Here is a 57,671-nt window from a genome sequence, read left to right on the forward strand (position 1 = left end):
TCAGTTCGCCGTCTCTATCCATCAGTTCTAAGGTAAAAGCATGATACTCAACCTCAGGCTGCTCGTCTGAGCCGATGTTAACTGAATACTCGCCTTCCCATTTGCCAGTTAGATTTGCCATTCCGTGAAATTACCGCCAACATCCGGCTACAGACCGGTCCATACTCCCATTATATATTCATTTCCCACTTTCCTTCCTCTTCATACCCCCTCCCACTCAAGAGCATCAACCAATCTACCAATAATCACCGATTTGGCGAAATCCTTCGTACTGCTCCTCTAACACTCACCTACATAATAGCACATACCATAGCTTTTTTCACATAACACAAAACTAGCCATAACTGACAAATTTCAGTTTTATACATATATATCATTATTCTGTCATACTATATGTTAGTACAAAAATTGAGTTAAAATATTTTGATTTACTGATAATATTCTTATTATTAAATCATATTTACCATCCATCCACTTAAAACATTCTTGATATGAGCATGGAAAATGTAGTGGCGGTGCAAATTCCGCCGGCCGAGCTAAAGAAGATGCAGGCCAAAGTAAAGGAGCTCAACGACCTGATTGGCCCCTACCTCATCAGCCTTACGGCCCAGCAGCGCAAAGAGGTGCTGGCCATGGGCGATTCGAGCGAGCCATTTGTGGCCAAATGCCTCGATTATGCAAAAAGTAACCCCGAGTTTTTGCCAGGATACAACAAGTTGGAAGATTTTGAGATCGACTACACGGCGGTAAAGGATTTAACCACACTGGTGAGGCCGCTGAATCAGCTCACTGCCAACCTGAACGACACCCACCTGATGAGTGGTGCGGAAGCTTACCGGGCTGCCCGCAACTACTATGAGTCGGTGAAGGTGGCCGCCAAAAACAATGCCCCGAGTGCCAAGGTGATTTCGGAAGACCTCGGCAAGCGCTTTGCCGGTCAGGGCAAAAAGGCCAAAGCGGCGTAAAAGGTCGCAACAACCCAGCATCCGGATAAAGGGCAGCTCATCAGCAGCCCTTTTCTTGTTTTTAGGGGTGGTGGGTGGTCGGTTCAGTGGTGGTAAAGGAATAGGTGAGCGCATACTCAGGAGGTTTATACTGCACGAAAATGCTGTGCAACACCGCAATTGTCGTCATTCCGGAAAAGAAGGCCCCAAATTCCAAAAGGGGCTTTCTTTATCCCAGGCGGGCAGCCCGGAATCTCAAATGTTTCTCAACGGAGATTCCGCCGACGTGGAACGGATAATTTTCTTCAGACAAGGGAAGAAGTCTGAAGAAAATTTCCGGAATGACGACGATCCGTGGCATGGATGCCGTTCTTTCTACGAAACTACCTTTTCTATCTAACTCCTTCCCCTATCTAGTTCACCGTCTGGTGTATCTAAGTCAAAATCTTTTGGAACTTGTTCACTTGCCGTGGTAGTTGGTTCAACATCATCCGGTAATGGTTACCCGGCAGGCCGTTCTGCTTCCCTTTATATCCTATCTCAGTACCCATATTGCCGAGGCAGTTCACTGGCATGAGTAACTAGTTCAGTGCTGTTGGTTTCTGATTCACTCTTTTTCCGTTCTGGTTCAGAAATTTTGTAACCGATATACGGAATTTTGGATGTTAGTTAGGGATTTTTGCATGTTACATACCGAATTCTGGATATCACATACGGAATTTTGCATATGACATAGGAAATTTTGGATGTTGGTTACAGATTTTTGGATGTTATATACCGAATTCTGGATATCACATACGGAATTTTGCATATAACATAGGGATTTTCGGGTATCACATACGGAATTTTGGATATCACATAGGAAATTTTGGATGTTACATACGAATTTTCGGGTTTGACATAGGAAAATTCGGATGTTAGAGAACATCTTTCAAGCATGTGAAGACACATGCCTTAACCGTTTGTGCTTGTATCTTCATACCCCATCCGAAGCTTCCTCCGAACTTTCTGGCCGTCATTGTTAGCCTTTACCGATTACACCACCAGGCACTAAGCATTCTGCATTGCTTCGGCCGATTCGTTGCTCTCTTTTCTTTCGCTTGGCTTAAAGATCATTCGGAAGATCTGGTCTTTGTAAATGTAGTAGCCCAGCCAGTTCAACAGCGTGGTCATCTTGTTCTTGAAGTTTACCAGCCCCATGATGTGCACAAAAATCCATATCAACCAGGCGGCAAACCCGCTGACGAAAACTTTCTGCCCCGGGAAGTCCAGCACTGCCTTGTTGCGCCCTATAATCGCCAGTGAGCCCTTGTCTACGTACCGGAAAGGGCGCCACGAAGCTTTTTCACGGTTCAGGTTATCGGCCAGGTTGCGGGCTTGCTGCATGGCGGGCTGCGCCAGCTGCGGGTGCCCCTGAGGATAGGCCTTGTCGGTCTGTATGATAGCACAGTCGCCCAGTGCATAAATGTTGCCGTAGCCCTGCACAAGGTTGTAGGCATTGGTTTTCAGCCTGCCACCACGACCTGTGCTTTCGGGGTAGAAACCATCAAACTGCCTCGCTTTCACCCCTGCAGCCCAAATCAGGTTTTTCGTTGCAATGGCTGAGCCATCGGACAGGTACACCGTGTCGGCCACAAAGTCGGCCACAAAGGTGTTGAGCAGCACTTCAACCCCCAGCTGACGCAGTTTTTTATGGGTATATTTCTGGGCATTGCCCGACATGGTCGCCAGCACTGCCTCGTTGCCGTCAATGAGAAAAATGTCTCCAAGGTCTTCCTCAGCCAGCTCAGGGTAGTCTTTCTTCAGAATGGTCGCCCGCATTTCAGCCAGTATGCCCGAAAGCTCCACGCCCGTGGGCCCGGCACCGGCAATCACAAAGCTCAGGAGCTTTTTGCGTTCCGCCCGGTCGTCGAGCCGGGTGGCCTTGTCCAGCCTCAGCAAAATGGTGTTGCGCAACGACAGCGCATCGCTGATGGTTTTCATGGGCAGGCTGTTTTGCTCGATATTTTTGTTGCCAAAAAAATTGGCTTCTGTGCCCGTGGCCATCACCAGTATATCGTAGTGCAGGGTGCCGTCCTTCAGCACAATCGTGTTGGTTTCCGGCACCACCCTTACCAACTCGCCCAGGCGAAACCTAACGTTCTTTTTGTTTTGCAGGATTTTCCGGAACGGGTAACTAATAGCCGACGGCTCCATAAACCCCGTGGACACCTGATAGATCAATGGCGGGAAAAAGTTGTAGTTGTTCGCATCCACCAGGGTGATCCGGTAGTGCTCATTGTTCCCCATTTTTTTAACAAACTCCAAACCAGCGAAGCCGCCACCTACCACGATAATTTCCTTTTTCATTTCTCCCTCCTTTTCAAATTGAATCACTCATTGCGCCATTTAATGGAGGCGCTGTGCCCCATGTTCAAAAGGGTTTGTTGGTACTCACCGCAATCCTGTTCCAGGCGTTGATCACTGTTACTGTCATGATAATTTGTGCCAAATAGCGGTCTCCAAACAGACCAATGGCCTTTGCGTAGGTTTCGGGGGTTAACCCTTGCCTGTGAACCAGCGTCACCTCCTCAGTCACCTGAAGAAGTACTCGTTCTTCTTCCGTAAAAAGGGTGGTTTCCCTCCATGCATTCAACAAAAAGAGCCGCTGTGGGGTTTCGCCCTGTTTGAGAGCTTCTTTGGTGTGCATGTCAATGCAAAAGGCGCACCCATTCACCTGCGAAGCCCTCACCTTGATCAGTGCCTGATGGGTGCTTGTGAGTCCGGCGTTGGCCACAAGCTGACTTAGATGATACAATGCCTTGTAAGCCTCCGGCTCAAGCGCATCTATTTGGATTCTTTGTTCCATAAATTGCCTCGTGTTTTAAACTTGAAACAAATTTATGGGACTGGGTAACCAAAAAAGTTAAACCAGTTTAAGAAGCGAGCCTGTTCCTGATTTCACTCAAATATTCCGGCGTAAAGCCCAGGTAGGAGGCTACCAGATATTGGGGCACCCTTTGGTTGAACTCGGGAAAAGCTTCGCTAAAATGGATATACAACTGCTCTCTGGTGTACTGCCTGAAAAACTTCACCCTTAGCTGAGCGGCAGCGGCGGCCGACTGGTAAACATGCCTGAAATACTTCTCCATTACAGGGTGGTTTTCCAGCAAGGTGTCTGCTTCGGGCTTGGAGATCGTCAGGACTTTCGATGGTTCCACTGCCTGAATGCAGAATTCGGAATTTGTTTGCCGCTGGAAGGAAAACAGATCGGTAAGCCACCAGTTTTCTATGGCAAATTGGGTGGTTTGCTCAGCACCATTCTCCGCTACAAAAAACATGCGCAGGCACCCTTTCACAACAAAGTAATTGTGCCGGCAAATGGTATTTACTTCGTGTAAAACCTGCTTCTTTTTAACGTCTATGAGCTCAAAGTATTGGCTTATTTCGTCATACTCATCGTCGGTAAGCTCAACGAACTTCGAAATGTGCTGCTTCATCATAGGTGCGTGATTTTGAAATAAAATATCGTGAGTTCGATATAAGAATATAGCAAAGCGTAAGGTTTAATTTCATTCGTGTGAATTTATACGCAGCTACCTGGCGGCAGGTGCTCTTTCACAGCTCTTTTGTTAAAACAATCATGTCTCTGCATTCAATGCCGTTCTCAATAATTGGTTCGTCATAGTTCTCTTTAAAAAAGTCCCGCTCTATGCCGGTTATTCTAAACCCTACTTTTTGATAGAGATACAGCTGCCCAACGCTTGAGTTGCCGGTTCCGATGATGATTTTCTTCAGTCCTTTCAGTTTTGCTTTCTCAACGGCGTCATTCAACAATATCGTCCCGATTCCTTTTCCCTGAAAGCTTTCGTCCACCGCAATATTCTTGATTTCAACAGTTTCGTGGTCAATGCCAAAGAGAGCGTAACACCCAATGGTTCGCCCCTTCAAATCAGCTTTGTACACAATGGAGTCAAAAATATATTTATCGATAGCGTGTTTTGAAGGATCGGCAATTAACAAAAGGTCGTAAGGGAGGGCATCTGTTTTCTCAAGTGCCGTGATGACAAGGTCATTTGCTGCAATTGGCTTCTCTTTCATATATGCCCGGTGTCAGTATATTTTTCAAGTTACCACCAGTTTACCTGCAAAAAAAGTGCAGCATCCGCCACCGTGGCTCGTATCTTAACCTTGAGTGTGTTTGCGGTTGTGTGTTTTGGGATGGGTCTTCGCACCCCGTCCAAAATCGTCTCCGGAATTCGGGTACTAACAAACAGACTCAAGGCATGTGAAGACACATGCCATAACGTGGCTGGTAAAATTGGCCGGTGCGTATTATGTGTCAGGGGTAGTGTCTTCACCGTTTGGGGGTTGTGTCTTCACAACCCGCCTCAAAACCCAGTGAACACAAGCGCCGCTAGATTCCCGCTTAGCCTTTTCGCTTGGCTTTCTCGCATAGCAAAAATGGCCAACCAAAACGAGCGGGTGCAGCACCCAGTTGACATCACTTGATCAGTAGCAAGCTGCTTTTATGCTTCGCATTTATCCAATGTTTGATTTGTGGTTCAATATTGACATAGTCACCAGCTGTCAACGGCACTTTAACCCCTTCCTCATTTTCAAAAACCACCTCGCCAGTCAGGCAAAGCAACAATGCCGGCACTTTTGAAACATGTTCCTTTAATTGCTCTCCTGCTAATATTTGCATGGAGACGGCACTACCTTCCGGCGATTTAAATAACGCAGCTGTGGAAACTGCTTTTGTGTCCTGATGCAGATCTTTAATGTTCATTTTCTTTTGTTAATGGTGAAATAAGCGAACAGCGCAAATGTTAATGTCAGGGCAATTCTGAATACCATTGCACCAACAGTTTTGGCCTCGTGAATACCGCCCGATTGGATATAAAACAGGAAGCCAATAAATGTGGCGGTCAATACGGCCGCCGAAAGCCCCAGGGTTTTATACGTCCAGTTTTTTGAGGCTAGCAGGCCATAAACAGCAATAAGATAAAGGAAGCTGCTGATGAAATTTGACCAGACAACGAACAACACATAGTTCCCTTCTTTTGCTCTGATGCCAAATAAATCGAAGATGACTGAGGTACTTAAAAAGAGTGTCAACAAACCAAAAGCTGCCAATACGGCACTTACCAGGTAATGGATGACCTTTTTCATGATGGCGCTAGCGATTTCATGTTGAGAAAAGCCAAACCAAGCCAAACTACCGACGCCGTCATGGCGATGGCCCCTACCAATACTAAAGCAGGTGGCAAGCCAAAATACACTTCGGACAGAATGCCAATAGGCATCAGCAAGCCTGTTAAAGCCAGCCAGGAAACGGCTTTCACATTTTTCAGGTTGTCGCCAAAGCGCAGCAGTAAGTAGCCAATAAGGATATTTAGAAATGCGAACAAGTTGCCATGCACGTGTGCCAGGCGGGTTTCAAAATGTTTGCCAATACTGTAAGAGTTGACCCACTCCTCTTTCCCCGGAGCAAAGTCCCGGAGATAAATCAACAGAAAACCATAGGCCATGAAGAAGCCCATTGTCAAAAAACCTATTGCGATGTTGTTTTTGCCGTTCATGATGCTCTTTTCTGAATTAATGTTTCAGAAAAGTACCTCTATCAGGCTTGATATAGAATGACAAACGTCATGCTTCCAATATGATAAACACTTCACCACTGAGTCGGCGCAACGAGCTGGCCTGAAGGCAATACCGAGCGAGGTGTTCACGCAGCAAGGCTTGGTGGAACATCTCCATCAAGGTCTTCGGGCAGGAAAACCCCTGCTTCGACAACAAAAACTGGGAAGGAAAACTGCTTAATCGAAGAGTAGGCATCATCTTCTGGCCGATTGTTTTTTGGGAGAATCCTTAAAGTACATGTGCCCTCTCGAGATCAGCGTCATACTTGCCTGCCGCAACGAAGTGTAGGCGTGGTCGATTGCGGTTCCTAAGGCAGCTATCGGGAGAGCGAGCCGACGTGGAAGTTGTGTCTTCAGTTTCGGGTTGTGTCTTAACAACCCGTCCGAAATTTTGGAGTTGCATCTCCACACCCCGCCCAAATCTCCTCCGGGTTTTCGGGGTGCTGGTGAGTAATGACAGCACCTTTTACAGCCTTTTCTGCTTAACCTCCCGTGTCGCCACCACAAACCACCACCGCCACGTTGCCCACCTTGCGCCCCGAGGCCACATAGGTATGCGCCTCAGCGATGTCAGCCAACGGAAAGCTCCTGTCGACCACCGGCCTGTAATGCCCTTGCTCAGCCAGCCCTTTCAGAAAGACCAGATCCTCCTTTTTCCAATAAAAGTTTGACGACGCTATCACTACCTTTTTTCGCTTGAAAACGGAGCTGTACATGGCCGCCAGCATGTGCCGCAGGCCAAACTCGGTCAGCAGGTACTTTCCGTTTGGGCTCAGCAGGCTCATGCACTCCTTCATGGCTGTTTTGCCTACGGTGTCAAACACTATATCATACCGCTTGTCGGTGTCAGTGAAATCTTCTTTGGTGTAGTCAATCACCTCATCAGCGCCAATCGACTTCACCAGCGCAAGGTTTTTGGTGCTGCACACCCCCGTTACATGGGCGCCGAAGTACTTCGCCAGCTGAACGGCGGCAGTGCCCACCGAGCCCGACGCACCGTAAATGAGCACCCGGTGGCCTTTTTCTATTTTGCCCTTTTTCTTCAAATACACCAGCGCCGACAGTGGGCCGTTCACCATGGTAGCCGCCTCAGCGAATGATAGGTTTTGAGGCTTCAAATGCATCAAAGCACTTTCAGGCAGGCATTTGTATTCGGCATAGGCACCAAAGCTGAGGCCTGTGTAGCCAAACACCTGGTCGTTTATCTGATAGTTTTTCACCTTGCTGCCGATGGACTCCACTACCCCCGAAAATTCGATACCCAGCACTGGTTGCTTTGGTTTTCTGAACCCAAACATCAGGCCCACCGGCAGCTTCAGCAGCGGCGGGTGATCGAAGGCTCTCATCTTAGGGTCTTCAGCTGTTACCGAGGTAGCAAATATTTTAACGAGTACTTCATCGCTTTTGGGCACGGGCTTGTCCACCTCAGCCATTTGCAACTCTTCAGGTTTCCCGTACTTTTTGAATACTACTGCTTTCATGCGAATGGTTATTTTATTTTGAAAGCCACCTGCTCCGGGGCCTTTTCAAAATAACGGGATCCGACAACGCAGGAATTTGACTTAAGTCAAATAATCACTCAAACGAAACCTTTGCCCTGATGCGGGACAATGTCTCGAGCGAAACGTTCAGATAAGAGGCGATAATGGTAACGGGAAGGAATTGCACGATCTGAGGCTCCTTTTCGAGTAGCTTCAGGTAGCGCTGGGAGGCGTCGAGGGTTTGAAACTCCCTGAGCCGTTGTTCAAACCAAACGGCGTAGTACTCGATAAACATTTTGTCGAGCATCATTACCTCGGGGTAGGTGTTTTTCACTTTGCCAAAGCGGCCGTAGTCAATAATAGTCACCTCCAGCGCTGTTAAGGCCTCCACATACACATCGCCTGGCTTTTGCATAATGTAGCTGTCGAGCGACACGGCCACGTCGTCGTGAAAGTAGATCTCGGTCGTGATCTCCTTATGGTTGTGGAGATAAAACTTCCTCGCTATACCCTCTTTGATCAGCAAGTGAGCAGTGCATACCTGTCCGGGACGTAGCAAGTGAGCCCCTTTTGAGAATTTCTTATCGACAAACACTTTCTCTAATTCGGCGTGGATCTCAAGATCGAGCTTATAGGATAAGTCTTTGATCCGTTTGATGTATGGGTTCATTTATCGCTCTCGGGTTTTATCAAAATGACATAGCAACCGAATATACGGAATCTCCTCTGGTTTGTGTTTTGTGTTTTTGAGGCTTTCGAAGTAGGAAAGAACCTTAAAAACGTAGCAACACTGTTGCCATGGCTCGTTTCTTCACGAGCGACTTCTTATGTTGGGCGTTACCTAGGAAAATGTAAGATGAGCGTGTTGTTGGTTCGTGGGACACGACCCAAGGCGGAGGATAAGTCTTTAATCCGTTTTATGTATGGGTTCATTTGTTGCTCTCCGGTTTGATCAAAATGGCGTGGCTAACGAATATACGGAATCTCCTCTGGTTTGTGTTTTGGCTTTTCGGGGTTTTCGGCGAAGAAAGGTATGTTCAAATTCCATCGCACTCGCACAATCTTATTTGAATTCTATAACTTTACATCATGGACAAACCGCTCACCCTCGAGGAACTCTACCGGAAGAAACTCCGCCGCCAACCTGAGAGCATTCAGGGCGGTGTCGGGCAGTTCAATGTGTTCAACTATCAGGACTTTATTGGCCCCGACCCCAAGCCGGTGCCCTATAGCAGGCGGGAGTACTATAAGATCAGCTTTCTGACAGGCAACACCAGGTACTTCTATGCCGACAAGACAGTAGAGGTGAAAAACGCAGCACTGGTTTTTGCCAACCCCATGATCCCCTACAACTGGGAGCGCCTGAGTGAAAACCAGTCGGGGCACTTTTGTGTATTTACCGAGGAGTTTTTCGCCAACTTCGGGGCCATCAGAGACTACCCTATCTTTCAGCCGGGCAGCACGCCCATTTACGAGGTGGATCCGGATGACATAGAAGAGATCAACAGGTTTTACATGCAAATGACGGAAGAAATCAACTCTGATTATGCGTATAAGTATGATCTCATCAAAACACTGGTGATCCAGCTGATACACAAAGCCATCAAACTCAAGCCGGCTGAGGCCTCTCTCTACTCACATTCTACTGCCAACGACAGGATCTCCTCCCTTTTCTCCGAATTGCTTGAACGCCAGTTTCCGATTGAGTCGCCTGTGCAGCGAATGAAGCTAAGAACCCCAAACGATTTTGCCAACAACCTCTCGGTGCACATCAATCACCTGAACCGGGCTTTGAAAACCACCATGGGGCAAACCACTTCGCAGCTGATCTCCAGCCGCATTATGCAGGAGGCCAGAATTTTGCTCAGGCATACCAACTGGCAAATTTCGGAGATTGGCTATTGCCTGGGGTTTGAGGAGCCGTCGCATTTTATCTCGTTCTTTAAGAAAGCAGAGAACGTTACTCCCCGACTCTACCGCACGCAATAGCAATTGTTTGATTTTTGATATTTTTTGATTGAAGCGGGCTATAGCCAACCGGCCTGCTCTGCCCACCTTTGCAACGCTGCTGAACACAACACAACACAACCACGGTGGTTGCCAACGCAGAGAAAACAAACAGTTTAAAACAAAAACATTATTATGAACTACAACTATATCGGCGATACCGGACTAAAGGTATCGGAGTTATGTTTTGGCACCATGACCTTTGGTGGCCAGGATGCGGGCATGTGGAGCAAGATAGGCCAGCTCCAGCAAAAAGAGGTGAACGACATGCTTGGTGCTGTCATTGAGTCGGGCATCAATTTTATCGACACGGCCAATGTGTATTCCTTTGGGCAGTCGGAGCAGTTGCTGGGTCAGGGGTTAAAGGATATTGTAGCAAAAAGAGATGAGGTAGTGATTGCCACCAAGGTGCTGGGGCCTATGGGCTCGCAGCCCAACAATGTGGGCCTTTCCCGCTACCATATATTCAATTCGGTAGAGGCCAGCCTGCAACGACTACAGGTAGACCACATCGACCTGCTGTATGTGCACGGCGTTGATCCAAGAACATCCATTGAAGAGATAGTAAGGTCACTGAACGACGTGGTAGACAGTGGGAAGGTGCGTTACATCGCCATTTGCAACTGGCCTGCGTGGATGGTGGCCAAAGCACAAGCGGTGGCTCACTACAATGGCTGGCACAAGTTCATCGGCCTCCAGTACCATTACTCAGCTACCACCAGGGACATTGAGCACGAGCTGGTGCCCATGGCAGCGGATCACAAGCTGGCGATCTTTCCATGGAGTCCGCTGGCAGGTGGCTTCCTCTCCGGCAAATACACCAGAGAAGGCAGCAGTGATACCAACGGAAGAAGGGCCAACTTTGACTTCCCTCCTATCGATAAAGAAAAGGCCTATGATTTGGTGGAGGTAATGGGCGGCATTGCGAAAGTACATGACGTGTCCACGGCACAAATAGCCCTGGCATGGGTGCGTCATCAGCCCGGCATCACCAGCACCATTATTGGCGCCAAAACACAGGAGCAGCTAAAAGCCAATATCGACTCCACCGAAATAGTGTTAACGGCCGATGACCTGGCTCAAATAGAGGCGGTCAGTCCGCTGGCATCGCAGTATCCGGGTTGGATGGTGGAGCGGCAAGGTGAGTACAGGAAGTAGAAGCAAGGAAAGACTTACCGGCGTTTCGCACAGAGAAGATAAGGGCCGCCAATGTTTGGCGGCCTTCTGTGTTTTTATTAAGCTAATCGTTCGAATTAGTGGTTTTGATTGTTTTGCTTTTTTACTCGTGTGAAAACAAACTACCGATGCTGCAAGTGAGCTACCGGCACCTTCTATTTGGGCTCAAGAGTCATGACGTAGTCATAGCTTTCGTTCAAATACTTTGCTAAATTGTCAAGATCACCCAGCATCACTTCGGGAATTAATACATAGCCATGCATGATCGAGTTATATGACTTGAAGACACTGGAATCGAATTCTTCCATGTACTTTTTCTGCACTTCTTTCGAAAAGCGGATGCCGATTTCACCAGCTTTGTTGAGTAACGAAAACATGTATCCATTAGCCGAGGTGTAAGGCATTGTTTTACCCTTTCTTTCAAATCTTGGGCATTTGGAGACTAGCTCCTCGTAGGTTTTTAATCGCTCCTCCCAAATGGTTTGGTTTTTCTGCTTATTCATCAGCTTGTGCCCTTTCTGTTTAACCCTAATTGACGACCGCCTTTTACCAATATACCAAAAGGTAGTAATGATTCCGATCATCCGACTGCATTGGCCCGCTTATCAGGCACTTCTTTTGCCTCTATTTGACACAAAAAAGCCCCCACCAAGCCTAAAAGGTCGGTATAGGGCAGTGTTTACAAACGAGCCAGGGCAATGGGCTACTCAAAATACAGCAAAGCCCGGCGGCAACTTTCAGCAAATATCTTACTCATGGTTCTCTACTGTCAGTTTCTTAATCAAAGAAATCTGCCCCAGGTGGTAGTAGCAGTGCTCGATTACCCCTTCCATATTGCGCCAGTAGGTGCCATACTTTTCGTCTACGAAAGCTTCGTCCAACTTCCCATCGGGCATTTTGCCCAAATGTTCCACAAATTTTTCAGCGTTCTCCAGGAAGTCCTCAACCAGGCGTTTCCAATCAGCTTCCGATGTTATAGGTGGCAGATCAAAGCTGTATTTGTCCCGAATTTCGAGGCCGCCACCTCCAAACACATTCAGTATCCCAGCTAAATAGTAGTTGACATGATAAGTGAGCTGGGCAATGGTGTTGAGGTCGCCCACTTTTTGTATGGCCTGCTGCCATGTCACGTTTTCTATTTGCTCCTTGTAGTTGGTGTTCGCCACCCAGCGTCCATCCAGCAATACTTCACGCAGTCTGTTTGCGGTAAATTCACTTCTTTTCATTGCATAAGCTTTTGTTCAACATCTCATAACGAAGCAGTGGCCAAATTTAAGTCGTATCCCCTATTTCGTCAATCAGGCTGGCAGAGCCTTATCAGTAATTCCACTTAAAATCTTACACCGACGCAACCATTTCTACAAAATCCGTTAAACGAGGCATATAACACATTATGCGTCGACTGGCACCCAATTTACTTGATGTTAACAACCGGATATATGCCCACCTGCTGTTTTGGGTGGCGTACTATTTCTACCGGGTGTACATGTATATCGAGTACTATGAGTACTCTCCCATTACCCAATTTGTAGAGCTCCCTGTAAAAGTAGCCGTTGTTTACGTGCATATGTACTTCCTTATGCCTAAGCTGCTAAGCCACCGAAAGTATTTTTACTATGGCATCAGCTTGATCTGCCTTGTTTTTGTGGCCACCGTGCTGCAATCGGAGGTGATCAGGGGAATGATAGCTTCGGGCATTTATCGTTTCAACCCCGACTTGCTCTACGCTCCCCGCAAGTTCAGCTCAACGGCCAGCCACATCACCATGATCCTTTTCGTGACCTCGGCCATCAAAATACTGAAAGACCAATACCTGCAGCAGCAAAAGCTCCAACAGGTAGAGCAGCAACGTCTTCGCAATGAGCTCACCTTCCTGAAGACGCAAATCAATCCGCACTTCTTTTTCAATACCCTCAACAACCTCTATTCGCTGGTATTGAACAAGTCGGACAAAGCAGCCGATGCCATTCTGAAGCTCTCCTCGCTGATGGAATATGTGATTTACGAGTCGGATAGAAAGAAGGTAAGCCTGCAATCGGAGGTGAAACACCTGCACGACTACGTGGAGCTGGAAAAGCTCAGGTTTGGTACCGAGCTAAAGCTGGAGATGGTGCTGCCGGAAGAGGTTGCTGGATATGATATTCCACCAATGTTGCTCATCCCGCTGGTAGAAAACTGTTTTAAACACGGAAAACCAGATGGAAACGGCCTCTTTACGATCAACATCGAAGCAACTATAAAAGGGAAGTACCTTTCCTTTAGCACTTACAACACCAAAGTATCCCACCCCATCGAAAGGGGAAAAGCCACCTCGCACTATGGGGTAGGCCTACAAAATGTGATGCGCCGAATCGAGCTGATATATGGAAAAAGAGCCAATTTTAAGCTCAAAGAGCTCCCCGAGAGCTTTTCACTAACGGTGCAGTTGCCATTGGAAGACCAAAGAAAGGAGGCTGCTCTTGAAGCTTAGCTGCCTGATAGTGGACGATGAGCCGTTGGCCATTGAGGTCATCCACAACTACGTGGAACGACTCGACAATCTTGAGCTTGTCGCCAAATGTCGCCACGTGGCCGAGGCCAATACCTGGCTGAAAAGTACGTCAGTCGATGTGGTGTTTCTCGACATCAAAATGCCGGAAGTTACCGGCCTTGAGTTTGCCAGAACGCTGGGGAAAACGCCAATGATTGTTTTCACCACTGCTTCCCGGGATCTGGCCGTGCAGAGTTATGACACCCATGCCATAGACTACCTGATCAAGCCGATTAGCTTCGAGAAGTTTCTCAAGGCAGTGAACAAGGCCTTCGACAGAAAAAGGGAGCTCGACCTGCTGGGCGGCTCAATGCAACACAAGACGCTGCTTGTCAAAGCCGAAAATAAGACCTTCAGGATTGACGCTGGTGACATTCATTTTGTGGAAAGCATCCGTGACCACGTAGTTTTCCATTTGGCAGATGGGGCCTCTGTTGTGTCTTACACCTCCGTAACTGCCATTGAAAAGGACTTACCGGAGTTGGACTTCATACGAATCCACCGTTCCTACCTTGTGGCCATCCGGCACACCAAAGCCTTTAGCAATTCCCACATCGAACTACCCAACACTACCCTGCCCATTGGCCGCACCTACAAAGAAGAGGTCCTGCGGCGGCTGACCCTGCACGACATCCGTTGGTAGGGTGAAACTTGTCGTTCTTCAGTGGAAACCCACTCTTCAAAGGTGCGCTGAAGCAAATACTCCCCTCCCACGTTCAATGAGTATGGTCAACTCAGAACAACATGAACTGGATTTTTTCATCTTTAGCCGCAGCACTCATATGTAGCAGCGCAGCAGGCCGCCAACTTAGTATTTACTCAACAGGCTTCGGTGATAGAGCAGAGCAAATCATCGAACAAGCCAGGCTTTATGCCGATGAGCTAAACATTGCATCCGGGCAACCGCTCATCGTTATGGTGATGCTTTCCGACAAGCTGCCGGACAATATCAGCGGCATGATGGTGCACGGCGAAAATGAGGTGCTGGAAATGCGAAACGTAATGATCAAGCTCAATGCAGCACTGCCTGCCGACGACCTGAGCCGGGCGCTGGCCCACGAAATGGTGCATGTGGCGCAATACGCACGTGGAGATTTGATGCGGATAAACAACACCATGTTTCGCTGGCAGGGGCAGCTGATATTTGATTCGGCAAACATCCCCTACCGGCAGCGGAAATGGGAAAAGGAGGCTTTTGCCAAAGAAGAAGAATTGAGAAAGGCTTACAAAAAACTAATCTCTCGCCAATAGAAGCCTATTAACCGGAAATGACATTTTTTTTGGTTGTTAGATGTGATGTGACATAGGTATATTCAGCGTTTAGTTGTTAATATACCATGTCACAATCACTGAAACCTATCCTGGCGCTATTGCTGCTCGCACTTCCTTACATGCTCACCGCTCAAAAGGAGGCTTACCTGAAAACAAAAGACATCCTCTATTACGGTGCCATTCACGGCCTCGAAAAGCCGGACCCCAACAAAGTGACCTTCGAGTTTAACAACGGCAATAAGAAAGATTTTACGCCGGAAGAAGCCCTCGAATTTGGCCTCGCCGATGGCAGGAAGTGGGTAGCCAGAGACCATAACAACAAAAGGCAATTTTTCGAAGAGCTGGAAGATGGAAAGGTATCGTTGCTTCTTCAGGAGCAGGGCAAAAGCAAATCCTACCTACTTGAAAAAGATGGGGAAATAATTGCCCTGGATGAAGAAAATGGCTCCGATAATTACTATAAAGACGTGCTTTCAACGCAATTGGAAGACTGCTACCTGACCGAGAAGACGATTCGGCTGGCCAAATACAAGTCGGCCAACCTTACATATTTCATTTCACAGTACAATGACTGTGTGCACAAGCCCTTCCCTAAGTTCAGGGTAGGCCCGGCCGTCGGCGTCCGAATGTACCAGAACGTGATTGAAAGCAAATTCTTTCCTAATGTTCCCGAAGAGCACATCGCTCCGTCAATTGGCGCTTATATTGAACTGCCGCTTTCCTATAGGCCTCAAATTTTCTTAGTCACCCAGCTAACTGTAGCCCATTATTCATTTAGTACCCAAAACCAGTTCAGCAATATTGAAACTGGTATCACCTCTCAAAACACTCACTACCTCAAACACACCGACCTCGACATCCCGCTGATGTTGAAGTACCGGTTTCCCTACTATAAAATCTCACCCTATATCCAGGCTGGTCCGGCCTTTCAAATGGGCCTTTCTACCAAAGCTTACTCTCTTACTGACCGTTACCAATTCCTCAATGGACAAAACACCCTTATTGAGGAAGATGGTTATGTCGCCTCCGGGGCGCTCAACAACAAATACTTCGGGGCTGTGGGTGGAGTAGGCGTTGAAATCCCCATCAATCCTTATATCACTTCTGTCGTAGGTGTCAACTACTCTGTCTACACGGCCGATGTAAACACGGGAAGCAACAAGAAAACCTACCCTGAGTTCTTTGTAGCCATTACTTTTTAGCCAATACCTAATTTTCTTAGGCATTCACTTGACAATACATAAGACTTCTACATATATTTGTCTTATGTATTCGAAAGAACTATTAAAAGGAACACTTCAAACCATCGTTTTGAAGCTGCTCGCTGAAAACGGCAGGATGTATGGTTACGAAATCACTCAAAAAGTGAAGGAGCAAACCGAAGGTAAAATACAACTTACCGAAGGTGCTTTATATCCTGCTTTGCACAAACTGGAAGCCGAGGGGCTGCTGGTTACCGAAACCGTCAATATTGGCAAACGTATCAGGAAGTATTACTCCCTGACACCGAAAGGCGACGTACAAACTGCCAGCAAGCTGGAGGAATTTTCCAGCTTTATCAGCACGATGCAATTTTTATTGAACCCTAAAACCTCTTAAGTCATGAGAGAACTCACAGAAACACAAATCAAAAATGTGGAGCAGGCAATTGCTGCTCAGTGTGGCAACACCATCCTTGGCAACGAGCTGCTTGATCATACTTGCTGCGCCATTGAAGCATACATGGAGGAGGGGCATTCATTTGACCTCGCTATGAGTATTGCCATCAGCACATTTGGCACCAACGAAATGAAAAAAGTAAGCAAGCAGGTGAAGAGAACTCGCCGGTATTATCAGTTGAAGAAACAGCCCCTGGGGTGGATCACGCCCATAATGGCCATAGGTCTGCTCTTCATTGTGGTGAATGTGGGTGCTAAAGACCGCCCAGATAGAAAGCCTACGATTGACGATTTTCGCATAAGTTCAGGTTTTGGAATGCGACGTGATCCTATTTTTGATGTTCAAAAAATGCACATAGGTATCGATATTGTAACACCCACAGGCACTGCCATCGTTGCTACAGCAAATGGAGTAGTTGAAGAAGTAATTTATGAGATGAATGGATACGGAAACATGGTCAAGCTGAAGCATGAAGAAGGCTATCAGACAGTATATGCCCAGCTTTCTGAAGCCAAAGTGAAAGTGGGCGATAAAGTAGAAAAAGGTCAAGTCATCGCATTGTCAGGAAACTCTGGAAGATCCACAGCCCCGCACCTCCATTACGAGGTGATACACAACGGAAAAAGAGTAGACCCGTCACGATACTTCGGAGAAGCAAAATAAGCCGCATATTCTTCACTGATTAATCAAGTTTCCGATGATTGATACCATGCCTGCCAAAGCGGGTAAACAGAAGAAGTCTGCCCTTAGAGATTGGGGAGAGTCTATCCTGTTTGCCGTCGTGGTGGCCACGCTTTTCCGCTGGCTACTGTTCGAGCAGTTCATTATTCCCACGCCCTCCATGGAAGGAACCATGCTGGTGGGGGACGTGATTGTAGTGAGCAAGCTGCATTACGGCACCCGCACCCTGGCCACTCCTATCCAGTTTCCGCTCACTCATCAAAAGTTCTGGGGCACCGAAGTCCCCTCCTACCTCAACTGGATACAACTGCCAATGTACCGGCTGCCCGGTTTGAGAGACGTGAAACGGATGGAGCCTGTGGTGTTCAACTATCCGTACGGAGACCAGCACCCCACCGACTTGAAGTCTCATTGGGTGAAGCGATGTGTGGGGCTGCCTGGCGACTCGCTGAAAGTAGTAGATGGCCTGCTGACAGTGAACGATAGTGTAATGCCACTGCCCACTCACCTCCAGTCAAGCTATTTTATTGCTGGCAAGCAGCCACTGAAAGACCGTTTCTTTGAGAGCAACAAAATAAGCGAGCATCAGGAAGTGAGAGGCGGGTACTATGTGCAAACTGAGCCCGCCAGCGCCGAAACCATCAAACAGCTCCCATTCATTTCCAAAGTGGAACATGTGGACATGAACTACAGCTTCAGCGATTCGGCGAGCTTTCCCAAGGCAGCGCCACACGGCTGGACAACGGATAATTTTGGCCCGGTGTGGGTACCCGCAAAAGGAGATACTATTGAAATCAATGACCAAAGCCTGCCAGTGTACGGCGGGGTGATAGTGCGCTTCGAAGGCTGGAAAAATGCAGAAATCACCGACGGAAAGCTATATATTAACGGCTACGAAACGAGTACTTACACTTTCCAACAAAATTACTACTTCATGATGGGCGACAACCGACACAACTCTGAGGACTCAAGAACCTGGGGCTTTGTTCCGGAAGACCACATTGTCGGCAAGCCCGTCATGGTATTATTTTCTTCAGAGGAAGGGCCCTGGTACACATTGCCTGCCAGAATTCGCTGGAGCAGACTATTTAACCTGATCAAAGAATGAAAAACAAACTGCTTGCCCTACTCCTGCTTGCCTCCCTTGGCGCAATAGCACAACCTAAAACAATGGCCGTCACCATCGACGACCTTCCTGCGCAAATGGGAGGCCATGATTCCGTTGCGTTAGTGGAATTGAACAAAAAACTCCTTGCTCACCTCACCGAAAGAAAGGTTCCTGCCATAGGGTTCGTTAACGAGCAGAAGCTATACCGTGGCGGCAACATCATTGACTATCGCTACGAAATGCTGGCCGCCTGGCTCAGCAGCGGGCTCGAGCTGGGCAACCACACCTACAGCCACAAGGACTACAATCAGCTGACACCAGAGCAATTCTTCGAGATCATTGAAAAAGGTGAGCCCGTTACCAAAAAGTTAATGGCTGAGGCTGGAAAAACCTACCAATACTTCAGGCATCCCTACTTGCATCGGGGAAACACCGAAGAAAAGGTAAAAGCTTTGGAGGAGTACCTGTCGGCACAAGGGTACATCGAAGCGCCCGTTACCATCGACAATTCAGAATGGATTTTCGCCAGCGCCTTCGACAAGGCTTTCAAAGCGTCGGACAAGGCCATGATGGACAAAGTAGGCACTGCCTACATCAGCTATATGGCAGAAAAAGTGAAATACTATGAGCAACAAAGCCTGAAGCTTTTCGGTAGGCCCATTGCCCACACCTTGCTCATTCACGAAAACATGCTGAACGCACATTACCTCGGGGAGTTGCTAGACGCCTATCAGGGCATTGGCTATACCTTTGTCAGTCTTGGGGAAGCCTTGAAAGACGACGCCTACACAACACCCGATCATTTTGTAGGAAACGCTGGCATCTCCTGGATGGACAGGTGGGCAGTTACACAAGGCAAAAAGGGCGATTTCTTTAAAGGTGAACCCCGCTGCCCCCAGTTTGTACTCGACTACTCCGGACTCTCAGAATAAGGAAAATGAAAACCATATTTCTTCTCTTTTTACTCTCTTACTCCCTAGCGGCCTACGCCCAAATCGATGACGAAACGATTATCAGGAGGAATATCGCCGCCTTTTCTGACGCCATAGTCCACAGGGACACGGAGGCCATTGCCAATGCCTACACTCCGGACGCATCGATCTTCCCAAACGGGTTTGACATCATCAAAGGAACGAAAGACATTAAGTCGTATTGGACACCACGGCCAGGCACTACTACAACCTTCCACAAAATATATCCGGTGGAAATTGTCGTCAATGGCAGCACTGCTTATGACCATGGCTATTACGAAGTAAGCGGCATCAATGACGGCAACCCGTTTCAGGGCGTGAGGGGAAAGTACGTGATTGTTTGGAAAAAGCTGGATGGACAATGGAAGATATATCTGGACATATGGAACCGGGCTGTTTCAAAATGATTTTTCCAGCGTCGCCTGCTGCCGCCTTCCTTCCTCCGCCCGGCTTATATATTTTCATCAGCCTCTCCAACTTTTTTGGACTATTGGTGAATTAGCCTACCTTTCGGCGACATTAACCACATTAGAAAAAAGTCTCTGTTTGATGAAAATTGCCATCCTGTCTCGCAATGCAAAACTCTATTCTACCCAACGACTGGTCGAAGCTGCCCTACAACATGGGCACGAGGTGGACGTGATCGACCATCTGAAATGCATCATCATCACCGAACAAAAGAAACCAGCGATTTACTACAATGGGAAGTACCTCGAAAACTATGATGCTGTCATCCCGAGGATAGGCGCATCGGTCACCTTCTATGGTTCGGCGGTTGTCAGGCAATTCGAAATGAAAAAAGTGTTTTCAACTGTCGAATCTCAGGCGCTTATCCGATCCAGAGATAAACTGCGCAGCCTGCAGATACTCTCCAGAGACGGACTTGGCCTGCCCAAAACGGTCTTCACCAACTACAGCATGGATGTGGATGAGATCATCTCGGAAGTAGGAGGTGCACCTGTCATTATTAAGCTTTTGGAAGGAACTCAGGGGCTTGGTGTGGTATTGGCAGAAACAAAGAAAGCAGCTGCTTCAGTTATCCAGGCCTTCCACAACCTGAAAGCCCGGATCATTGTGCAGGAGTTCATCAAGGAGTCAAAAGGGGCCGACATCAGGGCTTTTGTGGTAGATGGCAAGGTGGTGGGCGCCATGAAAAGGCAGGGCAAAGAAGGTGAGTTTCGTTCCAATTTACACAGGGGCGGCAGCTCCGACATCATCAAACTGAGCAAGGCAGAAACTGCAGCAGCCATCAAAGCAGCCAAAGCACTTGGGCTTCAGGTAGCTGGTGTCGACATGCTCCAGTCATCCAGAGGACCATTGATTATAGAAGTGAATTCGTCGCCCGGCCTCAAAGGTATTGAGTCTGCTACCGGGGTTGACGTCGCCGGCAAAATCATCCAGTACATCGAAAAGAATGCGCCTCTAAGCAAAATTCAGAAAGACAAAATCAACGCCTAACGACGACGGTCGGGGTTGTCTGATTTGGCGCTCAGCTCGTTCAGCATGGAATTGATGATAGAGAGAATGAGACTGAAGGCAAGTGCCCACCAGAAGTTGTCAATGTAGAAACCATCAATAAAGTAGTCGGCAATCATAATGATCAGTGCGTTGATCACCAAAAGAAACAGCCCCAGCGTCAAAAAAGTAATGGGGATGGTAAACAACACCAGAATTGGCTTCAATGTTACGTTGAGCAACGAAAGTAACACCGCCACCAAAAAGGCAACCCAAAATCCTTCGACAGTAACCCCGGGCAACAGGTAAGAAGTAAGGATCACCGAAATAGCTGAGAGTAGAAGCTTGATCAGGAAATTCATAGGCTTATAAGTCCGTCCTTTATTTGTTTAATTCTTTCGTTAAAAGTAATCAAAGTATGGTCAAATCCTTCGATGGAGGCCGCTTTCAGGTAATTTTCAATCACTGGCGGGTGATCCGCCGACCTGCCTTTCATTACATCGATATAGCGAAGATGCGTCCATAGCAGCGTTTTGAGTTGCGTTTTTTCCTTGTTCAGCATCACATATTCTACCAGCACATTCTGTTTGTCGTGCCATATAATCCTGGAGATCAGCGTTACCCACTCCCCCATCATCGCCGCCCTCACATAGGCGATCTGGTGATTGTACACCACCCACGATTGTTTGTATTTGATGAAGATTTCAGATGGTTCGATATCGTAAAGCTTCGGTACCTGGTCTTCCCTTGCATTGAAGAAATAGTCGAAGTATTTGGCATTATTCAAATGCTGCAGCGGGTCGCAGTCCTGAAAGCGAATCACCGCCTTCATTTCTGTCTCCTTTGGGTATTTCCTATCGGGGTCGTACTTAAACATAGGCTACAGGCCGTAACGCCCTTTCAATATGTTCATGTGGTGCTGCAAATGGCCCGCAGTAATGAATACAATCGCTGCCACACTAACCGACTTCCCGTTTGAAATTCCCGTCCTTGCAATGGCCTCTCTGGTGAAGGAAGAATAAAGCAGAATGTTAGCCTTCCTCAGGTAACTAAACTGCAACAGCAGGCTTTCTGGACTGACCTCGGCAAGGTCACTTTCTTCAACATAGGCGTTTTCATCAAACCCAGGAAGCTCATTTTTATCACCTCTGGCAAACGTGGCCGCTCTGAAGGCGAAGACTCTCTCGGCATCGATAATATGGCCAAGTACTTCCTTTACTGACCATTTACCTTCCGCATAACGGTAGTCCCATTGGCCCTTTTCAATTCTTTCCAGCATGAAAGTAAATGTGTGCAGCTGATCCTCAAGAATATGCAACAGGTTGCCTGAGGGGAGAGCATCCACATACTTGTGATAGAATGATGGATACTCCTCATAAGCTGGTCTTTGATCCAGCACCTGCGAAACTAAATATTGACTCATAGCAACTCTATTTAAACCATTCTGAATACTTGATATAATTACCAGCCGTGCGTGTGAATATCTGACGAAGTTCTTCGCTTACAGGTTTTACTTTCTTGGCGGGAACACCGGCGTAAATAAAGCCACTTTCCACTCTTGTTCCCTCAAGCACCACAGCCCCTGCGGCAATCAAAGCCTCCGACTCTACCACCACGCCATCCATCACTATCGCTCCCATGCCCACCAGTACATTGTCGTGTATTGTGCAACCGTGCACAATGGCATTGTGCCCAATCGATACATTGCTGCCAATGGTGGTTGCAAACTTCTCGTAGGTACAGTGAATCACCGCACCGTCCTGGATATTCGTATTGTCACCTATTTTAATGACATTCACATCACCCCTCACAACCGCATTGAACCAAACCGTGCAATTGTTGCCCATTTCTACTTCACCCACAATGGTTGCATTCTCTGCAAACCAGCAGTTAACTCCAAAACTGGGGTATTTGCCTTTTACGGCCTTGATTAATGCCATAGGAATGACTTAGCTGAACTTTTTCTTCTCAAGAAATAATATAATACCGCAAACATAATTGCGCCCGGGTAGTTTACCAACCAAGCGCCATTCTATTATAGGCGATAAGTAATAAGAAATTGCTCTGTGGGTGTCAGCAAAGCAAGCGCAACAGAGTTTTAGGTAGGTTTAACTTTTTGATGTATCAAAATAAGAAGGAGGCTTTTTGTCTCCTTTTTATTTTACTGCCATTCTGTCATTTTCATGCCCAATTGTTAACTTTGCACACTTATTGAATGAGGTGCTGCTTTTGCGCTCCCAGTTTGTGTTTAAAGCATATGGATCAAATAATTAACGACATAGATATCATCTCTCCGGAGGCAGCCGCCTGTGAGACTGTCAAAATATCAAAGGAGTCGAACAACCCCACTGCCAGGAAAATGTACATCGAGTCATATGGCTGTCAGATGAACTTCTCGGATAGTGAAATAGTGACTTCTATTCTAAAAAAGGACGGCTTTGACACCACTTCTTCTTATGAGGATGCTGACCTCATTTTGCTAAATACATGCTCTATCAGAGAAAAGGCGGAGCAAACTGTCAGACACCGCCTTGGTCAGTTTCAAACGGTAAAAAAACGCAAGCCGGAAGTGCTCATTGGGGTGTTGGGCTGTATGGCTGAGCGACTAAAGTCAAAGTTACTGGAGGAAGAAAAGATCGTGGATCTGGTAGTGGGCCCGGATGCCTACAGAGACCTTCCGCTGCTGGTGGGGCAGGCTGAAGAAGGCGAAAAAGGCGTTAACACATTTCTTTCGAGAGAAGAAACCTATGCTGACATCAGTCCGGTCAGGCTCAATTCCAACGGTGTAACGGCCTTCATCTCCATCATGAGGGGCTGCGACAACATGTGCTCATTCTGTGTGGTGCCGTTCACCCGTGGCAGAGAGCGCAGCCGTGATCCCTATTCCATAGTGGCCGAAGCGGCCCAACTGTTCAGCGATGGCTACAGGGAAGTGACGCTGCTGGGCCAAAATGTAGATTCCTACAAATGGTCGCACCTTGAAAACAACAAAGCGAGACTTGAGAAAGAGGGAATTGAAGACGTTGTCAACTTTGCTCACCTGCTCGAAATGGTAGCAGAGGTACATCCTGATTTGAGGATCAGGTTTTCTACCTCTCACCCAAAGGACATTACCGACGAGGTGTTGCACACAATGAAAAAGTATGACAACATCTGTAAATACATTCACCTACCAGTTCAAAGCGGAAATTCAGCTGTGCTCAACCGGATGAACCGTACCTACGACCGTGAGTGGTATATCAACCGGGTCGATGCCATTCGCCGGATACTTGGTGAAGACTGTGGCATTTCGTCTGACATGATTGCAGGCTTTTGCCACGAAACCGAGGAAGAACATCAGGATACACTGTCGTTGATGGACTACGTGACCTACGACTTTGCCTACATGTTTTACTATTCAGAGCGGCCTGGCACATTGGCAGCAAAAAAGTATGTAGACGACATACCTCTGGAAGCGAAGAAACGCAGACTACAGGAGATCATCGATAAACAAAGGCTCCATGCACTGGAAAGAAATCGGCGGGAGTTGAACAAAGTACACACTGTACTGATTGAAGGAGCTTCCAAAAAGTCTGATTTACACCTTCAGGGTCGCAATTCAGCCAACAAAGTGATCGTTTTTCCAAAGGAGCATTTCAAAAAAGGACAGTATGTAGATGTGCTCGTAAAAGAATGCACAGGCGGAACACTTCTTGGCGAGGCAATTAAGTAATCACACTTTTATTTTTGTTCACAGACGTTGATGGCAGTGAGAGACGAGGAAATTCAAAGTATAAAACAGAGGTTTGGTATCGTTGGCAGTAGCCCTTCGCTCAATCATGCCATTCAGGTAGCCTCGCAGGTGGCCCCCACCGACATGAGTGTGCTCATCACCGGCGAAAGCGGCAGCGGCAAGGAGTCGTTCTCGAAAATCATTCATTCGCTCAGCCACCGCAAGCACGGCCAGTTCATCGCCATTAACTGCGGCGCCATTCCGGAAGGCACCATCGACTCTGAGCTTTTTGGGCACGAAAAAGGCTCATTCACTGGTGCGCACGAAGCAAGAAAGGGGTATTTCGAAGTAACCAACGGCGGAACGATATTTCTTGATGAAATCGGTGAAATGCCCATGAGCACGCAAGCCCGACTCCTCCGGGTGCTGGAATACGGAGAATTCATTAAGGTAGGCTCGTCAAAAGTCCAAAAAGGCGATGTGCGGGTGATAGCGGCCACCAACGTTAACCTGCTTGAAGCCGTAGAAAACAAAAAATTCAGGGAAGACCTGTACTACAGACTAAACACCGTCCCGATTTACGTGCCAGCGCTTAGAGAGCGAGGCGAAGACGTCGACCTGCTTTTCAGAAAGTTTGCTGCTGATTTCTCCGAAAAGTACAGGGTCACCCCTATTAAGTTAACCCCAGAGGCTAAAATCGTTCTGCTCAAATTCAGGTTTCCCGGCAACATCAGGCAGCTCAAAAACCTGGTAGAGCAAATGTCGGTGCTGGAAATGGAGCGGGAAGTGACCGCAGAAAGGCTGGCCACTTATCTGCCGCAAAACGAGTCGAGGCTGCCAGCATTGTTGAGGTCGCAGGTGAATGGCGAAAGCTCATTTTCCGAAAGAGACATCCTCTACAAAGTGCTTTTCGACATGAAGAAAGACATGTCGGAGCTCAAAAAACTTGTTTTCAGGTTACTTGATGACAGCGAAGGCAGCAAGAATGACATCTTAAGAGATCATCAGAATCTATTCGAAGATATGGATCAGGAGGTTGAGGAAATAACCGACGAGCCCTCTACTCCCTATCTTATCCAACCATCTCAATCTTCTTCGGGCCATTCGGGCAAGTATGACCCCAACAGGATCGAAGACATTACCCACGAGGCAGAGGAGACAGAAAATGAGTCACTTTCTTTAGAGAAGAAAGAAAAGGAAATGATCATTCGGGCGTTGTTGAAAAACAACAATAAGAGAAAATATGCAGCACAGGACCTTGGCATTTCGGAAAGAACACTCTACCGCAAGATCAAACAGTATGAGATTGAAGAATAGCGCCGGGCTCTGTTTGCTGCTATTGCTTGGTGGTCTGTCAGGCTGTGGTGTCTATTCATTCACCGGTGCCAACATTTCACCTGACGTAAAAACGGCGTCCATCCAAACCTTCTACAACAACTCACCACTTGGGCCATCCAACATGAGCGTGTTGTTTACCGAAAAGCTGAAAGATTACTTCACCAAGAACACAAGCCTTACCCTCGTGCAGGACGAAGGAGATTTGCAGTTTGAAGGCACTATCGAAAATTACACATTAACGCCGGTTGCACCGCAAGCCAACAATACGTCCGGGCTGAGCTACTCTGCCTTGACCAGGATCACAATTTCAGTGAAAGTTTCCTACACGAACACCAAAGACGAAACCTTCAACTACCAAAGTAGAAACTTCTCTTTCTACAGGGATTTTGACCAGAATAGCACCAACCTCTCATCCGAAGAGCAGTCATTCGTTGAAGAGATATTTGACCAGATCGTTCTCGATATATTTAATAGTTCTGTGGCTAATTGGTAATTTTTCATAACTTTCAATTGCCATAAACCTATTTACTGTGAACAAAAAAGAGGTACTGCAAATCATTCGCAATCCTAAAGCCATCACGATCGGTCAATTGAAAGACATTGAGGAGATGGCTGCAGACTACCCCTATTTTCAGGGAGCCCACACCCTCGTTGCGATTGGTAACAAGAGCCAATCATCTCCCAACACTCAAAAAAGCGTTGTAAAAGCTGCGCTCTACGCAACCGACAGGATGTACCTGAAAGAGCTTCTTGCAGGCAACATCAGCCAACCGGAGACCGCCGTTGTAGAGTCTCCCCCGGTCGAGGCTTCGCAGGAGGAGGCACCTGCCGAAGTAGTTGAAGAGCCTGCCGCAGAAGCACAGCAGGCTCCTCCAGAGGCAGCGCCAACAGCAACACAAAAAGAGGAAGTTGAGGAACCGCCTTTCGAGCCAGACCCTGCACCATCCGACACCGACTACAGTTCACATGAGCACCTAAGCGACTCCGAACACGATGATCTTCTGAAGCAAGTGTTTGCCAACCTCGAAGCATTAAAAAAGACCAAGTCGCACTACCTTGAAGTGGAAAGAAAGCTTGAAGATGCAGAGTTTGAAGAGGCCCAGGCCAAAGCAGTAAAAAAAGCAACCAGCAATCAGGCGAAACCTAAACCCAATCAAAAAAAAACGGTTAAAACTTCCGCCAGGGACGCTTCGGCTGCCAAAAAAAAAATAGCTAAAACTGCCACATCAGGGCAGGCAAAGCAAAAACCAACGGGAGCTGCTAAGACTAAGGCAGCTGGCTCATCAAATTCAAAAACAGCAACGGCCGATGCGGTTGCTAATCCAATAAAAAAAAACGATCAGGCAAGCATCATTGACGCTTTCATAAAGACCAACCCATCGATCAAGCCACAAACACAGGAAAGCCAGAAGGTAGATGCGAAAGACCTCTCGGAGCCTTCACAGAAGCTGAAAGACGAGTTGGTAACGGAAAACCTGGCGCTCATTCTCATGAAGCAAGGGAAAAATGAAAGAGCCGTTGAGGTTTATGAGAAATTAATTTTGAAAATTCCTGAGAAAAAGGCGTACTTTGCGGCTCGTATTGCAGATTTACAAAAATAACCCTTCATGTTAGCAGTAATAATAGGTTTAACAATACTCGCAGCACTATTGCTTGTATTAGTAGTATTGGCACAAAATTCAAAAGGTGGTGGTCTTTCCAGTCAGTTTGGCGGAGCAGGCGCCAGCCAGGTAATGGGTGTGAAGAAGACTGGTGACATTCTTGAAAAAGCAACATGGGGACTGGCTATAGCTATTATGGTTTTGAGCCTATCTACCAACTTTTTCCTTGACACAACGGCCAGAGATTCTGGAGTAAATAGTCCAAACATTAACAGGGCACAGGAGAAAACGATCATACCTGGTATGCCAACGGATGGTGGCGCTGAGGAAGAGGCTCTTCCTTTGAACCTGGACACTGACACTACCCAGCAGTAAAAAAAACAAAAAAAAATAGAAGCCCAGTCGACTTGCGTTGGCTGGGCTTTCTTTTTTAAGAGATGCTGATATTTCGCACAAGTAGTCTTTTGGCTATCGGAAGTAGTGTTTCCGGCAGCGGGAAGAATTGTTTGCTGACGATGGCGTAAGTGGCCGGATTGGGCAAGTTGGCAAACTTCTTCACCAGCTTGAGCTTGATGTGTTCGAAGGTATTTGAAAGAGTTCTTTCTTCTCTCTTCAGGAAATGAGTATTGATTCCCCTAAACTTTTCATTCGACTGTTCAAAGAAAGTGAGCTGATACTGGTATATATTCACGTCGCTGCTCACATCCTGGCTTAAAAACAAATAGCCTTCGTTGGTGTAAATCGGCGTAACACCCACTGGCACAAACTCCAGGTTGTTCTCCACAAACTCATAAATTTCCTTCCCAACCTCCAGCGCATTTTGAAACTTTGGCATTGCAAACTCCACAATGCTCTCTATTTCAAGCATCAGATCGTCGTCCTCCACCAGCTTTTGATAGGTAAGCTTCAGCTTGCTAAAATCAGCTTTGGAGATGGATTTAGGGAAGTTCTCATACAGTAATGACTTGTTGCTCTTTATGGTCATTAGGTTTTGATAGTGAAAAACCATGTCTGACATAAATGGATAGAGCTTTTTGTCATCGAAATGTGCCTTTACGTTTTTGAGATACGCCAAAAGCACGTACTTCTTGTACTCAAAATCAATCAATCCATCGGTTAACCAATCCACTTTCAATTGTTCCATATTCGTTGATTTTTTTATCACACATCAAAATATAAAAAGCTTGAAGCAACGAGTCAAGTAGTTGCAGAAATGAAACCAACTTTTCCGCCTCGTGGCTGACATAGCCAACCGGGATTATGTCATGCAATGAAAATTTGTCAGGCATACTGTCATCTTTTCAAACCAACACTGACAGTTGACGGCCAAAATGGTGCAAATTGGCATGACTTGGCAGGCAAATCGTGAGTGGCACAAGATGTGCAAGCGGTGGTACATAGAATTTAAATAACCACTAAAATTCAAAACCAATATGTCAAAAGTAAATTTCAAACCATTAGCAGACAGAGTGCTGGTGGAGCCAGCACCTGCAGAAGAAAAAACAGCTTCTGGTATCATCATTCCCGACACTGCTAAAGAAAAGCCACAAAAAGGTCAGATCGTGGCTATTGGCACTGGCAAGAAAGATGAGCCTATCAACGTGAAAGTTGGTGATCAGGTACTATATGGCAAATACTCTGGCACTGAGATCGCCATCGATGGCAAAGACTACCTTATCATGAGAGAGTCTGACATTTTTGGCATTATCTAATTAGACAACAAAAAATTATCTGTAAAGAGTAAAAACACAGAAAACTATGGCAAAGGAAATTTTCTTTAATACCGACGCAAGAAACAAACTGAAGAAGGGCGTTGACACACTTGCAAATGCAGTGAAGGTAACGCTTGGACCTAAAGGTCGGAACGTCATTCTTGACAAGAAATTTGGTGCTCCTACTGTAACGAAAGACGGTGTGTCAGTAGCCAAAGAAATCGAATTGAAAGACCCTATCGAAAACATGGGTGCTCAGTTGGTGAAGGAAGTGGCTTCCAAAACTGCTGACGCTGCTGGTGACGGTACTACAACTGCGACTGTTCTTACACAGGCGATATTCACAGTAGGTATCAAAAACGTAGCAGCTGGTGCTAACCCAATGGATCTTAAGCGTGGCATCGACAAAGCAGTATCTGCGGTTGTTGCCCACCTTAGAGGCCAGTCAAAAACTATCAACAACTCTAGCGAAATCGCTCAGGTTGCCGGTATCTCTGCCAACGGAGATGCTGAGATCGGTAAAATGATTGCCGATGCAATGGACAAAGTAGGCAAAGACGGTGTGATCACTGTTGAAGAAGCAAAAGGAACGGAAACTGAAGTAAGAACTGTGGAAGGTATGCAGTTTGACCGTGGTTACCTTTCTCCATACTTCGTGACTAACACGGAGAAAATGGAAGCCGACCTTGAGAACCCTTACATCCTGATCTACGATAAGAAGATCAGCAGCATGAAGGAATTGCTTCCAGTACTTGAAGCAACTGCTCAAACAGGCAAGCCTCTTGTGATCATCTCTGAAGATGTAGACGGCGAAGCATTGGCTACGCTTGTAGTAAACAAAATCCGTGGTGCACTGAAAGTGGCTGCTGTAAAAGCTCCTGGCTTCGGTGACCGTAGAAAAGCTATGTTGGAAGACATCGCTATCCTGACTGGTGGCACCGTAATCTCTGAAGAAAGAGGCTACAAACTTGAAAACGCTACACTTGACTCACTTGGAAGAGCAGAAAAAATCAACATTGACAAAGACAATACTACTATTGTTAATGGTGCTGGTACTGCTGCCGACATCAAAGGTCGTGTGAACCAGATCAAGGCGCAGATTGAAGCTACTACTTCTGACTACGACAAAGAGAAACTTCAGGAAAGACTTGCTAAGCTTTCTGGTGGTGTAGCTATCCTTTACATTGGTGCTGCCACTGAAGTGGAAATGAAAGAGAAGAAAGACAGAGTAGATGACGCTCTTCACGCTACAAGAGCCGCCGTTCAGGAAGGTGTAGTAGCTGGTGGTGGTGTTGCGCTTATCCGTGCCATCGAATCTCTTGATAAACTAAAAACTGACAACGAAGACCAGGCGATTGGTGTGAACATCATTCGTGTAGCTTTGGAGTCTCCTTTGAGAACCATCGTTGAAAACGCTGGTGGCGAAGGTTCAGTGATCGTTCAGAAAATCAGAGAAGGCAAAAATGACTTCGGTTACAATGCTGCCACTGACACGTTCGAAAACATGTTCAAGGCTGGCGTAATTGACCCAACCAAGGTAACTCGCCTTGCCCTTGAAAATGCTGCTTCTATCGCTGCTCTTCTGCTTACTACCGAAGCTGTAGTAGCTGAAAACCCAGAAGATGAGAAGGGTATGCCTCCAATGCCAGGTGGCGGAGGAATGGGCGGAATGATGTAATCATTCATCAACCTTCATATATTTGCAAAGGCGCTGAATTTCAGCGCCTTTCTTTTTTTCCGCTGGTCAAAACGTCAACGGCATAGGTTTTCACAACTTATCTGGTATAATTTGTGTCATTTTTCAACGTTACCTAACGTCAACCTACTTTTTTACCATGAGATACCTGCTGCTTTTTAGCCTTTTTTGCGTTACAAGTATCGCCTTTGCTCAATCGAACACTATTTCAGGCTATGTAAGAGACCGTGAAACAGGCGAAAGCCTAATCGGTGCCAATGTGTTTGATAAAAGCACCTTGAAGGGCACCACTACCAATCATTTCGGCTATTACACATTACCCCTCTCCTACTCAGAAGTTCACCTGGTTTTTTCATACGTCGGCTATTTGCCCATCGACACACTCATCAATCTCAATGGCAATGTGGAGCTCTCCATCCGGCTGATCCCACAAAGCATGCTTGATGAGATAGTGGTGACTGCCGAAGAAGACCTCGTCGACATGCCGCAAATGAGTAGAATCGGCATACCCGTAGACCAGATCAAATCGCTTCCCGCCCTGGCTGGCGAGGTCGACATTTTTAAAGCATTGCAGCTCATGCCCGGCATTCAGTCCGGTTCCGAAGGCAGCAGTGGCCTGTATGTGCGGGGTGGCGGACCTGACCAAAACCTCATCCTCCTCGACGGAGTGCCGGTTTACAACGCCTCCCACCTCTTCGGTTTCTTCTCCGTTTTTAATGCGGATGCTATCAATAATGTAGAGGTGATAAAAGGTGGGTTTCCTGCCAGATATGGTGGCAGGCTTTCCTCGGTGATTGACATTTCAATGAAAGAGGGCAACAACAGGGAATTGAAAGGCACCGGGTCTATTGGTCTTATTTCGTCAAAGCTTACGCTGGAAGGCCCGCTGAAAAAAGAAAAGTCCTCGTTCATCATTTCGGCCCGAAGAACTTATATCGACATTCTGGCAAGGCCACTCATCAAAGCAACAACAGATGGAGGGGAAACTGCCGGCTACTTTTTTTACGACCTCAACGCCAAGGTCAATTACACCTTCTCTGACCGGGACAGGATTTACCTCAGTACCTACACGGGTGACGACAAAGCATATGCAAAGAGTAAGGACTTCTATGTGTCGGATAACACAAGGTATGACTACAAAGATGAGTTTGGTCTCAAGTGGGGCAATATCACTTCGGCCTTCAGATGGAACCATGTTTTCAGTCCCAAGATATTCAGTAATGTGACGGCCACCTACAGCAAGTACCAGTTCGACATCTTCCAGGAATACTATAACAAAACAACCACCCCCACCGAAACTACCGAAGACAGCGGTGCTACCCGGTATTTTTCGGGCATCCAAGACCTGGCCCTTAAAACAGACTTTGAGTTCACCCCTCATATCGACCATCAGTTGAGAGCAGGGGCCAGTGGCATCCATCACACCTTCAACCCAGGTATTCTGGCCTATACTGCTTCGAACGATGCAGACACCACACTGGGCTCCAGCAAAACCAGAGGGCTTGAGCTGGCCACCTATTTTGAAGATGACTGGACTATCTCCAAAGCGATCAGGGTCAATGCGGGAGTTCATTTTTCGGCCTTCAATGTCAATAATATTTGGTACCAAAAAGCGCAACCCCGGATCAACGCCCGTTATTTGTTCAACAACGGCCTGGCCATTAAAGCTTCTTATGCCACCATGGCGCAGTTCATTCACCTGCTCACCAACAGCAGCATAGGGCTGCCCACAGATCTGTGGGTGCCTGCCACCAAAAACATCAAGCCTCAATACTCCTCCCAGGTGGCTATAGGCGTTGCCAAAAACATCACCAAAACCTATGAGGTGAGCATTGAGGCATACTACAAGGACATGACCAACCTGATCGAGTACAGCGAAGGTGCCAGCTACCTGGACCCTCAGAAAGACTGGCAAGACAAAGTATCGACAGGCAATGGAGTGAGTTATGGTACAGAATTGCTTATCCAGAAAAAGACCGGAAGGTTTTCCGGGTGGATAGGTTATACGCTTTCAAGAACGGAAAGAACCTTCCCAGACTTGAATTTTGGAAAAACCTACCCCTACAAATACGACCGGCGCCACGACGTGAGCCTCGTTGGTATTTATAAACTTCGGGACGACTTTGAGTTCAGTGCTACCTGGGTGTATGGCACCGGCAATGCTGTGAGTTTACCTGAAGAAAGGTATGCAGGTCAGGGGCAATCGTATAACGCCGGGCCTGGTAGGCCAACCTATTATTTCTACGATGAGCTACTGTATTACCCATCACGGAATAACTATAGAATGAGGGCTTACCACCGCCTCGATGTGAGTGTAAGTAAGACAAAGAAAAAAAAGTGGGGGCAGCAAACCTGGTCTTTTGGTGCATACAATGCCTACAGCCGTGCCAACCCTTTCTTTATGGACATTGGCTACGATAGAAGTGGCAACAAAAAGTTTAAGCAATACAGTTTGTTCCCGATTATCCCATCTGTTCGTTACAACTTTGAATTCTAAACTATGAGATATTTATTCGTCCTACTCGCAGTTTGTGCAATATCGTGTGAAGTTGTGGTTGATGTGGATATTCCTATTAAACCCGCTTCCATCACAGTTCATAGCACTATCAACCCCGACAGCACTTTTCAGGTGCAACTTACTGCTAGCCAAAATATCCTGAGCAACAATCAGTTTTCGGCAATACCGGAAGCAACTGTCAATATCTATGAGGGTGAGATTCTTGTGGAAACCCTCGTGCAGAATAGCGAAGGTGGCTACAAGGGCACATTAAGACCTTTAAAGGGGCACACATATACCATTGAAGCATCGAAAACCAACTACAAAACTGTAACTGCCACTGACGTCGTTCCCAGCCAAAATGTGAATCTCAACAAAGTAACATTCGCCAAAAACGCTAATGACGAGTATAACCAGCAGCAATACAGCATGACGATTGAATTCGACGATCCAAAAGGCGAAAATTATTATGAAATCGGCTTGTACGGACCGGAGTTGCGTTATGAACGGGACGAAGATACCGGAGAGTATGTTGTTGTTGATACTGTGATGATTCAATACCCTATTGATAGCGAAGATGGAATCTTCACGGTTGAGCAATATTACTCGGATCGATTCTGGACTTTTTCCGATGATGTTGTAGACGGCAAAACAGTTAAAATCAATTTCAACACCTATATCTACCCGTTTTGGAATGAGACAGTTGATGAAGTGGAAGTTTTGGTTGCCGTGCGGGAGATATCCTATTCTATGTTCAAGTACAAGCAAACGGCCAATCTTCAACGATCATTGGACGGAGACCCCTTCGCCGAGCCAGTGCCTGTCTACAACAACGTTAAGAATGGCTACGGGGTGTTTGGCGCCTATCAACAGACAACAAGCACAGTTACAGTTCGCAAAGAAGAGTAGTCCGACCCGAAACGGCACTTATTCAGTATCCAGTCAGGGGGCAAACCTCCTGCTTGCTGCAATACCTGATTTAGAACTAGTCTTACTTGCTCACCTTCGCTATTCTGGCTACCTTTCTACCTGAATTCTTCTTATGAGAGCCAAGCTAATCACCCTCATTGCAATAGCATTTACCTGCTTTCAGGCAGAGGCTGCCAACGACCCAGAAAAGGACACCACCGAAATACTAACTGAAATAGAAATTCAGATGCTGAAAGCAGATTCGCTGAAGCAGATGAATCAGTTTGAGCTGGCGCTGGAGTATTGGGAATTTGTGTTGACCGACTTCACCAGCAGCCATATAAATCGGCTGAGAGCGCTTAACGAGAGTGCAGACTTGTATAGGGAACTTGACTTAAAAACTAAAAGCAAAGACCGGTTAACGGAGGCCAGGGCGCAACTTCCCTCCAACACAGAACATAAAAACCTCAGAAGTGAAAACTTGCTCTTTTGGGGAAGGTATTACAGTGACTCCAACCAAAAAGACTCTGCGCTGCAAAGCTTTAGGAATGCTGCATTTTTAGCAGAAGAGATAAATGACAACAAGCTCAAATTCCTCAGCTGGGTTGAGCTTGGCAATTTTTACAGAAACACCGTCAACAACGACTTAGCGGCTGTCTATTACTACAACAAAGCCGTCTCCCTATCGGAAGAAGGTAAAGTTAACATGCCAATCATTGAAGCTCGTACGAGCTTTGCAATGGCGGAGACTGCCAATGAATTGAATGAAAAAGAAAAGGCCATTGATTACAGTCAGGAAGCCCTTCATCTAATGGACTCGTTGGAAGCGTCTGTACATTATGATTTTATTGCCAATCTGAATTTCCTGATGGCGACCCTCTATATTGGGTTGAACGAACCTGAAGATGCCATCAAGCACCTAACCCGGGCTATTGATCTCCGTAAAACCTATAGCCCCGAAGATCAAACTTACAATAAGACCTACTACTACCCCACTCTGTCGATGGCCTATGAGGCTACACACTCGTTCGATTCGGCAATTTTGATAGAAGAACGCTTAAGCTCGCTAACGTCATCAGACGACATCAATACCAGACTGGAAACGCAATACAGGCTTGCCGCTCTTTACCTCAAGCAAGGAGACCTATTACAGGCTAACAAGCTTAGCTCTGCGTACCTCAAATATCATATAGCAAATTCTGCGCCTTCAAGTCCGGAAGTTTTCAAAGCACTTATAGCCAGGGCCGACTACTTTTTCGCCGCCAATTTGCCCGATTCGGCTTTCCACTTTTACACCCGAAGTTTGAAAACAATTGATGGAGGTCTTACCATTGACAATTTGGCTGAAAAAGTAAGCGAAGCACAAATACCAGCACATTTACTACCACGAATTATGGCTGCTATGGAAAAAATTGCCATTGCCATCGTGAGTGAGGAGTATGTTTCGACAGAAAGACTGACCAATGGCTTGAGCATGCTGGAAGCGACACTGGAATATACGAGATACAACTCACCCTACGGCCTCCCTGATGAGCAGGTAGTTCTGGACAGAATAGCTAGCTTTCATCTCTTGACTGAATATGCACTTGGTGCGTCGTATCAGCTCTACGAGCGAACCAGAGAGAAATTATACTGGACAAAAGCGTTGCAGCTCATAGAAAATGACAAGCTCATACGCATTCGAAAAGAAGCTGCGGAGGCTATGTTCCTCAACAAAGCAGGACTTCCCGATTCACTGGAGTCAACTTTCGCCGATCTCAACCAAGAAATATTGGATCGTATTGACGAACTGGAGCTCGCCATCAACGACGTTGAAAGAGTAACCAGAGAGGATTTATTGATTGAAAGCTTTGGCAAAATGGTGAGTTGGAGGGCAAAAGCGCAAAATTATATGAAGAACAGTAGCACAGAGTATTCACTGTTCGATGATGTTACCTTCATGGACTTCCACAACCATTCTAACATTCACCTAATCGAATATTTTTATGGAGTTCGTCACGTGTATGGACTCAGCGTAAGTGACTCATCCAGCATGTTCATTGAAAATGAAGTAAATCCTGAGTTTGAAGCCAAAATACAACGATTCCTGTCGCATTTTTGGATCACACCATCCGAATTTTCCCAGGATGAAATGGTTGACTTTATTGAAAGCTCGAACATTCTGTATAATGAGATCGTAGCACCATTGCTTCCAAACCTACCAAGCGAAAAAACGATTGTTTTGGCTCCTGACGGGCTCATTAAATTGATCCCCTTCGAGACGCTGCTAGTAGAAGTACCTTCCAATCCAACAGGCTATAACACTTTGCCCTATCTCGTCAAATATACCTCGATCTCGTATATTACTTCGGCTGAAATGCTTCTCGATCACCCTCCGGTATTGCCAAAACACAATTCCCAATTGACCTCATTTGCATTGAAAAGCAGGTACAACACCAGCGACACAACCTCCAGCTACATCATGCAGGAAATCAAAAACTCCAGGCTCTATTTTGAGGGCTTGACGTTTCGGGGTGAGCAGGCAACAAAAGATGCCTTCATCAGAATAGCTCCCCGATTTGAAATTCTCTATCTGTTGATTCACGGTGATGCGATTGACTATCCCAAGCTAATATTCAACCCGGGAAAAACCACTAATATCGAACGAAACCTTTATAGCCACGAGATTTATAATCTTGACCTATCAGGCAATGTCATTGTATTAACTTCGACAGAGACAGGCATGGGGCTGATACCGCACGGAGAGGCGGTTATTAGTATGGTGAGAGCTTTCCTGTCTGCCGGCAGTGGCACGGTGGTTTTAGGCCTCTGGGAAGCCCACGACGAGCACAGCAAAAATATTATAGGCAGCTTTTTCAAAAAGCTGTCTCTGGGAAACAACACACTTCAAGCGCTGAGGGATGCCAAACTTGAGTACTTGTCTACCGCTGACAAGCTGTCGGCCCACCCTCACAACTGGGCAGAACTTATTTCGTATGGAGAACCCGTGCAGGTAACCACAGAGAAGGACAACGCATACCTTATGTGGGTGCTTCTTTTTTTCTTTATCCTCCCAATTCTCGTCACTATCTCATCTGTAAGAGAGAAATACATCGACAAAATAGAAGCTGAAGACAATGCCCGGCAACAGGTTCACCACTAGTGAACTTCCTTCATCCATTTCTTCAGCCAGGGACTCAGCACCACCACCAGCAGCGCAAAGCCAAATGACACGTAGGCGATCTTTTCGAAGCCGTTGAGGTACACATCAAGCGTGTCCCAACCGCCTACCTGATCGGCCGACTGGCTCGATTCAATGGCAAGATACTCTCCAACAATCCCGCCGATCTGAAACGCAAAAGCGGATGACATGAACCAAACACCCATCATAAACGACTTGATTTTGAGAGGTGAAAGGCTGGTTATTTTTGAAAGACCAACAGGCGACATGAAGAGTTCTCCTGTAGAAATGAACAGGTACATGACTACAAGAAAAATAAAGGGAACGAACCCATTGTCATCCGCAAAACTCTTGCTCAAGCTGATAATGAAAAAACCGACGCCCAGCTGGGCAAGCCCCATAGCAAATTTATAGGGCGTTCTTGGGTTCTTTCCTTTTTTCGAAAGCCACATCCACACAACCGGCATCACCATTGAAAACACAACTATAAAGAATGGATTCAGTGAGTTGGTGCCGGCTGCATCCATCCACACCAGGTTCACATTTCTGGCGGCAAACAATGTAATAATGCTGCCCGATAATTCATGAAAACCCCAAAAGAAAGACATAAACATGGTGAGGAAAACAGCCACGACCAGCTTCTGCCATTCCTCCTTTGGAAGCTTAATACTTACCCAAACCAGGTACCCGATGATCACAATCAACAGAAGATAAAAGAAGAGTCTTACTATTGATCCTTCAAAAATGTTCCCAATGGTGTAAATAGTGTAGTCGGAGATCATTAGTGTGATCACAGGAACGGCAGCAAATGACAAAAGAGGCACCCAAACACCGACCTTCAACCCTGCCCACTTTTTTTCTAGTTTTTCTGGTAGCAAGGGATATCCCTTATCACCGAACACTCCGCTTCGGGAGCCATAGACAAATGTAACAAGCCCTAACACCATCCCCACGCCTGCCGCACCAAAACCGTAGTGCCAGCCATAGGCGCTTGCAAGCCACGCACACAGCAGCGGCGCTGTGAAGGCGCCGATATTGATCCCCATGTAGAAGATGGTAAAACCGCCGTCCTGTCTGGGATCATTTTTTTCATAAAGCGTGCCTACAAAAGTTGAGATGTTTGACTTGAAATATCCCGTGCCGATGATGATTAAAGCAAGGCCAGCAAAAAAAGTTACCTGATTGTCGATGGCCAAAACGAAATGGCCGATTGACATCATGATCCCGCCAAGAATAATCGACTTTCTGTTACCTAAAAGAGCATCTGACACCCTACCGCCAAGCACGGTACTTGCATAGACCAGACTTCCGTAGGAAGCATAAATAATAATCGAACGGGTATCTCTGTCTGCAAACGCTTCGAACAACTTATTGACCATGTAGAGCGTCAGCAACGCCCGCATGCCATAAAAGCTAAAACGCTCCCATAGCTCAGCAAAAAACAGATAAAATAACCCTTTAGGATGGCCAAACATTTGTGGCGTTGCGGTACTCGCAGAATCATTATTTGACATATGCTTCTTCTTTTTCTCGAGGTAAAAAACCTAAATTGCAATCGTTTTCGGTGGGTAAAATTAACGCAAGTAATGAAAATATTGCCTACATACAAAACCTGCAAATAATCTGTTGCCGAGCTGACAATCGTCAACATTTTTGACTGAAGAGATAGTTACATTGAATACAACATATAACCCAAAAATTCCTTATGCAAGATGTAATCTCAAAAGCCCCTGAAGTTTTTACATGGGAGCCACATTCCGGGTCGCCGATGGAAAAACTCCAACGCACGGCTAAAGAACTAAAATGGAACCTCAGCCCGGCCGAGTTGATTGAGGAAGCACTGTCGAATCAGGAAGGTCACCTCACCAGTACTGGAGCGTTTATGTGCGACACAGGCCAGTTTACAGGTAGGTCTCCGAAGGATAGGTTTATTGTGAAAGACGAAAAAACGGAGAAGACGGTCTGGTGGGGAGATATCAACATCCCTATCTCAGAAGCCCATTTCGAGAAGCTATATTATAAGATGGTCACCTTTCTGGAAGGAAAGAAGGTTTACATAAGGGACGCTTACGCAGGAGCCGACAAAGACTACCAACTAAATCTGCGAATCGTGAATACCCTTGCTTGGCAAAATCTATTCTGCCACAACATGTTCCTTCGCCCAACAAAGGATGAACTCAAAAACTTTGCTCCCAATTTCACCATCATTTGTATCCCGGAATTCAAAGCCGACCCCAAAACTGATGGTGTCAGGCAGGAAAACTTTGCCATCCTCAACATGAGCAAAAAAGTGATTCTGATAGGCGGCACAGCGTACGCCGGGGAAATGAAAAAAGGTGTTTTCTCAGTTTTGAATTACCTGCTGCCACACGACCACCACGTGCTGTCGATGCACTGTAGCGCCAATATTGGCAAAGAAGGAGACACAGCTATCTTTTTCGGCCTGTCCGGCACAGGCAAAACCACCCTCTCAGCTGATCCTGAAAGGATGTTGATTGGCGATGACGAGCATGGCTGGACAGACAAGACAGTTTTCAATTTTGAAGGCGGATGCTACGCTAAAGTCATTAATTTAACCCGGGACGAAGAGCCCGAGATATGGGATGCCATATCGTTTGGTGCCATTGTAGAGAACACCAGGTTCTTTCCCGGCACGCACGAAGTTGACTACATGGACAAAACGGTCACGCAGAACACCCGAACAGCCTATCCTATTAGTCACATAAAAAGTGCTGTTTCTCCTTCTATTGGAGGCATTCCGAAGAATATATTTTTCTTAACAGCTGATGCTTTTGGTGTGTTACCTCCTATTTCCAGGCTTACCAAAGGACAGGCTATGTATCATTTCATCTCAGGGTATACGGCAAAGGTTGCTGGTACTGAGACGGGCGTCACCGAACCACAAATGGTATTCTCGGCATGTTTTGGTGCTCCGTTCATGCCCTTGCACCCTACAGCCTATGCAGAAATGCTTGGAGAAAAAATGGATAAGCACCAGGTCAATATTTGGTTGATAAATACAGGTTGGACAGGCGGCCCCTTCGGCGTTGGCGAACGCATGAAGCTCAAATACACAAGAGCGATGATCTCGGCGGCACTTGAAGGCAACCTCGACCAAGTGGCTTACAAGCCCCATAGTATATTTGGCACCCTCATTCCTCTGGAATGCGCCGGAGTACCCTACCAGGTGCTTAGTCCAAGGCAGACATGGAATGATGATGAAAGGTATTATAAAAAGGCCAATGAGCTGGCAAGAGCCTTTGTCGATAATTTCAAAAAGTATGAGAGCTTTGCCAACAGGGAAATCCTCGAAGGGGCTCCTAAACCCAACGATAGTTAACACCAAAAAATGTAATTTGAAGCCCTTTTGAAATCAAAAGGGCTTTTTTTATGCAACTCAAAGAAATTCTTTCAAAACATCAATCCAGCTTTCATGAGGTAATGAAAGGCGTACACGACACCTCCAACCTGAAAAAGGTAGACATGTCCAGGTACAACAAGGAGTTGATGGCTGTCGATGTCAACAACACAGCGGTGTTCACCGAATGGATGGAAGAACAGCTCGATGGAAAAATCGGTTGGGGTGGATATATGGAGCACAGGGAAATATACCGGAGAAGTAAACACTTCGACGGGCAAGGTGAGCCAAGAAGCCTTCACCTGGGCATTGACCTTTGGGCACCTGCTGGCACCGCTCTTTATTGCCCGCTGGATGGCTTCGTTGAGAGCTTTGCTGACAATATCGGCTTCGCCAATTACGGACCCACGATCATTTTGAAACACCTGCTGGATGGCCAAGTCTTCTACACACTCTATGGCCATTTGAGCCGGTCGTCATTAATCAGCTTATCTATCGGTGAACAAATCCAGCGAGGATCAAAATTTGCTACACTGGGCGACAACGAAGAAAATGGCAACTGGCCGCCACACCTCCACTTTCAACTGATCACCGACCTGATGGGAAAGGTTGGAGACTACCCGGGGGTCGCCGCCTTGTCTGACAGAAGTCTCTTCGAAAAGGTTTGTCCTGACCCCAACCTTGTGCTAAACTGCCAATGAAAGCAGGGCTGGCTTATCATCCAACACTTCCCTTAGCAGAAGATAATTAATCTCATATTCTGGCATCAGATGGTACCCGTCTCCACAAACATACTCATCCAGACGACTCAACACCGCAGCCGGTATCTCAAGAAGAAAAGTTCTAAGTTCAACCAGGTTTTGGTAAGACAGCACATATTTACACACCCGGGCGTTGACGTGAAAAATGTCTTTCCCGATGATTGTAAGAATATCATTAACTGAAGCAATTGATGTGTTGTTGATATCAAACTCTACCGACGCCGGGAAGTCTCCTTGCAGGGAGCCCACGTAGGCAAAGACTACTTCGTCTACTACCCCCGCTATCGTGTCTGTCATCTTTCTTTCATGAGCCCCTGTTACCCGGAGGTCGTCTACCAAAATCAATTTCTTCTTTCTGAAAAGATGATCATCAATGGTAAGGACATTCCTGTCCATGAGTAAGAACCTGTCTGCCGCCGACATCGATCCGTAATCATTAGGGAATACGGTTTCTCTTCCGACCTTTACTTTTTGAAGGAAGGGAAAGTAGGCTTGAAGCGCTTCATACACCAATTGAGCAATGGCCTCTGCGGCGGTCGGTGCTACTTTGTAAGCCGAGGCACACACAATCACTTGTTCATTTTGCCAATGTCCGTAGTCTAGTAGAAGTTGCGCTGCGATTTGGCTTGCATAGGCCTGGGCACTCTCGTGGCAGCCGTATTTGAATAGGCTATATTGTCGGGTATCGAACAAAAATCCCTCCTGATCATAGAACGTATCAGATCTGTATGAAAGTTGATAGAGTGAAAAACTGTTCACGGTCATTTCAGCGAACGATGATTGTTAAATTTTCCGTGAAGTACCGGAAAATTTCGATCAGCCAACAGCCCTCAATATGAAATAAATTTTACGGATTAATAAACCACCAGGGCGCCTGCTATAGTACCTGTCATCATGCAAGCCAGCGTGGCCGCAAGAAGTGCTCTCATTCCTAGTTTGGACAAGTTACCCTGCTGGTTGGGAGCCATTCCACCTATGCCCCCCACCTGGATAGCAATACTTGAAAAGTTAGAAAAACCACAGAGTGCATACGTAGAAATGACAATTGCTTTTGGGGAGAGCAAACCAGCGGTTTTCATCTCCGACAAACCCAGGTAGGCAACGAATTCGTTGATGACTGTTTTTTGTCCAAGTAAGCTTCCCACTGCAAGCGTTTCGTTCCAGTCTACTCCCATTACAAAGGCAAAAATTCTAAAGACCTGCCCAAGTATATACTCCAGCGAAAATCCCGTGAAGCGACCGTCTGTGCTCGAAGAGATCATAGCATTCAGCCCGGTAATATCGCCCACAACGTTTGTTAAAAAATAATTGATGGCCGCAATCACAGCAATGAACGCAAGCAGCATCCCACCGACATTTAAAGCAAGCTTCAGTCCCTCAGAAGCTCCATTCGACAGTGCATCAATCAGGTTAACGCCCAGAGACTCCTGGTTGACCTTCAGCTTTCTGTCGATTTTCTCAGGCTCAACCTCGGGTATTATGATTTTGGAAATAACAATGGCAGCGGGGGCGTTCATAATAGAAGCACTAAGCAAATACGCTGCAAACTTGGTTTGCATCACCGGGTCATTCCCGCCAAGAAAGGCCACGTAGCCAGCCAACACCCCACCAGCTATCGTAGCCATGCCTCCAGTCATCAAGCACATTAGCTCCGACTTGGTCATTTTTGGTACAAATGGGCGCACAAGCAACGGAGCTTCGGTTTGGCCCAGGAAGATGTTTCCGGCAGCTGAAAGCGCCTCAGAGCCAGATAGTCTCATCGTTCTCGACATGACCCAGGCAATCCCAAATACAATCTTTTGCAAGATACCCAGGTAGTAAAGACCAGCAGAAACCGTGGAAAAGAAGATAATCGTGGGTAGTACTTTAAAGGCGAATATCACACCAAATGTGTCGCCGGCCAGGTCGCCAAACAGAAAGCGGGCACCATCGTCTGAGAAGCTTAAGAAGGTGACAAAGGCACTGCTGACACCGTTGAACAGGTGAGCTACCCAGGCCACTTTGGTGATTAACAGGCCAAACACTATCTGAAGGGAGATGCCAATCCCTACGAGCTTCCAGTCGATAGCTTTTCGATTGTTTGAAAAAAGGAAAGCAAATGCCGCAATAAGCAGAATTCCGATCAGGCCTCTCAGATAGTCCATTCAGTAGTTGTTATGGCAAACCTGCCAAAAATAAAAAAGTCACCCATTTATTGGGTGACCGCTATTCCAATATTTTGAGTAATAATCAATTTCTCTTATTCATCTCATCCCTGATCTTTGCAGCCTTTTCATAGTCCTCTTTGCCAAGCATTTCTGTCAGCAACTCCTGAAGTTTGTCCATAGAAAAGTCTTTCAGCTTGTCCATGAACCCTTTAGGGTTAGCCTTGGAAGCGGATGCCTTAGCCTTTGGTGCCTCATCAGTTTCCTCTTCATCTTCCTCACCCAGCACTATGCCAGCCTCAGCCAGTATCGCTTCATAGGTGAAAATCTCGACACCAAAACGTAGTCCGATAGCAATGGCATCCGACGGCCTGGCATCTATTTCCACTTCTCTGAAGCCATCTGAGCAAACTATTTTCCCAAAGAAAACGCCTTCCTTGAGGTCAGAAATGATTATTTCTTTGATGGTGAAATTGAAATTGTGCGCAAAAGACTTGAACAAGTCATGCGTCATTGGCCTATTGGGTACTATTTTCTCAATTTCTATGGCAATTGCCTGAGCCTCAAACATGCCAATGATAATGGGCAACCTTCTGTTTCCACCAACCTCACCTAAAACAAGCGCAAAAGAGCCAGATTGCGACTGGCTTGAAGAAAGACCTAAAATTTCCAGCTTTAATTTATCCACAAAAAATCAGTTGTTTAACGCTTTAATAGCTTCAGTTAGTTTTGGAACTACCTCAAATGCATCGGCAGCTATACCATAATCAGCCGCTTTGAAGAAGGGAGCCTCGGAATCTTTATTGATCACCACAATATACTTTGACGAATTAACTCCTGCAAGATGTTGAATAGCGCCTGAAATGCCTATAGCAATATACAAAGATGGACTTACTTTCACACCCGTTTGTCCAACGTGCTCATGGTGAGGTCTCCAGTCCATATCAGACACCGGTTTACTGCATCCCGTAGCTGCTCCAAGTGCATCAGCCAGCTCCTCTACCATACCCCAGTTTTCAGGCCCCTTTAAGCCTCTTCCGCCCGACACTACTATGTCGGCCTCCGGCAGAAGCACCTTGCCTTTGGCCTTTTCCTGCGAAGTAATCTTTGCCTTGAAGTCGGTATCACTAAGAGAAGGGGCGAATTTTTCTACTGCGGCTGCACTACCATCAGTTTTTAGCGGAACTGCATTCTTCTTTATGGCAATGATCTTTTTGCTGCCCTTTAGCTCAACATTAGCAAAGGCCTTGCCTGTATAGATGCTGCGTTTTACCTTATTGCCCTGAGGAAGTGTCACGACGTTGGAAACCAGGCCTGCCCCTATCTTTACCGATAATCTGGCGGCTACGGCATCACCAAGCGACGACTTAGCTAACACAACAGTATCGGCCCCAGCTTTGCCCACAGCCTCGGCCAGCACACTTGCATAGGCCTGAATTACGCCCTCGTTCAATTTGGCATCGTCGGCGTGAAGCACTTTGGTGCCGCCGCTTTTTCCAATTTTCTCCAGCTCGCCGCCTTCCACCTGGCCCAACACCACAGCAACGACATCGCTGCCCATAGCCGCAGCATAACTCACAGCCTCAAGTGAGGATTTCTTTATCTTTTTATCGGCAGTTTCTACAAAAACTAATATTGCCATATCTAATTTCTTTTCGGGTTAATAAACAATTAAATCACTTTTGCTTCTTCTTTCAAAAGCCTGACAAGCTCTCCTACATTGTCCTTGTCTATCATCTTCACCTGGCCTTTTGCAGGCGGCAGCTCGTAGTTTTCAGTCACTGTGAGACCGTCAATCGCTGACGGCTCAACTACTTTTAGTGGTTTGGTTCGGGCCGACATGATTCCTCTCATATTTGGTATCTTCCATTCGGCAATAGGCTCCTGGCAACCTGCTACCAGAGGCAACTCTGCCTCAAGCAATTCCTTTCCGCCTTCTATTTCACGTGTCATTTTTACCTTGCTACCCTCCACATCCAGCTTCATTACTGGCGATATCGAAGGAATGCCAAGCAGTTCGCCTACCATCCCGTGCACCATGCCCCCGTTAAAGTCAATAGATTCTCTTCCCATCAGGATCAGGTCAAAGCTCTCAGCTTTAGCAACTTCAGCAATTTGGGCCGCAACAAAAAATGAATCCGACGGAGCCACGTTCACCCTGATGGCGTCGTCTGCACCAATTGCCAGTGCTTTGCGAAGCGTGGGCTCTGTCTCAACTGTGCCTACGTTTAAAACGGTAATAGTTCCACCGGTTTGTTCTTTTAGCTCAACTGCCCTTGCTAGAGCATAGTCATCGTAAGGGCCAATTATATATTGAACTCCGTTGCTATCAAACTTGGTGTTACCATCTGTGAAAGCGATTTTTGAAGTGGTGTCGGGTACGTGGGTAATGCAGACTAATATCTTCATATCTGGTTTTATTATTCAGGCTTCGGCCAGTGCCTCGCAGGCGCTTTGAAATTTACGAGCGGTCTACCATTTTCTGGCGCAAAATGAGAGGCTTGCCAATTCCTTAAATGAGTTGATGTTGCTTAATTGTATAAACACTAATTTCGTCGTGAAGTTAACCAATTGGGGTAAAAATAAAAACGAGTGAACATGGGTAACGAAAGGATAGAAAAGCTGTTAATTTTCCTTAAAGAAACACCACAAGACCCTTTTTTGTTATATGCGCTCGCCACAGAATATAGAACTGATTCTCCCGTGAAAGCCAAAGAATATTTTGATCAGTTATTGGAGGCACACCCCGACTATTTAGCTACCTATTATCAGGCGGCCCACTTGTTTTGGGAAATGGGGCTTACGGAACAGGCCACAGCAACTTTCGAAAATGGCATCAACCTGGCCAAAACTCAAAAGGCAACCAAAGCACTGGCAGAGTTGCAAAATGCTTACATGAACTTTCAAATCGAAGAAGGTTTGTAAATCAGAACGTAACAACCAGCTTTCCGAATTGCTTCCTTTGCTTCATTTTGTCAAAGGCAGTCACCACCTCGGAAAACGGGCGAACAGAGTCAATTACAGGAAGCATTTGAGTTCGGTTCACATAATCAATCATTTGTTCGAACTCCTGATCATTGCCCATGGTGGAGCCTTGAATAGTTAGCTGATTCCAGAAGATCCTGAACACATCAAGTGTTTTGGGGATTCCTGAACTGGCACCATAAATAACTACCCGGCCTCCATGCTTTAATACTCTGAGATATTGGTTAATCATTTGTCCACCAGTGCTGTCCACAATCAGATCAAATCCACCGGAAGATTTCAGCGCTGTTTGCGCCCACTTTTCGTTGTTGTAATCAAAGCCCTCCACCGCACCAAGGGCTACTGCCTGCGTAATTTTGCTTTTGCTGCCGGAAGTAACATATACATTGGCACCTGCCAATTTCGCAAACATCAACGCATAAACAGCCACTCCACCACCCGCACCAGACACCAGCACATTTTGCCCTCTTTTTAGCTTACCACGGGTAAAAAGCGCCCGATAAGCGGTTAGCCCACACAAAGGCAGCGCCGACGCTTGTTCTGGAGTTAAATGCGTTGGCTTTTCAAACAACCGATCAACGGGCACCACCACATATTCCGACAGTGTGCCATTGTCCGGCATACCAAGAATCCGATACTGAGCAGATTGCACCTCTGGATTGCTTCCCCAGTTGATATTGGGGTTAATAATCACAGACTTGCCCTTCCAGGTTTCGTCAGTATCAGGGCCGAGCTGCTCAACCACCCCACAACCATCGGAGCCCAGCACCACGTCAAATTTGATATTGGGGTATTTTCCCTCCCTGCACCACTGATCCCGATGATTCAGGGCAGCTGCCTGCATCTTTATCAATACCTCGCCTTTTCCGGGTGTGGGCTCAGGCATATCAACCAATTTAACATGGTCGGCGGTTTCGTTGACTAGTTTAAGTGCCTTCATACAGCCAATATCTAAAATGGGGGTGAATTATCCTCAAATGTATGATCATTTTCGGAATCTCCATCAGGAGAATTCGCTCTGCTTTGCAAGGTAATGGTGCTTGAAGGATCAGGCGGTAACGGGCGGAAATTACCAGAAGGTGGTAAACCAAATCCGCTATTGTCTTCGAGGTCAGCAAACTTGGTAAATTTGCCAATAAACTTGAGCTGCACAGTATCCAGCGATCCATTTCTGTGCTTGGCTATGATTACCTCACCCACATTTTGGGTAGGCATGCCATTTTCATCTTGCGTAATACCATAATATTCGGGGCGATAGAGGAAAATTACCATATCAGCATCTTGCTCGATCGAACCAGATTCACGCAAGTCAGAAAGCATTGGGCGCTTGTCCCCTCCCCTGGTTTCCACGGCCCGGCTAAGCTGCGACAGTGCGATAACCGGCACGTTCAATTCCTTAGCAATGCCTTTCAAGGCCCTTGAAATAGACGCAATCTCCTGTTCACGATTGCCGGAACCCCCTTTAGAGGTGTCTCCCTTCATGAGTTGAAGGTAATCGATGATAATCATCTGAATATCATGCTTGGCCTTCAGTCGTCTCGCCTTGGCACGCAACTCCATGATACTCAACGCAGGCGTGTCATCTATAAAAATTGGTGCCTTGCCCAGTCCGTCCGTTTTGTGGATCAGCTGTGCCCATTCAAATTCCTCAAGAGAACCCTTTTTGATCTTTTCACTGGGAAGCTCGGCTTCAGCAGAAATGAGACGATTGACCAGCTGAATCGACGACATTTCAAGAGAAAATATCGCCACCGGTTTTTGAAAGTCGACAGCAGCATTCCGCATGGCTGAGACTACAAATGCAGTTTTTCCCATACCCGGCCTGGCTGCCAGAATAACGAGGTCCGAAGGTTGCCAGCCTGATGTCATCCTGTCGAGTGCCGTGAAGCCGCTAGGTACACCGGTGAGTCCGTCCTTATGGTGTTTCTTGGCTTCCAGCTCCAGAATGGCCCTGTGCATCAGGTTATCCATCCCTTCAAAGTTCTTCCGGATATGCGATTCTGATATCTCAAAAAGGTGCTGCTCTGTTTTATCCAGAAGCTCAAACACGTCCACCGTTTCGTCGTAGGCATCCCGCTGCACCTCAGAGGAAATTTGTATCAGGTCTCGCTTGATACTTTGCTCAGTAATGATCCTGGCGTGAGTCTCAATATTGGCTGCCGAATTGACCTTGGTTGTAAGCTCTGTGACGTAGTAAGCCCCGCCAGCCATTTCAAGTTTCCCATTTTTCCGAAGCTGGGAGGTAACCGTGAGCAGGTCGACTGGCTGAGAGTCGTTGAAGAGCATCAGAATGGCTCTGTATATCTCCTGATTGCCTTCTTTGTAAAAGCTCTCCGGCTTGAGTATGTCTACAACATTGGTGAGTGCGTCCCTTTCAAGCATCAAAGCTCCCAAGACGGCCTCTTCCAAATCTATAGCTTGCGGTGGTAGTTTGCCGAGTTGCGCCGACAATTCATTGACTGAAACTCTTCTTTTTCCGACCGGTTGCGACCGGGAAATTGGTAAACTATCCATTCAACTATTTTGGTTTTTCTCAGGTGAAAATTAAGGTTGACAAACCTATAAATTAACCCGCTTTAATCGAACCTGAACGAGCTCAAGTTATCCCTATCTTAATAACAAGTTATTAACACTCACGAGGGTCATATCATTGTCCGTACATTCAATTTAATTAAGGAAGTCCTTTTTGGGCAAAGTAATATTTGCTGACAGCCCTAATTATTCTATTTTTGGTTTTGTTAAAATTGATACATGAGCGCTGAACTTCACAGGATACATTTTATTTCAATTGGTGGTGCTGTCATGCACAACCTCGCTATAGAACTTAAAGAGAGAGGACTTGCAATAAGCGGTTCGGACGATGAAATTTACAACCCTTCAAGAGCTAATTTAGAAAAACATGGTTTGCTCCCCGCTACATTTGGATGGGATGCCGGCAGAATAACAAAAGAGCTGGATGCCGTGGTAGTGGGCATGCATGCCAAAAAAGACAACCCGGAGCTGGCCAGGGCCCAGGAGCTGGGAATCAAAATCTACTCATACCCTGATTTCATACTGGAGCAAAGCCGGGCAAAACAACGAATAGTAGTAGCCGGCAGTCACGGAAAAACCACCGTTACAGCGATGATCATGCACGTGCTTCAGCACGCCAAAAAGCCTTTCGATTACGTGGTGGGTGCTCATGTACCAGGTTTTGAACGCACCATCAGGCTAAGTAACGCACCCATCATCATTATAGAAGGGGACGAATACCTCGCCAGCCCGCTTGATCCGACGCCAAAGTTCTTAAGATACGATCATCACATCGGCATCATTACAGGTTTGGCATGGGACCACATGAACGTGTTCCCCACCTTCGACGACTATGTAAAGCAGTTTGATAAATTTGCCGACGCTACTCCAAAAGCCGGCACACTTATATATAATGAAATGGATGACCTGGCAGTGGTTATTGCAGGCAAGGAACGTACGGATGTAAAACGAGTGGCCTATGGCACGCATCCTCATTCTGTCGTCAATGGCAAAACGGTGGTTAACTACGGAGGCAAGGAGCTGGAACTCAAAATATTTGGTGACCACAACATGAGCAACATGCAGGCTGCTTTGTCTTTAGTCAAACTGCTAAGCATTCCGAAAGACACCTTTTATGAAGCGATGGTCACGTTCACCGGCGCCGAAAAAAGGCTTAATAAAGTTGCTGAGAGCAATTCTACGACGGTTTTTTACGACTTCGCACATGCTCCATCCAAAGTGGATGCTACCGTTAAAGCGGTAAAAAAGATATACCCCAACCGGAAACTGGTGGCTGCCGTTGAGTTGCATACGTTCAGCAGTCTCAACAAAGATTTTATCCCCACCTATAAAAACACCCTTAACGCAGCCGACAAAGCTGTGGTGTTCATCAATCCTCACGTCCTTGAAGCCAGGGGTATTTCCGAAATTGATGAGACTTTTCTGCGCAAATCATTCAACAGAAATGACCTCACGTTCGTTACTAACATCAATAAACTGAAGACGCTCTTCGAAGAGTCGAAAGGCGCTGATACAAATTTTCTTTTTATGAGTTCAGGCAATTTTGAAGGAACCGATATGAAAGCCTTCGCCAATGAACTTACTCAACCCTAGTAAATGACACTCAAACTTAAGAACCCCCTGGCGTTTTTTGACCTGGAAACAACCGGGATCAATATTTCGAACGACAGGATTGTAGAAATTTCCATTGTGAAGCTACTTCCCTCCGGGGAAAGAGTTACGAAAACACAGAGGATCAATCCACAAATGCCAATCCCGCTTGAAAGCAGCCTTATCCATGGCATTTATGATGATGACGTAAAAGACGCCCCAACATTTAAGGAAGTGGCCAAGTCGTACGCTGCCTTTCTGGAAGGATGCGACCTGGCCGGCTTCAATATTTTACAGTTCGACGTGCCATTGCTTGTGGAAGAGTTCCTGAGAGTGGACGTTGACTTCGATCCAAGTAAAAAGAAGCTCGTGGATGCTCAGAAAATTTTTCACCTGATGGAAAAGAGGACACTGGCAGCAGCTTATAAGTTCTACTGCGGAAAGGAACTATTGGACGCACACAGCGCTGAAGCCGACACCATGGCCACTCTGGAAGTACTTTTGGCTCAGGTAGAAAGGTACGAAGGGCAGGAAGTAGTCAGCACTCGTGGGGAGCATCTGGGAAAAGTAGCCAACGACGTGGCTGCCCTACACGAAATCACGGCGAGCAACATGGTCGACCTGGCAGGCAGAATTGTCAGGAACGATGCAGGCATTGAGGTATTCAATTTTGGAAAGCACAAAGGCCGTGCAGTTGAAGACATTTTCAGTCAGGAGCCCTCCTACTACGACTGGATGATGCGGGGAGATTTCCCAATGGACACGAAGAAAAGGCTGACCGAAATAAAACTTCGGGGATTCAACAAAAAGTAGTTTCGGTTAGTTATTTCCTAACGAAGAGAGTAATAATTGCTATTTTGATAATAATAGAGCTAAAAATTGAGTTTTAGAAAGCTTTACTCTTTTGGCGTTGCCTTTCTTTGTATATTAGTGATCTACAAAATAAGCAGCCTCTAAGTATGCCAAAAACCATCATTGTTTCTAACCGTCTTCCGGTCAAAATAAAAATTGAAAAGAACGAATTTAAGACAAGACCAAGCGAAGGAGGCCTGGCAACTGGCCTGGGCTCTATCTACAAGAAGGGAAACAATATTTGGCTGGGGTGGCCTGGGCAACCGATAAAGAAAGAATCAGACAAGACGAAAATCACAGCCCAGCTCAAGAAAGACAACATGGCACCCGTGTTTCTCACTCAAACGGAGATTGAGGAGTTTTATGAGGGGTTTAGTAATGAAACGCTCTGGCCCAACTTTCACTATTTCAATCAGTTCGCTGTCTATAACACCGGTCTGTGGAAAGCCTACCAAAAGGTCAATAGAAAGTTTGCCAAAGAAATAGCCAAAATTGCTTCACCCGATGACACCATCTGGATTCACGACTATCAGCTACTGCTGGTGCCTCAGATGGTTCGTGAAATGTTCCCACGCATCAGTATCGGCTTTTTTCTACATATACCCTTCCCGTCTTTCGAATCGTTCAGGCTCCTGCCCTGGCGCCGTGAGTTGCTGCTTGGCATGCTGGGCTCCGATTTCCTCGGTTTTCATACCTATGACGATATGCGGCACTTCCTGTCGTCGGTAAACAGGTTGGCAGGTTTTGGCAATTCAAATGGCAAAATGACGGTCAATAACCGAATAGTAATGGCCGATGCATTGCCAATGGGTATTGACTACGACAAATACGCCAGCGAAGCCTCCCACCCCGACACACTCACGAAAGAGGTGAAGTTCAGAGCCTCGCTGGGAGATGTAAAACTTGTGCTTTCCATTGATAGACTTGATTATTCAAAGGGAATCCCTCAACGACTTCGGGCCTTCGAAATGTTTCTGGAACGATATCCCGAATGGCGAGACAAAGTATCTGTTGTCATGATAGTGGTACCTTCCAGAGATCAGGTGGAAATGTATAAGCAACTGAAAGAGGAAATTGACCTATTGGTTGGCCGAATCAACGGAAAATTCAGCAGACTTGCCTGGACACCCATTCACTACTTCTACAGGTCATTTGAACTTTCATCTTTATCGGCTTTCTACAGAATGGCCCATGTTGCTTTGGTAACGCCTATGAGAGACGGCATGAACCTGGTGTGCAAAGAATTCATCGCCAGCAAACTCGACAAAAAAGGCGTCCTTATCCTTAGCGAAATGGCGGGCGCATCAAAAGAGCTCTCCGATTCTATCCTCATCAATCCTAACGATATGGAGGAACAGGTAGAAGCGATCCATCAGGCGTTAACGATGCCTGAAGGCGAGCAAATTACCCGGATGACCAGCATGCAGGAGTCGCTCAAGCGGTACAATATTCACCATTGGGTCAATCTGTTTTTCGACCGGCTTGGGCTGGTAAAAGCTGAGCAAAAAAGTCTCGAAACGAAACTTGTTGACAAGGAAACTTCGCAAAAGCTGTTCAAAGACTACAAAAAGGCCTCCACCAGGCTTATCTTCCTCGATTACGACGGCACATTGACTGGTTTTTCTGGCAACCCTCAGCATGCGATTCCTGACGCCGAACTTCACAGTATTATCAAGTCGCTAACGGCGAACAAAAAGAACAGGGTGGTCATCATCAGTGGCCGTGACAGGCAAACACTGGAAGGCTGGTTGGGCCGATACCCCGTCGACTTCATTACAGAGCATGGTGCGTGGCTGAGAGAAATCGGCTCTGAATGGGAAACTATTGCTGCCATGGACGCTTCCTGGAAAAGAAACATCATGGAAGTGATGGAAGGGTACGTTAACAGGACGCCGGGCTCATTTGTTGAAGAAAAGGAATTCTCTCTGGTTTGGCACTACAGAAAGGTAGAAACCGGGCTTGGGGAGCTCAGAACACGTGAGCTGACCAGCCACCTGAAATACATCACTGCCAATATGCCGCTGAATGTGCTGGAAGGCAACAAAGTGGTGGAAGTGAAAAATGCTGAAATTAACAAAGGCCGGGCTGCCACACTTTGGCTGGAAAAGTTTCCAAGTGACTTCGTGCTAGCAGTTGGCGATGACTGGACCGACGAGGACACCTTCAAGAGCATGCCCGACAAGGCATACTCCATAAAAGTAGGCAGCACCTATTCTGCAGCCAAATTTAATATCCCGTCCGTTGAAGACGTACGCAAGCTATTAAAACAACTAGCGGATATTGTTTAAAGGAAACTAGGGCTATCCAGCTTTCTCGCAATTCTGTTAGCGGCATTCAGGAGTCCCACATGGCTATAAGCCTGTGGGAAATTGCCCCACATGCTCCCATCACTTTCTGCCACATCTTCGCTCAGCAGTCCCACATGGTTGGCATAAGCAATTGTGTTTTCAAAAGTCTTGATCGCTTCATCCAGACGGCCTACGCAAGCCAAGGCCTCTACGTACCAGAAGGCGCAAATAAGGAAAGTGGTTTCTGGGCTACCGAAGTCGTCCACGTGCTTATACCTGTAAAACAAGCCACCTTTCCCCTTCAATTCGGCCTCCAGGGCTATCAGGTGGTCGTTGGCCCGCTTGGTGTCTCCTTGAAAATAATTCATCATGATGAGCTGCAAGGTACTGGCATCCATCCTTTCGACACCAATGGCCTGGGCATATCCTTTCTTTGACGGCACATAGCACTCTTCTATTTTTTTGGCTGACCTTTCCATCAGCTTCTGAGCCTTCACTCCCATTATCTGATCGCCGTTGTGCTTAGCTATCTTGACTGCAGCAGCGCTCCCTGCCCAGTGAAACAGATAGGTGTAGCAGTGTTTCTGCGCCAGATTACGGAACTCCCACAGGCCCGCATCCGGCTCGTCCATGGTGTTTTCGATCATCTCGAGTGCCTGATATACAAGTTTCAACGAATCGGAACGTTCTTTTCCAATAAACCGACGATCGGTGTACAGCGGCAACAAAGAAACCAGTACCTGACCGTAAACATCATTCTGAATATGTGTGTAGGCGTCATTGCCTATCCTAACCGGCCCATTGCCCATGTAACCTTTGAGTGGCAGGATCTCTTCAATCAAATTAGAGCTCTCACTAATACCATAAAGGGGCTGAAGTCGGCCTTTGTGTGTAGCGCTTGTATTAAGAATATACTGGAAGTATTTTTCCAACTCCTCAAAGTGACCAATACTATTAAAAGCAGTGAGGGTATAGTAGGTATCCCGCATCCAGCAGAATCTGTAGTCCCAGTTTCGGCCAGTACCGGGAGCTTCAGGCAAACTGGTTGTAGTGGCAGCCAAAATGGCGCCCGTATCTTCGTATTGATGTATCTTCAAAGCGAGCATTGACCTGATCACCTGAGACTGGTAAAAATCATAGATCGACGTGCTCTTTACCCAATTTCTCCAATAGTTAATCGTACGGCTCAAAAAAGCTTCTACAGTTGCTACCAAAGGGGCTTCAAGTGGGGGACCAAAAGTAAATACAAGGTATTTGGTTTCATTCAGCACAAACGCCTCATCCTCCATTACATAGGTAAGTGGGATATTTGTTGTCAATCTCACATTGCCGTCGAGGCCCAAAAACCTGATATGATTGCTTCCCTGGCTTTGTTCTGGCACTATTTTTCCGTAGTCACCTCTGGGCTCACACTCCACCTTTATCCTTGGATTTCCCTGAATCGGTTCAATTTTTCTTACCATCATCAACGGCTTGTAATACCTGTCGTTCTGGTAGAATCTGGGCGCAAAATCAGTTACAAGAAATTTACCGTCAGCGGCTTCCACCTCAGTACAAAGCACATTGGTGTTCTCAATATAGTACTGATTAAAAGTTGCATTTGGTTCACATGGGATCACAGAAAACTCCCCTCCCTTTTCCTCGTCAATCAGACTTCCAAAAATGAAGCTGGAGTCAAATCTTGGCCAACACATCCAAACTATATTAGTGTTTTTGTGGATGTGAGCTGTGAAAGCGCAGTTTCCAATCACTCCAAAATCATACGTATGTCTGTTCATTTCAGTTAACGGTCTTTTAAACGAATTCTTAAAAAGGGGCTTTTTGACTAAAGATACAAGCCTTGATTGCAAAGAGCAGGCGAATGACCTAATTTCACTTTTATCGAAAGTAAAATAATGGTCGAACTGGTCAATATTACTAAACTCTACCACAAAAAACCTGTAGTAAACGATGTTTCTCTTTTAGTTCCGAAGGGGCAGACACTGGTGCTACTCGGCAAGAGTGGTTCCGGCAAAACCACTCTCCTGAAAATGATTAACCGATTGATTGAACCCGATGAAGGAAATGTTCTCATCGACGGAGAAAACATTGCCAACCGGTCAGTGGAGGAACTCCGCAGGAACATTGGTTACGTGATCCAGGCTATTGGCTTGTTTCCGCACTGGACTGTGGCCCAAAACATAGCGACCGTGCCGGCTTTGATTGGCTGGCCGAAAGACAAAACCTCGTCAAGGGTATCGGAGCTACTGGAGCAAATGGGACTACCGCCACGGTTCGCCTCGAGGTACCCGCATGAGTTGAGCGGTGGGCAGCAGCAACGAATCGGTGTAGCCAGGGCTCTCGCCGCCAACCCATCGTTGCTTCTTATGGACGAGCCTTTCGGGGCGCTAGACCCAATCATAAGAAAGGAGATACAGTCCGACTTTCAACACCTTAGCATCTTCAAAGAAATGACGAAGATCGTGGTCACTCACGACGTCAAAGAAGCTTTCTATCTGGGTGATGAGGTAGCACTCATTGACGAGGGGAAAATCATTAAAAAAGCCACACCCAGAAACTTTCTATTCAATTCAACGAGCAACCTGGTTAAGGGCTTCATCGGGGAAGATGCATGGTCGCTCAAACTTTCACAAGTGGCACTTTCAGAAGTCATTTCCTTTCTGGCATTTGCGAAGGACTCCGCAGAAGAGGTATTGATTTGTCATACAGATGAAAAGCCATTCAGCCGGATATTTTCTATGGTAAATTCTGACCAACAACAAGTAAAAATAATCGACGACAGCGGGCTTGTAGGGCATGCATTTGTGGGCGACTTAAAAGCTTCATTTCTCAAATTCGAAAGCCAACTGGTAGCAGACTGATGATCGAGTTTCTAAAAGATAATATTGGCGAAATAGGTGAGCAAGCAATGGAGCACTTGTGGCTTTCGGGGATCTCCATTTTTCTATCCTGTGTAGCCGGAATAAGTCTTGGATTGGGTCTCACCAGGAATCAGAAATTGGCGGGCTTTTTCATTGGTGTCACCGGAGTCATGCAAACCATCCCAAGCCTTGCCATGCTTGGCTTTTTCATTCCCTTCCTTGGCATTGGAAAGCTGCCTGCCATTGTAGCGCTGTTTTTATACGCATTGCTACCCATAGTGAGGAACACTTACACGGGCATTCAGAATATTGATGCAAATATCAGAGAGGCCGCCGTTGCGATGGGCATGACACGCTATCAATTGCTGATGAAAGTAGAGTTTCCCCTGGCGCTGCCGGTGATTTTTGCAGGAATCCGGACAGCCACGGTAATCAATGTTGGTGTAGCTACCTTGTGCGCACTTATTGGTGCCGGGGGACTTGGAGAGTTTATTTTTAGGGGGATCACTCTCAACTCTACTTCTATGATCCTCGCTGGAGCCATTCCGGCATCGCTATTGGCCATTTCTCTGGACTATGCACTATCGCTTGTGCAGAAAAATGTAAGAAAGAGGTTGTGGCCATTTATTGCGGGAATGGCTATTGTGGTAAGCATCTACCCCGTCTGGGCCAGCCTGAGTCAAACCAACAATAAAGTAGGCCTGGTCGCTGGCTTCAACTCGGAATTTATGAACAGGGCTGATGGCTGGCCTGGGCTAAGCGAAGCT

Annotated in this window: 56 protein-coding genes (1 of these 56 running past the window's edge); 31 read left to right on the forward strand and 25 right to left on the reverse strand. The window is 46.6% G+C overall.

Translation table 11 applies throughout. From position 1 onward, the window contains the following. The first annotated feature begins 491 nt into the window (after positions 1-491). Complete coding sequence (locus RIG68_RS06265; protein WP_350119993.1) at positions 492-965, forward strand: hypothetical protein; 474 nt, start codon at positions 492-494, stop codon at positions 963-965. Positions 966-1,994: 1,029 nt separating this feature from the next. Here the strand turns inward: RIG68_RS06265 and RIG68_RS06270 are convergent. The 9 genes from RIG68_RS06270 to RIG68_RS06310 all read right to left on the reverse strand — a co-directional run bounded on the left by RIG68_RS06270 (position 1,995) and on the right by RIG68_RS06310 (position 8,719). Continuing rightward, entirely contained in the window at positions 1,995-3,293 is a 1,299-nt protein-coding gene (locus RIG68_RS06270; protein WP_350119997.1) for an NAD(P)/FAD-dependent oxidoreductase, read from the reverse strand. A 64-nt stretch (positions 3,294-3,357) separates the two neighbouring features. Further along, positions 3,358-3,792, reverse strand: coding sequence for a carboxymuconolactone decarboxylase family protein (locus tag RIG68_RS06275; RefSeq protein ID WP_350120000.1), 435 nt, complete (start codon positions 3,790-3,792; stop codon positions 3,358-3,360). A gap of 67 nt (positions 3,793-3,859) precedes the next feature. Then, complete coding sequence (locus RIG68_RS06280; protein WP_350120003.1) at positions 3,860-4,426, reverse strand: Crp/Fnr family transcriptional regulator; 567 nt, start codon at positions 4,424-4,426, stop codon at positions 3,860-3,862. A gap of 115 nt (positions 4,427-4,541) precedes the next feature. After that, complete coding sequence (locus RIG68_RS06285; RefSeq protein ID WP_350120006.1) at positions 4,542-5,024, reverse strand: GNAT family N-acetyltransferase; 483 nt, start codon at positions 5,022-5,024, stop codon at positions 4,542-4,544. Between the two features lie 403 nt (positions 5,025-5,427). Beyond that, a complete protein-coding gene (locus tag RIG68_RS06290) occupies positions 5,428-5,715 on the reverse strand; it encodes a cupin domain-containing protein (protein WP_350120009.1) in 288 nt (95 codons plus the stop codon). Continuing rightward, positions 5,712-6,098: a hypothetical protein gene (locus RIG68_RS06295; RefSeq protein WP_350120011.1), complete on the reverse strand. Its 387-nt coding sequence runs from the start codon at positions 6,096-6,098 to the stop codon at positions 5,712-5,714. The genes RIG68_RS06290 and RIG68_RS06295 overlap by 4 nt, the downstream gene beginning before the upstream one ends. After that, a complete protein-coding gene (locus RIG68_RS06300) occupies positions 6,095-6,508 on the reverse strand; it encodes a hypothetical protein (RefSeq protein WP_350069142.1) in 414 nt (137 codons plus the stop codon). Before RIG68_RS06300 ends, RIG68_RS06295 begins: the two co-directional genes overlap by 4 nt. Before the next feature lie 542 nt (positions 6,509-7,050). Continuing rightward, positions 7,051-8,049: an NAD(P)-dependent alcohol dehydrogenase gene (locus RIG68_RS06305; RefSeq protein ID WP_350120014.1), complete on the reverse strand. Its 999-nt coding sequence runs from the start codon at positions 8,047-8,049 to the stop codon at positions 7,051-7,053. A gap of 94 nt (positions 8,050-8,143) precedes the next feature. Next, complete coding sequence (locus RIG68_RS06310) at positions 8,144-8,719, reverse strand: Crp/Fnr family transcriptional regulator (RefSeq protein ID WP_350120017.1); 576 nt, start codon at positions 8,717-8,719, stop codon at positions 8,144-8,146. Positions 8,720-9,138: 419 nt separating this feature from the next. Between RIG68_RS06310 and RIG68_RS06315 the strand changes: the two genes are divergently transcribed. Both RIG68_RS06315 and RIG68_RS06320 read left to right on the forward strand, forming a co-directional pair. Beyond that, complete coding sequence (locus RIG68_RS06315) at positions 9,139-10,038, forward strand: helix-turn-helix domain-containing protein (RefSeq protein WP_350120020.1); 900 nt, start codon at positions 9,139-9,141, stop codon at positions 10,036-10,038. A gap of 153 nt (positions 10,039-10,191) precedes the next feature. After that, positions 10,192-11,214, forward strand: a complete 1,023-nt coding sequence (locus RIG68_RS06320; protein WP_350120023.1) for an aldo/keto reductase — start codon at positions 10,192-10,194, stop codon at positions 11,212-11,214. Positions 11,215-11,387: 173 nt separating this feature from the next. Here RIG68_RS06320 and RIG68_RS06325 read toward each other — a convergent pair whose 3' ends face one another. Together RIG68_RS06325 and RIG68_RS06330 are read right to left on the reverse strand one after the other, a co-directional pair. After that, complete coding sequence (locus RIG68_RS06325) at positions 11,388-11,735, reverse strand: hypothetical protein (protein ID WP_350120026.1); 348 nt, start codon at positions 11,733-11,735, stop codon at positions 11,388-11,390. Positions 11,736-11,981: 246 nt separating this feature from the next. After that, positions 11,982-12,458, reverse strand: a complete 477-nt coding sequence (locus tag RIG68_RS06330) for a DinB family protein (protein WP_350120029.1) — start codon at positions 12,456-12,458, stop codon at positions 11,982-11,984. A 167-nt stretch (positions 12,459-12,625) separates the two neighbouring features. On the opposite strand from RIG68_RS06330, the gene RIG68_RS06335 reads away from it, so the two are divergent. The 10 genes from RIG68_RS06335 (at position 12,626) to rimK (ending at position 20,911) form a co-directional block, all read left to right on the forward strand. Next, the gene (locus tag RIG68_RS06335) at positions 12,626-13,702 is read left to right on the forward strand and encodes a sensor histidine kinase (protein WP_350120032.1); all 1,077 of its coding nucleotides are present in this window, start codon (positions 12,626-12,628) and stop codon (positions 13,700-13,702) included. After that, positions 13,692-14,405, forward strand: a complete 714-nt coding sequence (locus RIG68_RS06340) for a LytR/AlgR family response regulator transcription factor (protein ID WP_350120035.1) — start codon at positions 13,692-13,694, stop codon at positions 14,403-14,405. Before RIG68_RS06335 ends, RIG68_RS06340 begins: the two co-directional genes overlap by 11 nt. A 101-nt stretch (positions 14,406-14,506) precedes the next feature. After that, entirely contained in the window at positions 14,507-15,013 is a 507-nt protein-coding gene (locus tag RIG68_RS06345; protein WP_350120038.1) for a ubiquitin family protein, read from the forward strand. A gap of 86 nt (positions 15,014-15,099) precedes the next feature. After that, positions 15,100-16,236 carry a porin family protein gene (locus RIG68_RS06350; RefSeq protein WP_350120041.1) on the forward strand — a complete coding sequence of 379 codons (1,137 nt, stop codon included), beginning with the start codon at positions 15,100-15,102 and terminating at the stop codon, positions 16,234-16,236. A 64-nt stretch (positions 16,237-16,300) separates the two neighbouring features. Continuing rightward, the gene (locus RIG68_RS06355; RefSeq protein WP_350069110.1) at positions 16,301-16,633 is read left to right on the forward strand and encodes a PadR family transcriptional regulator; all 333 of its coding nucleotides are present in this window, start codon (positions 16,301-16,303) and stop codon (positions 16,631-16,633) included. A gap of 3 nt (positions 16,634-16,636) precedes the next feature. Further along, positions 16,637-17,356 carry a M23 family metallopeptidase gene (locus RIG68_RS06360; RefSeq protein WP_350120044.1) on the forward strand — a complete coding sequence of 240 codons (720 nt, stop codon included), beginning with the start codon at positions 16,637-16,639 and terminating at the stop codon, positions 17,354-17,356. Positions 17,357-17,390: 34 nt separating this feature from the next. Next, positions 17,391-18,482, forward strand: coding sequence for a signal peptidase I (gene lepB, locus RIG68_RS06365; protein ID WP_350120047.1), 1,092 nt, complete (start codon positions 17,391-17,393; stop codon positions 18,480-18,482). Beyond that, a complete protein-coding gene (locus tag RIG68_RS06370) occupies positions 18,479-19,414 on the forward strand; it encodes a polysaccharide deacetylase family protein (RefSeq protein ID WP_350120050.1) in 936 nt (311 codons plus the stop codon). The genes lepB and RIG68_RS06370 overlap by 4 nt, the downstream gene beginning before the upstream one ends. Before the next feature lie 5 nt (positions 19,415-19,419). Then, positions 19,420-19,860 (forward strand): YybH family protein, encoded by a 441-nt coding sequence (locus RIG68_RS06375; RefSeq protein WP_350120053.1) that lies wholly within the window; start codon positions 19,420-19,422, stop codon positions 19,858-19,860. A 142-nt stretch (positions 19,861-20,002) separates the two neighbouring features. Then, the gene (rimK, locus tag RIG68_RS06380; protein ID WP_151999956.1) at positions 20,003-20,911 is read left to right on the forward strand and encodes a 30S ribosomal protein S6--L-glutamate ligase; all 909 of its coding nucleotides are present in this window, start codon (positions 20,003-20,005) and stop codon (positions 20,909-20,911) included. Here the strand turns inward: rimK and RIG68_RS06385 are convergent. From RIG68_RS06385 to RIG68_RS06400, 4 genes are read right to left on the reverse strand one after another with little or no spacing between them, the layout of a single operon-like run. After that, positions 20,908-21,270, reverse strand: coding sequence for a phage holin family protein (locus tag RIG68_RS06385; protein WP_350120056.1), 363 nt, complete (start codon positions 21,268-21,270; stop codon positions 20,908-20,910). The genes rimK and RIG68_RS06385 overlap by 4 nt on opposite strands. Continuing rightward, a complete protein-coding gene (locus RIG68_RS06390) occupies positions 21,267-21,785 on the reverse strand; it encodes an acyl-CoA thioesterase (RefSeq protein ID WP_350120059.1) in 519 nt (172 codons plus the stop codon). The genes RIG68_RS06385 and RIG68_RS06390 overlap by 4 nt, the downstream gene beginning before the upstream one ends. A gap of 3 nt (positions 21,786-21,788) precedes the next feature. Beyond that, positions 21,789-22,331 (reverse strand): DinB family protein, encoded by a 543-nt coding sequence (locus RIG68_RS06395; RefSeq protein WP_350120061.1) that lies wholly within the window; start codon positions 22,329-22,331, stop codon positions 21,789-21,791. Positions 22,332-22,338: 7 nt separating this feature from the next. Then, entirely contained in the window at positions 22,339-22,848 is a 510-nt protein-coding gene (locus RIG68_RS06400; RefSeq protein WP_350120064.1) for a gamma carbonic anhydrase family protein, read from the reverse strand. Positions 22,849-23,165: 317 nt separating this feature from the next. Here RIG68_RS06400 and miaB point away from each other — a divergent pair, with 317 nt between their 5' ends. From miaB to secG, 5 genes are read left to right on the forward strand one after another with little or no spacing between them, the layout of a single operon-like run. Beyond that, a complete protein-coding gene (gene miaB, locus RIG68_RS06405) occupies positions 23,166-24,620 on the forward strand; it encodes a tRNA (N6-isopentenyl adenosine(37)-C2)-methylthiotransferase MiaB (RefSeq protein WP_350120067.1) in 1,455 nt (484 codons plus the stop codon). Between the two features lie 30 nt (positions 24,621-24,650). Then, positions 24,651-25,937, forward strand: coding sequence for a sigma-54 interaction domain-containing protein (locus tag RIG68_RS06410; protein ID WP_151999950.1), 1,287 nt, complete (start codon positions 24,651-24,653; stop codon positions 25,935-25,937). Next, a complete protein-coding gene (gene lptE, locus RIG68_RS06415; protein ID WP_350069079.1) occupies positions 25,921-26,451 on the forward strand; it encodes an LPS assembly lipoprotein LptE in 531 nt (176 codons plus the stop codon). Before RIG68_RS06410 ends, lptE begins: the two co-directional genes overlap by 17 nt. 37 nt (positions 26,452-26,488) lie before the next feature. Then, on the forward strand, positions 26,489-27,559 hold the full coding sequence (locus RIG68_RS06420; protein WP_350120070.1) for a DUF8458 domain-containing protein: 1,071 nt from the start codon (positions 26,489-26,491) through the stop codon (positions 27,557-27,559). Between the two features lie 6 nt (positions 27,560-27,565). Then, positions 27,566-27,934, forward strand: coding sequence for a preprotein translocase subunit SecG (gene secG, locus RIG68_RS06425; protein WP_151999947.1), 369 nt, complete (start codon positions 27,566-27,568; stop codon positions 27,932-27,934). A 55-nt stretch (positions 27,935-27,989) separates the two neighbouring features. Here the strand turns inward: secG and RIG68_RS06430 are convergent, their stop codons facing one another. Beyond that, positions 27,990-28,703: a hypothetical protein gene (locus tag RIG68_RS06430; RefSeq protein ID WP_350120073.1), complete on the reverse strand. Its 714-nt coding sequence runs from the start codon at positions 28,701-28,703 to the stop codon at positions 27,990-27,992. Between the two features lie 289 nt (positions 28,704-28,992). Between RIG68_RS06430 and RIG68_RS06435 the strand changes: the two genes are divergently transcribed. The 5 genes from RIG68_RS06435 to RIG68_RS06455 all read left to right on the forward strand — a co-directional run bounded on the left by RIG68_RS06435 (position 28,993) and on the right by RIG68_RS06455 (position 37,515). Then, positions 28,993-29,271, forward strand: coding sequence for a co-chaperone GroES (locus RIG68_RS06435; RefSeq protein ID WP_151999945.1), 279 nt, complete (start codon positions 28,993-28,995; stop codon positions 29,269-29,271). 46 nt (positions 29,272-29,317) lie between these two features. Continuing rightward, positions 29,318-30,949 carry a chaperonin GroEL gene (gene groL / locus RIG68_RS06440; protein ID WP_350120076.1) on the forward strand — a complete coding sequence of 544 codons (1,632 nt, stop codon included), beginning with the start codon at positions 29,318-29,320 and terminating at the stop codon, positions 30,947-30,949. A 157-nt stretch (positions 30,950-31,106) separates the two neighbouring features. Beyond that, the gene (locus RIG68_RS06445) at positions 31,107-33,464 is read left to right on the forward strand and encodes a TonB-dependent receptor (protein WP_350120079.1); all 2,358 of its coding nucleotides are present in this window, start codon (positions 31,107-31,109) and stop codon (positions 33,462-33,464) included. Positions 33,465-33,467: 3 nt separating this feature from the next. Beyond that, positions 33,468-34,373 carry a DUF4249 domain-containing protein gene (locus RIG68_RS06450; RefSeq protein ID WP_350120082.1) on the forward strand — a complete coding sequence of 302 codons (906 nt, stop codon included), beginning with the start codon at positions 33,468-33,470 and terminating at the stop codon, positions 34,371-34,373. 133 nt (positions 34,374-34,506) lie between these two features. Then, complete coding sequence (locus tag RIG68_RS06455; RefSeq protein ID WP_350120085.1) at positions 34,507-37,515, forward strand: CHAT domain-containing protein; 3,009 nt, start codon at positions 34,507-34,509, stop codon at positions 37,513-37,515. Here the strand turns inward: RIG68_RS06455 and RIG68_RS06460 are convergent. Continuing rightward, positions 37,512-39,047, reverse strand: a complete 1,536-nt coding sequence (locus RIG68_RS06460; RefSeq protein ID WP_350120088.1) for a peptide MFS transporter — start codon at positions 39,045-39,047, stop codon at positions 37,512-37,514. The genes RIG68_RS06455 and RIG68_RS06460 overlap by 4 nt on opposite strands. A 254-nt stretch (positions 39,048-39,301) precedes the next feature. On the opposite strand from RIG68_RS06460, the gene pckA reads away from it, so the two are divergent. Together pckA and RIG68_RS06470 are read left to right on the forward strand one after the other, a co-directional pair. Beyond that, positions 39,302-40,873 (forward strand): phosphoenolpyruvate carboxykinase (ATP), encoded by a 1,572-nt coding sequence (gene pckA / locus RIG68_RS06465; protein ID WP_350120717.1) that lies wholly within the window; start codon positions 39,302-39,304, stop codon positions 40,871-40,873. A gap of 50 nt (positions 40,874-40,923) precedes the next feature. Then, positions 40,924-41,592 (forward strand): peptidoglycan DD-metalloendopeptidase family protein, encoded by a 669-nt coding sequence (locus RIG68_RS06470; protein ID WP_350120091.1) that lies wholly within the window; start codon positions 40,924-40,926, stop codon positions 41,590-41,592. On the opposite strand, the gene RIG68_RS06475 is transcribed toward RIG68_RS06470, so the two are convergent. From RIG68_RS06475 to RIG68_RS06495, 5 genes are all read right to left on the reverse strand, one after another. Then, positions 41,578-42,417 carry a phosphoribosyltransferase family protein gene (locus tag RIG68_RS06475; protein ID WP_350120094.1) on the reverse strand — a complete coding sequence of 280 codons (840 nt, stop codon included), beginning with the start codon at positions 42,415-42,417 and terminating at the stop codon, positions 41,578-41,580. The two genes, RIG68_RS06470 and RIG68_RS06475, sit on opposite strands and share 15 nt — an antisense overlap. Positions 42,418-42,506: 89 nt before the next feature. Beyond that, positions 42,507-43,796 carry a NupC/NupG family nucleoside CNT transporter gene (locus tag RIG68_RS06480; RefSeq protein WP_350120098.1) on the reverse strand — a complete coding sequence of 430 codons (1,290 nt, stop codon included), beginning with the start codon at positions 43,794-43,796 and terminating at the stop codon, positions 42,507-42,509. A gap of 85 nt (positions 43,797-43,881) precedes the next feature. Continuing rightward, on the reverse strand, positions 43,882-44,484 hold the full coding sequence (locus tag RIG68_RS06485) for a bifunctional nuclease family protein (RefSeq protein ID WP_151999937.1): 603 nt from the start codon (positions 44,482-44,484) through the stop codon (positions 43,882-43,884). A 6-nt stretch (positions 44,485-44,490) separates the two neighbouring features. Beyond that, positions 44,491-45,438 carry an electron transfer flavoprotein subunit alpha/FixB family protein gene (locus RIG68_RS06490; RefSeq protein WP_350120101.1) on the reverse strand — a complete coding sequence of 316 codons (948 nt, stop codon included), beginning with the start codon at positions 45,436-45,438 and terminating at the stop codon, positions 44,491-44,493. Positions 45,439-45,467: 29 nt separating this feature from the next. Then, the gene (locus RIG68_RS06495; protein ID WP_350120104.1) at positions 45,468-46,205 is read right to left on the reverse strand and encodes an electron transfer flavoprotein subunit beta/FixA family protein; all 738 of its coding nucleotides are present in this window, start codon (positions 46,203-46,205) and stop codon (positions 45,468-45,470) included. Positions 46,206-46,394: 189 nt separating this feature from the next. Here RIG68_RS06495 and RIG68_RS06500 point away from each other — a divergent pair, with 189 nt between their 5' ends. Then, positions 46,395-46,721, forward strand: coding sequence for a tetratricopeptide repeat protein (locus RIG68_RS06500; protein WP_151999934.1), 327 nt, complete (start codon positions 46,395-46,397; stop codon positions 46,719-46,721). 1 nt (position 46,722) lies between these two features. On the opposite strand, the gene RIG68_RS06505 is transcribed toward RIG68_RS06500, so the two are convergent. Continuing rightward, a complete protein-coding gene (locus RIG68_RS06505) occupies positions 46,723-47,721 on the reverse strand; it encodes a zinc-binding dehydrogenase (RefSeq protein ID WP_350120107.1) in 999 nt (332 codons plus the stop codon). Positions 47,722-47,732: 11 nt separating this feature from the next. Beyond that, positions 47,733-49,295, reverse strand: a complete 1,563-nt coding sequence (gene dnaB, locus RIG68_RS06510) for a replicative DNA helicase (RefSeq protein WP_151999932.1) — start codon at positions 49,293-49,295, stop codon at positions 47,733-47,735. A 237-nt stretch (positions 49,296-49,532) separates the two neighbouring features. Between dnaB and RIG68_RS06515 the strand changes: the two genes are divergently transcribed. The 3 genes from RIG68_RS06515 to RIG68_RS06525 all read left to right on the forward strand — a co-directional run bounded on the left by RIG68_RS06515 (position 49,533) and on the right by RIG68_RS06525 (position 54,043). Next, positions 49,533-50,906, forward strand: a complete 1,374-nt coding sequence (locus tag RIG68_RS06515; RefSeq protein ID WP_350120110.1) for a UDP-N-acetylmuramate--L-alanine ligase — start codon at positions 49,533-49,535, stop codon at positions 50,904-50,906. A gap of 3 nt (positions 50,907-50,909) precedes the next feature. Continuing rightward, a complete protein-coding gene (locus tag RIG68_RS06520; protein WP_350120113.1) occupies positions 50,910-51,716 on the forward strand; it encodes an exonuclease domain-containing protein in 807 nt (268 codons plus the stop codon). Between the two features lie 146 nt (positions 51,717-51,862). Beyond that, positions 51,863-54,043, forward strand: coding sequence for a bifunctional alpha,alpha-trehalose-phosphate synthase (UDP-forming)/trehalose-phosphatase (locus RIG68_RS06525; RefSeq protein WP_350120116.1), 2,181 nt, complete (start codon positions 51,863-51,865; stop codon positions 54,041-54,043). Here RIG68_RS06525 and RIG68_RS06530 read toward each other — a convergent pair. Next, complete coding sequence (locus RIG68_RS06530) at positions 54,040-55,821, reverse strand: glycoside hydrolase family 15 protein (RefSeq protein ID WP_350120119.1); 1,782 nt, start codon at positions 55,819-55,821, stop codon at positions 54,040-54,042. The genes RIG68_RS06525 and RIG68_RS06530 overlap by 4 nt on opposite strands. A gap of 117 nt (positions 55,822-55,938) precedes the next feature. Here RIG68_RS06530 and RIG68_RS06535 point away from each other — a divergent pair, with 117 nt between their 5' ends. After that, positions 55,939-56,904 (forward strand): ABC transporter ATP-binding protein, encoded by a 966-nt coding sequence (locus tag RIG68_RS06535; protein WP_350120121.1) that lies wholly within the window; start codon positions 55,939-55,941, stop codon positions 56,902-56,904. Then, positions 56,904-57,671, forward strand: partial view of an ABC transporter permease/substrate-binding protein gene (locus RIG68_RS06540; protein ID WP_350120124.1) — the 5' end (the start) only. The gene runs 801 nt beyond the window's last position; 768 of the gene's 1,569 nt are visible here — the first part of the coding sequence; its start codon is at positions 56,904-56,906; its stop codon lies beyond the right edge, outside the window. The genes RIG68_RS06535 and RIG68_RS06540 overlap by 1 nt, the downstream gene beginning before the upstream one ends.

Origin of the sequence: Imperialibacter sp., from assembly GCF_040222385.1 — a bacterium.
Lineage (GTDB): Bacteria > Bacteroidota > Bacteroidia > Cytophagales > Cyclobacteriaceae > Imperialibacter.

Excerpts from the sequence above, each read along its gene's own strand:
- RIG68_RS06265 (WP_350119993.1), top strand. The coding sequence starts at position 492 with ATGAGCATGGAAAATGTAGTGGCGGTGCAAATTCCGCCGGCCGAGCTA.
- RIG68_RS06270 (WP_350119997.1), bottom strand. The coding sequence starts at position 3,293 with ATGAAAAAGGAAATTATCGTGGTAGGTGGCGGCTTCGCTGGTTTGGAG.
- RIG68_RS06275 (WP_350120000.1), bottom strand. The coding sequence starts at position 3,792 with ATGGAACAAAGAATCCAAATAGATGCGCTTGAGCCGGAGGCTTACAAG.
- RIG68_RS06280 (WP_350120003.1), bottom strand. The coding sequence starts at position 4,426 with ATGATGAAGCAGCACATTTCGAAGTTCGTTGAGCTTACCGACGATGAG.
- RIG68_RS06285 (WP_350120006.1), bottom strand. The coding sequence starts at position 5,024 with ATGAAAGAGAAGCCAATTGCAGCAAATGACCTTGTCATCACGGCACTT.
- RIG68_RS06290 (WP_350120009.1), bottom strand. The coding sequence starts at position 5,715 with ATGAACATTAAAGATCTGCATCAGGACACAAAAGCAGTTTCCACAGCT.
- RIG68_RS06295 (WP_350120011.1), bottom strand. The coding sequence starts at position 6,098 with ATGAAAAAGGTCATCCATTACCTGGTAAGTGCCGTATTGGCAGCTTTT.
- RIG68_RS06300 (WP_350069142.1), bottom strand. The coding sequence starts at position 6,508 with ATGAACGGCAAAAACAACATCGCAATAGGTTTTTTGACAATGGGCTTC.
- RIG68_RS06305 (WP_350120014.1), bottom strand. The coding sequence starts at position 8,049 with ATGAAAGCAGTAGTATTCAAAAAGTACGGGAAACCTGAAGAGTTGCAA.
- RIG68_RS06310 (WP_350120017.1), bottom strand. The coding sequence starts at position 8,719 with ATGAACCCATACATCAAACGGATCAAAGACTTATCCTATAAGCTCGAT.
- RIG68_RS06315 (WP_350120020.1), top strand. The coding sequence starts at position 9,139 with ATGGACAAACCGCTCACCCTCGAGGAACTCTACCGGAAGAAACTCCGC.
- RIG68_RS06320 (WP_350120023.1), top strand. The coding sequence starts at position 10,192 with ATGAACTACAACTATATCGGCGATACCGGACTAAAGGTATCGGAGTTA.
- RIG68_RS06325 (WP_350120026.1), bottom strand. The coding sequence starts at position 11,735 with ATGAATAAGCAGAAAAACCAAACCATTTGGGAGGAGCGATTAAAAACC.
- RIG68_RS06330 (WP_350120029.1), bottom strand. The coding sequence starts at position 12,458 with ATGAAAAGAAGTGAATTTACCGCAAACAGACTGCGTGAAGTATTGCTG.
- RIG68_RS06335 (WP_350120032.1), top strand. The coding sequence starts at position 12,626 with ATGCGTCGACTGGCACCCAATTTACTTGATGTTAACAACCGGATATAT.
- RIG68_RS06345 (WP_350120038.1), top strand. The coding sequence starts at position 14,507 with ATGAACTGGATTTTTTCATCTTTAGCCGCAGCACTCATATGTAGCAGC.
- RIG68_RS06350 (WP_350120041.1), top strand. The coding sequence starts at position 15,100 with ATGTCACAATCACTGAAACCTATCCTGGCGCTATTGCTGCTCGCACTT.
- RIG68_RS06355 (WP_350069110.1), top strand. The coding sequence starts at position 16,301 with ATGTATTCGAAAGAACTATTAAAAGGAACACTTCAAACCATCGTTTTG.
- RIG68_RS06360 (WP_350120044.1), top strand. The coding sequence starts at position 16,637 with ATGAGAGAACTCACAGAAACACAAATCAAAAATGTGGAGCAGGCAATT.
- lepB (WP_350120047.1), top strand. The coding sequence starts at position 17,391 with ATGATTGATACCATGCCTGCCAAAGCGGGTAAACAGAAGAAGTCTGCC.
- RIG68_RS06370 (WP_350120050.1), top strand. The coding sequence starts at position 18,479 with ATGAAAAACAAACTGCTTGCCCTACTCCTGCTTGCCTCCCTTGGCGCA.
- RIG68_RS06375 (WP_350120053.1), top strand. The coding sequence starts at position 19,420 with ATGAAAACCATATTTCTTCTCTTTTTACTCTCTTACTCCCTAGCGGCC.
- rimK (WP_151999956.1), top strand. The coding sequence starts at position 20,003 with ATGAAAATTGCCATCCTGTCTCGCAATGCAAAACTCTATTCTACCCAA.
- RIG68_RS06385 (WP_350120056.1), bottom strand. The coding sequence starts at position 21,270 with ATGAATTTCCTGATCAAGCTTCTACTCTCAGCTATTTCGGTGATCCTT.
- RIG68_RS06390 (WP_350120059.1), bottom strand. The coding sequence starts at position 21,785 with ATGTTTAAGTACGACCCCGATAGGAAATACCCAAAGGAGACAGAAATG.
- RIG68_RS06395 (WP_350120061.1), bottom strand. The coding sequence starts at position 22,331 with ATGAGTCAATATTTAGTTTCGCAGGTGCTGGATCAAAGACCAGCTTAT.
- RIG68_RS06400 (WP_350120064.1), bottom strand. The coding sequence starts at position 22,848 with ATGGCATTAATCAAGGCCGTAAAAGGCAAATACCCCAGTTTTGGAGTT.
- miaB (WP_350120067.1), top strand. The coding sequence starts at position 23,166 with ATGGATCAAATAATTAACGACATAGATATCATCTCTCCGGAGGCAGCC.
- RIG68_RS06410 (WP_151999950.1), top strand. The coding sequence starts at position 24,651 with ATGGCAGTGAGAGACGAGGAAATTCAAAGTATAAAACAGAGGTTTGGT.
- lptE (WP_350069079.1), top strand. The coding sequence starts at position 25,921 with ATGAGATTGAAGAATAGCGCCGGGCTCTGTTTGCTGCTATTGCTTGGT.
- secG (WP_151999947.1), top strand. The coding sequence starts at position 27,566 with ATGTTAGCAGTAATAATAGGTTTAACAATACTCGCAGCACTATTGCTT.
- RIG68_RS06430 (WP_350120073.1), bottom strand. The coding sequence starts at position 28,703 with ATGGAACAATTGAAAGTGGATTGGTTAACCGATGGATTGATTGATTTT.
- RIG68_RS06435 (WP_151999945.1), top strand. The coding sequence starts at position 28,993 with ATGTCAAAAGTAAATTTCAAACCATTAGCAGACAGAGTGCTGGTGGAG.
- groL (WP_350120076.1), top strand. The coding sequence starts at position 29,318 with ATGGCAAAGGAAATTTTCTTTAATACCGACGCAAGAAACAAACTGAAG.
- RIG68_RS06445 (WP_350120079.1), top strand. The coding sequence starts at position 31,107 with ATGAGATACCTGCTGCTTTTTAGCCTTTTTTGCGTTACAAGTATCGCC.
- RIG68_RS06450 (WP_350120082.1), top strand. The coding sequence starts at position 33,468 with ATGAGATATTTATTCGTCCTACTCGCAGTTTGTGCAATATCGTGTGAA.
- RIG68_RS06455 (WP_350120085.1), top strand. The coding sequence starts at position 34,507 with ATGAGAGCCAAGCTAATCACCCTCATTGCAATAGCATTTACCTGCTTT.
- RIG68_RS06460 (WP_350120088.1), bottom strand. The coding sequence starts at position 39,047 with ATGTCAAATAATGATTCTGCGAGTACCGCAACGCCACAAATGTTTGGC.
- pckA (WP_350120717.1), top strand. The coding sequence starts at position 39,302 with ATGGAAAAACTCCAACGCACGGCTAAAGAACTAAAATGGAACCTCAGC.
- RIG68_RS06470 (WP_350120091.1), top strand. The coding sequence starts at position 40,924 with ATGCAACTCAAAGAAATTCTTTCAAAACATCAATCCAGCTTTCATGAG.
- RIG68_RS06475 (WP_350120094.1), bottom strand. The coding sequence starts at position 42,417 with ATGACCGTGAACAGTTTTTCACTCTATCAACTTTCATACAGATCTGAT.
- RIG68_RS06480 (WP_350120098.1), bottom strand. The coding sequence starts at position 43,796 with ATGGACTATCTGAGAGGCCTGATCGGAATTCTGCTTATTGCGGCATTT.
- RIG68_RS06490 (WP_350120101.1), bottom strand. The coding sequence starts at position 45,438 with ATGGCAATATTAGTTTTTGTAGAAACTGCCGATAAAAAGATAAAGAAA.
- RIG68_RS06495 (WP_350120104.1), bottom strand. The coding sequence starts at position 46,205 with ATGAAGATATTAGTCTGCATTACCCACGTACCCGACACCACTTCAAAA.
- RIG68_RS06500 (WP_151999934.1), top strand. The coding sequence starts at position 46,395 with ATGGGTAACGAAAGGATAGAAAAGCTGTTAATTTTCCTTAAAGAAACA.
- RIG68_RS06505 (WP_350120107.1), bottom strand. The coding sequence starts at position 47,721 with ATGAAGGCACTTAAACTAGTCAACGAAACCGCCGACCATGTTAAATTG.
- dnaB (WP_151999932.1), bottom strand. The coding sequence starts at position 49,295 with ATGGATAGTTTACCAATTTCCCGGTCGCAACCGGTCGGAAAAAGAAGA.
- RIG68_RS06515 (WP_350120110.1), top strand. The coding sequence starts at position 49,533 with ATGAGCGCTGAACTTCACAGGATACATTTTATTTCAATTGGTGGTGCT.
- RIG68_RS06520 (WP_350120113.1), top strand. The coding sequence starts at position 50,910 with ATGACACTCAAACTTAAGAACCCCCTGGCGTTTTTTGACCTGGAAACA.
- RIG68_RS06525 (WP_350120116.1), top strand. The coding sequence starts at position 51,863 with ATGCCAAAAACCATCATTGTTTCTAACCGTCTTCCGGTCAAAATAAAA.
- RIG68_RS06530 (WP_350120119.1), bottom strand. The coding sequence starts at position 55,821 with ATGAACAGACATACGTATGATTTTGGAGTGATTGGAAACTGCGCTTTC.
- RIG68_RS06535 (WP_350120121.1), top strand. The coding sequence starts at position 55,939 with ATGGTCGAACTGGTCAATATTACTAAACTCTACCACAAAAAACCTGTA.